We start from the raw sequence: 56,549 nt of genomic DNA on the forward strand, positions 1-56,549 counted from the left end.
AACGCTTCCATCAGGGCAACCGTCAGAAAGTCCGCATTGGCGGGCGAATGCTCAACAAAAACCAGTCCTTGGGAAGCAAATTCACTGTTTGCGCTCGCCTCTACACCGGCAATCAAGTCCATCGTCTGCTCAACCAACTCGTCGACATAGGACGCCAACTTATCCGACAGATAAATAGACTCACTTTCAGTAAATTGCTGCTCCATCGTTAAGCCTCCTATTCACACCCAAGAGCCTGCGCGTTGCCCAGCCAAATGGCCGCGCCTCGAACCCTGCGGCACGCATCCTGATCGCGAGCCCGCATGTTGTCGATAGTGGGGTTTCCGGTTTTTTCGAACTCGCGCCTGACGGGCGTACCAGGGTGGTTGAGCGCCTCCAGCCCCTCGCTAGGTAATTCACGGGGTACAGGCTTCGCCTCGGGAGGCGCTGCCGGTTTAGGCAGCTCATTGATGGCCGCACCAAATCGCTGGAGTAACGGGCCCTCCGGCAATTCATCGGCGGCAACCGTGGTCGACATGAGCAACGTCAACAACGCCGTGCTGTATCCCTTAAACACTTTCAACACCTGACCCTTTGAGCGAACTGACTGAGTAGCCCGAGCTCAGCCTTCGCTGCACCCGAACAAGCAAACACTGCCCGCCCGACGGCCTGACGCCGGGTGATCGTTCGTGCGTCATGGCCGGGCGGGTAGCCGATTCTGAGCGAAACGGTTCAGCTCTGCACTTATTGAACTGTTATTGAACTGTAAATCCGCACGTCAACGGCAGCCGCTGTCGCGGCAAGCACCGTTATCGGCGTGCCACCGGCGAGCAATCACCGGGATCGGTTATGGCGGGCAGCACACGATTCAAGTTCGATATAAAACTCACCGCACCTACATTATAAAGTCCCATAAAGCGGCGCTCGCTCATGCGCGCTCTACAACAGTTGGGCAGTTTTCGACCTGCAGCTGGGCCGGCGTCTTAATTACGCGAAACATTAGCATTAACATCTGTAACCGCAGCCGTACTATATCGAGCTTAGATAGCTCTATTTAACGCTTCCAGCGGCTTGCTTTAATAGCGCTATAAACCTTACCCTCGCCCCCCCAATAAAGTCTAACTACTACCGTGCAAGCGGTGTTTTCGCACGGCGAGACGAGTCTCCATTTCAACTAGAGAAACAACACATGATCCATGAACAGTTCTCTGACGAACCTGAAGACGAAGTTTATAGTCAGCTCGAGCGTGCAGCGGCCGCCTCCCGGTGCACCTGGGTCAGCGTCATCGTCAATACCGTGCTCTCGCTCACCCAGATTGCAGTAGGCGTACTGTCAAAATCCCAGGGGCTTGTAGCTGATGGGATTCATTCACTCTCCGACTTGATCGCTGATTTTGTGGTGCTGTTCGCCAGCCATAAAGGCAAAGAGGATGCCGACGACGGCCACCCGTATGGGCACCTGCGTTTCGAGAACGCCGCGTCCATGGTGTTGGGCCTATTATTGTTGATCGTGGGCATCGGCATGATCGTATCCGCAGTGTTCAAGCTGCAAACCCCTGAGTCGATTCCTACGGTGCACATTGCGGCCCTATGGGTGGCTATCGCTGCCCTGATGGCCAAGGAGCTGTTGTTTCGCTTCATGCTGAGGGTCGCCAAAAAAGTGAAATCCAGTTTGCTGGTTGCCAATGCCTGGCATGCCAGGTCCGACGCTGCGTCCTCCTTGGTTGTCGGCGTAGGCATCGTGGGTAACCTGGCGGGTTACCCGATTCTTGATCCCATTGCTGCGCTTGTTGTCGGAGGCATGATCGCCAAGATGGGTGGGCACTTTACCTGGGACTCATTGCACGACCTGATGGACCGGTCTGCCGATGAGCAGGAAGTCGCAACTATTCGCGAGACGCTCCACAACACACCAGGCATTAAAGGTGTCCATGATCTACGCACTCGAAAAATGGGTGACATGATCATTGTCGACGCCCATATCGAAGTGGACGCCTCGATTAGCGTTGAAGAAGGCCATGCGATTGCAGTGCGCGCCAGGGAAAATGTGATGCGCATACCGCGTGTTTTGAACCTGATGACGCACGTGGACCCCTGGCGCCGTCCAGATCTTGATCATTAACCGGGCAACGCGATTGCCGCATAAATCGACAGTAGCGGCGCGTAAGCCTTCACACATTTATCACAACGTTTTCACACATCATTAATAAGCGCTAAGTTGCCAAATCAAACTTAAGTCTGGGAAACGATCTCAATTATTTTTATTCATACGTTCGTCGACCAAAAGACCTAAACATTAAAAAAACCCGCCGATAGTATTCACTCACACTGCAACTTCTTAAGGGGATCAACATGACATCGGCCATCACGGGTTCAACCCACATCACACAACCTCAACCGGCAGCCATCAAGCCCCAAGTTCGCCCCGCCGTGCAAGCAGACAGCGACGGCGATCATGACGGCAGCACCCCAGGTGAAGTCGAACAACCCAAAGCAACCTCGGGATCAATAGGTACGCTCGTCAACACGACGGCCTGACTGTCAGCAGAAATGGGCGCGGGGACTAATCCCCCTGTGCCTTTGAAGAATTTGCATCAGGGCCTGCCGCAATAGAGAACGTATCGCCACGCAGCGCCGCAGCCGGTGCACTGAAACCAGCTCTCGCCTGCTCACGCTGAGAAAGCCTGTCATTTTCAGGACCGTGAATGACCGTCTTCGTCCCGTATGCTAGCTGGCTAACGCCATCCAAGCGGCGCCCGGCAGAACCCGCGAACGTAAGACAACCGAAGCGAAATACCCAGCATAAAACCCTGAGCTTACTGGCCTTAACCTGAAATAAAGCTATACCTAAATTGCACTCAATCAGGGGAACATCATGCTGTGCCTTAGGTTACTTTTCTTCACTAGCCCGAAATTCCGCTCCTTTGTCAGAATTGATCAAAACGGCGTCTGCTCAGGGCTCATTCGATGCCAACAATCGCCTGGCAAATCATGGGTGGAAGTCGATGAATTCTGCTTGAGTTGGCTCGGCAAACCGCTACCGGGCCACGCCTGTCAAACAAAGCGCGCTGCATGGGTCTGATGAAGACCGACGTCGCGTGACGTTCAACATACGGTCCAGATGCACTAGCGCAAGATGATCCATTGAAGCGCGTCCTCAACCGATTGACCGACGCCACCGGGCGTGACGTTGTGCCCCAGCTCGGGATAGAGCCGGTATGCAAATACCTGGCCCTTGGCACTCATTGCGTCCAACCGTTCCATCGCCAGGAACGCCGGGGTTTGCAGGTCCCTGCCCCCCAATAACCAGAGCCCCGGAATCGAAACCCTGGCAAGCGAGTCGCGGGGGTCAGTGTCGGCAAATGGGTAGCGGTCAGGGTCTTCAGCGATATGTTTGCGTACGTCGGTTTCGCTGTGGTTATTCCAGAAGTCCGCCTTGCCCTGCGTCAGGAACTGAAACCGAAGTTGCTCACGTGTCGTGAGCAGGGGCCCGCTGAACAACACCATGAAACGCACGCCGGGGTTGTGTTCTGCTGCGATGGGAATGATCCAGCCAGCCTGGCTGAAGCCGACCAGCCCAATCGGTAACCGACTGTCCGCCAGCGTGTTGGATAAGGCCGCGACCGATGCGTTCGCATCACCCGCCAACACCGTCAGGTTGGACGCATCAAGGTTGTTGGTGCCGACCTCCGGGCCTGCATAAACGCCACCGGATTGCCCGACACCGCGCTTGTCATAGGTCAACACTGCGATCCCCCGCCCGGCCAACAGCGTCGCGAAGTTTGTCATGCGTTTTTCCTTGCCAGAACCGTGCACCAGCACGACGCCAGCCTTAGGGTGCTCGGGCAAGAAGGCTGTGCCGGCCAGTGAAATACCCGCACTGGTGAAGATAATGTCCTGTGTTGCAAAACCTGCGGGCTCAGCCAGCGTCAAACGGGGCAACAGCACACACAGTCCCAACAAAACACCCATGTATCGAAGCATGATTCAATCCTGGAAAGGGTACAGCCGAGTAGCGTTGCCGCCACTTTGCCATCACCCAATTGCGATCTCGTGACGGAAGCTGTTCGTAAACGCCCCTTCTCCAGCATTAAAAGCCTATAACTGTTGTGCCATCGCACAGCCGTGCAAACACCCACCTATCGGAGAATCACGATGAACCCGACCAAGACCGCGCTGGTTTTAATTGAGTTCCAGAACGATTTCACCACCCCAGGCGGAGTCTTTCACGACGCCGTCAAAGACGTCATGCACCAAACCGACATGCTGGCGAACACCGCGACCACCCTCCAACAGGCACGCAAGCTGGGCGTGAAGATCATTCACATGCCGATCCAATTTGCCGAGGGCTACCCCGAGCTGACGAACCGCTCCTACGGGATTCTCAAAGGCGTGGCAGACGGCAGCGCCTTTCGCGCGGGCAGCTGGGGCGCCGAGATCAGCGACGCGCTGAAGCGTGAACCTGCCGATATCGTGGTAGAGGGCAAACGCGGGCTGGACGCTTTTGCCACCACCGGCCTGGACCTGGTATTGCGTAACAATGGCATCCAGAACCTGGTTGTCGCGGGCTTTCTGACTAACTGCTGTGTCGAAGGCACGGTTCGATCAGGTTATGAAAAGGGCTACGACGTCGTCACGTTGACCGACTGCACCGCGACCTTCAGTCAGGAGCAACAACATGCCGCCGAGAACTTCACTCTACCGATGTTTTCGCAGACGCTAAAACACACCCAGTTTCTGCAAGCGTTGAACGCTGCGCAGTCCTGAAATAGGTTTACACCTGTTGCGCCCCAACGCCCGATGCAGCGCATCGGGCGTTGGGGCGTTCATCGACGAGTCAATAAGCGCCTTCGGCCCCTAAAGCATCGGTGAATGGCTGACCACCCGCAGCGCCAGGCCTTCGTAGGCATCCAGCGTGATGGTGAAATCCCCCTCGGCGGTGAGATCGCCTTCAACCCGCTCATTGATGATGTCCACCACGGGCCCCGGCGCGATGTCGGGCAAATGCAGGGTTTCAGTGATCGGTGTGGCGCCGAAGTTAAGCGCAGTGATTTGCGTGCCCTTCCCTGCCGGCAGCTCGTGAACCATGATCAGCAACCCAGGATGCTCGACATCCGGCACCAGAATCTGGCGGCTGGCGGCGATACCGTAGGCATTGCGCACCGCGAGGATCTTCTGCAACTGTGAGGCAAATGACTCCGGGTCCTGCAATTGGCTGTTGAGGCTGCCATACAAGGTTTTAGAGCGCGGCATTTGCCCTGCGGACAGCTCGGCATCCGGGTTCAAGTCCACCAGGTCATAGGCACCTCGATGGATCCAGCGGGTGTCCCCATCGCCCGTCAAGTGCGCAACCTCATCGGCCGCCAACGGCAACGCCCCCACCAAATCCCAGCCGGACAAGGCGAACACCCCGGGCTGCATGGCGTTGTACAGCACCAACAACAAATGGATCTGCCGGATTTGCTGGACATCGGCCGGTGTAATCGCCTCCAGGTCACGAATGCCAAGGGCGGCGGTGATAATGCTCGCGGTGGTGCAAGACACACCGTTGGTCACGAACTTGAGGTTATACGGCGCATGGTCGCCGGCGAGGCGCTCATACATCTGCTCGCGAATATGCTCGCGCAGGATGTTGCCGGGGAAGGTCTGGCCTTGATAGAGGTAGCTGTCGTGGGCGTGCAAGGTCCAGAAGTGCACCAGTTCCAGGGTCAACTCATCATGATTCTGCAAGGCATGGATGAGCGAACCGGGGTCGATCCCCTGGCTGTGCATCTCACGCAACATCAGGCGCAGGAACTCGGTGTCGCCCATCAGCAACGCATGCTGATAAGCCGGCCGGGTGATGAAGTCATAGGAAAGATCGGCGCCGCCGTGGGACATGGCCGCGATATCGTCCACGGTGAGGTTCAGCTCTTGAAAACTGAACCCGCCCGCCTTACGGATCGCCCCGCCCAATAACTGGTTGCCGGTGATAGACAGCGGATGGCTCTCCGACCAGGCGGTGCCATCCAACTTGCGCTCCACGCCGAGAAATCCGTTGGCGTCGAGGCGCAGGATCTTGGCGCCCATCACATCAATCGCATGCAGGGCGTCGCCGATGATCATCTGCTGCGCCGCAAACGACGGGTCCAGCCAGTTAAGCGACGGTTGGCCTTCCTTGAAGTAATGCAGGTAAACCCAGCGGCGCGGCTTGCCATCCACGCCCATAACCACTGGTGTTGCGCTCCAGTCGGTTTCCTTTACGCCGGGCTCGAAGAAGATCACCCGCTGCAACTGGCCGACGATGTAATGCTTGTCGCGCAGCGCATCCACCTGCAGCGGGCTGAGGTTCTGCGCATCACGGCCCTCGGCTACTTCGGGTAGCAGCGGCCAGTCCTCTTCGCGGATTTCCACCATGTGGTACAGGCCGGGATAGTCCTCATACGCCATCTCGGCCAGGCGAAAATCGGCGCCCTTGCCGGTATGGGACGGAATCACGTCGTCAATGATCACCGCATTGTGCGCGGCGGCCATGCGCGTCAGCGCCTGCAACTGTGCCTCGGTGCCCAGTCGCGGGTCGATGTCAAAACTGATGCGGTCGAAATTACCGTCGATGGTCGGGGTATGCCGTGTGCCGGAAAGCCCGCCGGACTTTTTCAGCGGGCCATTGTGAATGCCCTGGATGCCGATCTTCGACAACGCATGCCACAGGCTTTCATCCCCGAGCGCCTCAAGCACCGTGCCATGCTCACGGGTCACAATCGACGCCGGGTACGCGGTAAACCACACCGACGACAAGGCGGTGGCATCACGGGGCCGGGTATGCGCATACGGCTGCTGCCACAACCGCCCCTGGCCCGAATAGAGCTTGGCCCGTTGGCGCGCCGCGTTGAGCATCGATTGTTGCACCAGCCAGTTCACATGATCGTTGTCAGCCGCCGTCATAAGCCCAATACCTGTGTTCGTGAAAAGGTTACTCGTAAGCATAGGAGGGGCGACGGGGGCGATTCGTTGCATCGCAATGCGCGCAACTACTCCAGCTGGCGATATTGCCGTGGCGTAAACCCGGTCAACGCCTTGAACTGGCGGGTGAATGCACTGTGGTCGGTGTACCCGCAGTGCAACGCCACGTCGGTGATGGGCATGTCGGTGTGCAGTAACCGATGCGCATGCTCCAGACGCACTTTTTGGATCATCTGCCGTGGCGTCAGGTGGAACACGCGTTTGCAATAGCGTTCCAGCTGCGCCACGGAAATCCCGGCGATTCGCGTCAGTTCGCCAAGGGTGACGCGCCGGTTGAAATGCTGGCGGATGTGCTCATCCACAGCGGCCAGACGCTGGTACGCCGGGTGCGTTTCACTGGCGGACTGGAGGTCAACCGAGATACCGGCCAAGCCGATGATCTGCCCGACATGGTTATACAGCGGCCATTTATGGGTCAGGCACCAGCCCGGTTCACGGCTGCCGTAGAGATGCAGTTCAAGCTGATCTTCAAGCACGAACCCCTGCTCCAGCACGCGCCGGTCCTGCTCGGTGTAACCCGGCCCCAGTTGTGCGGGGAACACCTCGGCGCTGGTCTTGCCGAGCAGCGGTTGCAGCTGTTTGAGGCCACAGCGTTGCACCAGGGTACGGTTGGCGAGCAGGTAGCGGGCGTCGATGTCCTTGATGAAAATCGCGGCATTGGGGATCACGTCCAGCAGGGGCAATAGCTGCACCGCTCCGGCCAATAGCTGTTCGATGCTGTGGGGGCGATCCCCCTGGAAAAGGGCCGCAAACGCGCTCTGCACCATGGCTTTGATTGCTCATTTATTCGTCGACGCCAGGCAGATTGCGCCATCTGCGAGGCACTGTCGAGCACGGTAAATTGTGCTGAATTCGTCATCCATCACCGTGCAAAACATCAATCGCCGCCACATTCATGGGTTCACGATAGCGCCACTGCATGCCTATCCAATAACTCACAAGAAGGCGCCGCCATGTCTGCTCAAGGCAAGTTCAAGAAACAACTTTCACTGATGGACCTCACCTTTATCGGGCTGGGCGCCATCTTTGGTTCGGGCTGGTTGTTCGCGGCCAGCCACGTGTCCGCGATCGCCGGGCCTGCCGGGATTATTTCCTGGTTGATCGGCGGTTTCGCCGTGCTGCTGCTGGGCATTGTGTATTGCGAACTCGGCGCCGCCCTGCCCCGTGCCGGTGGCGTAGTGCGTTACCCGGTGTACTCCCATGGCCCGCTGCTGGGCTACCTGATGGGTTTTATCACGCTGATCGCGTTCTCAAGCCTGGTGGCGATTGAAGTGGTCGCCTCGCGCCAATACGCCGCGGCCTGGTTTCCCGAGCTGACCAAGGTCGGCTCCAGCGACCCGACCACCCTCGGCTGGCTGGTGCAGTTCGCCCTGCTGTGCCTGTTTTTTATCCTCAACTACCGCAGCGTAAAGACCTTCGCCATCGCCAATAACCTGGTGAGCGTGTTCAAGTTCATCGTGCCGTTGCTGGTGATCGGCGTGCTGTTCACCTTCTTCAAACCGGCGAACTTTCAGGTACAGGGTTTTGCGCCGTTCGGCTTGTCGGGCATTGAAATGGCGGTGTCGGCCGGCGGGGTGATTTTTGCTTACCTGGGCCTGACGCCGATCATCTCGGTGGCCAGTGAAGTGAAGAACCCGCAACGCACCATTCCGATCGCGCTGATTCTGTCGGTGCTGCTGTCGACGGCCATTTATGTGCTGCTGCAAACCGCGTTCCTTGGGGGCGTGCCCACCGAGATGCTCGCCGACGGCTGGGCTGGCATCAGCAAGGAACTGGCGCTGCCGTATCGCGATATCGCCCTGGCCTTGGGCGTGGGTTGGCTGGCCTATCTGGTGGTGGCCGATGCGGTGATCTCCCCCAGCGGCTGCGGCAATATCTACATGAACGCCACCCCGCGTGTGGTGTACGGCTGGGCGCAGACCGGTACGTTCTTCAAGCTCTTCACGCGTATCGATGAAAAATCCGGCATCCCGCGCCCGGCGTTGTGGCTGACCTTTGGCCTGTCGGTGTTCTGGACCCTGCCGTTCCCGTCCTGGGAAGCACTGATTAATGTGGTGTCCGCAGCGCTGATCCTCAGTTACGCCGTCGCCCCGGTCACCGTGGCTGCGTTGCGCCGCAATGCTCCGGGCATGGCGCGGCCGTTCCGGGTCAAGGGCATGGCGGTGCTGGGTCCGCTGTCGTTCATCATCGCGGCACTGATCGTCTACTGGTCGGGCTGGAGCACTGTGTCATGGCTGCTTGGCCTGCAAATCCTCATGTTTGGGGTGTACCTGCTGTGCGCGCGCTGGGTGCCGACTGCGCACCTGAACCTCAAACAACAAGTGCGCTCGTCGGCTTGGCTGATCGGCTTCTACGCGGTGACCATCCTGCTGTCCAAGCTCGGCAGTTTCGGCGGTATCGGGGTGATCAGCCACCCGTTTGACACGCTGGTGGTCGCGGTCTGCGCCTTGGGTATTTATTACTGGGGCGCCGCAACCGGCGTGCCTGCGCACCTCGTGCGCCTGGAACATGAAGACGACGAAAGCGAGACCGTCAGCGAGCCTCACCACAACGCCTCCCTGTCCCCGGCCACAAACTGAATGGAGCGTCTTATGAAACGGCTGCACGTTATCGACTCCCACACCGGCGGCGAACCCACGCGCCTGGTCATGACCGGTTTTCCTGAGCTCACGGGCAGCACCATCGCCGCCCAGCTCGACAACCTGCGCACCGAGCACGATCAATGGCGGCGCGCCTGCCTGCTGGAACCGCGCGGCAATGACGTACTGGTCGGCGCGCTGTACTGCGAGCCGGTCACGCCGGGGGCTACGTGCGGGGTGATCTTTTTCAATAACGCCGGCTACCTCGGCATGTGCGGCCACGGCACCCTCGGCCTGGTCGCCTCCTTGCACCACCTGGGGCGCATCGAGCCTGGCGTGCACACCATCGACACGCCGGTCGGCCCCGTTGCAGCCACCTTGCACGAAGACGGCGCCGTGACCCTGCGCAATGTGCCCGCCTACCGCTATCGCCAGCAGGTGCCGGTAGACGTGCCTGGCCATGGGACGATCTGTGGCGATATCGCCTGGGGCGGCAACTGGTTTTTCCTGGTGTCGGAGCATGGCCAAACGCTGCAAATGGACAATGTCGACGCCCTCACCGACTACACCTGGGCGATGCTCAAGGCCCTGGAGACTCAAGGCATTCACGGGGCAGAGGGCGCGCTGATCGACCATATCGAGCTGTTCGCCGACGACGCCCATGCCGACAGCCGCAACTTTGTGATGTGCCCCGGCAAGGCCTACGACCGCTCGCCATGCGGCACCGGCACCAGCGCCAAACTCGCGTGCCTGGCCGCCGATGGAAAACTCGCCCCCGGCGCGCCGTGGTTACAAGCCAGCATCACCGGCAGCCAATTCGAAGCCCGTTATGAATGGGATGGCGAGCGCATTCGCCCTTTCATCACCGGCCGCGCGTACATGACCGCCGACAGCACCCTGCTGATCGACGAGCAAGACCCTTTCGCCTGGGGCATCTGAGCCCCCGATCTATAGTCCAAGGAGTTAGAACCATGAGCGACAACATCTTCACCGGTTGCATCCCCGCGCTGATGACCCCGTGCACCGCCGAGCGCAAGCCGGACTTCGACGCTCTGGTTGCCAAGGGCCGCGAGCTGGTTGATATCGGCATGAGCGCCGTGGTGTATTGCGGTTCCATGGGTGATTGGCCGCTATTGACCGAAGCCGAGCGCCAGGAAGGTGTGGCCCGCCTGGTTGCCGCCGGTGTGCCGACCATCGTCGGCACCGGCGCGGTGAACAGCCGTGAGGCGGTGGCACACGCAGCCCATGCGGCCAACGTCGGTGCCCATGGCTTGATGGTGATCCCGCGTGTGCTGTCCCGTGGTGCGTCTGCAACGGCGCAAAAAGCGCACTTCTCGGCCATCCTCAAGGCCGCGCCCAACCTGCCGGCGGTGATCTACAACAGCCCGTACTACGGCTTCGCCACCCGCGCCGAACTGTTCTTCGAACTGCGCCGCGAACACCCGAACCTGATTGGCTTCAAGGAATTCGGCGGCGCTGCCGACCTGCGCTACGCGGCGGAAAACATCACCTCCCAGGACGATAACGTGACCCTGATGGTCGGCGTCGACACCCAAGTGGTGCACGGTTTCGTCAACTGCAACGCCACCGGCGCTATCACCGGCATCGGCAACGCCTTGCCACGGGAAGTGCTGCAATTGGTTGCCCTGAGCAAGCTGGCGGCCAAAGGCGACGCCAAGGCCCGACGCCTGGCCCGTGAACTGGAAGCCGCGCTGGCCGTGCTGTCGTCCTTCGATGAAGGCTGCGATCTGGTGCTGTATTACAAGCACTTGATGGTGCTCAACGGTGACCAGGGCTACGCCCTGCACTTCAACCAAACCGACACGCTCAGCGATGCCCAGCGGCACTACGCCGAGAACCAGTACGCGCTGTTCCGCCAGTGGTACAGCAACTGGTCGGCTGAACAGAACATCGACTGATCGCTTAGCGCCGCTGTGGCGCTCACAGCGGCCAACCCTTTTTTACCAGGACGACCCCATGACTCTGACGGGCAAGATGCTGATCGGTCAGCGCGCAATTTCCGGCAATCGCGAAGCGATCCGGGCCATCAACCCTGCGACCGGCACGCCAATGGAACCTGCCTACGCCGGCGGCCATGGCGAGCACGTTGAGCACGCGTGCGCGCTGGCGTGGGCAGCTTTCGACACTTACCGAGAAACCTCACTGGCGGATCGCGCCGCGTTTCTTGACGCCATTGCGGACAATATTGAAGCCCTCGGCGATGCGTTGATCGAACGCGCCGTGGCCGAAACCGGCCTGCCACGCCCACGCATTCAGGGCGAACGCGGCCGTACGTGCGGGCAGTTGCGAACCTTTGCCCGTGCGGTGCGCGCCGGCGAATGGCTGGATGTGCGCGTGGACACGGCGCAGCCTGAACGGCAGCCACTGCCACGTGCCGACCTTCGTCAACGGCATATCCCGCTGGGGCCCGTGGCCGTGTTTGGCGCGAGTAATTTCCCGCTGGCGTTCTCGGTAGCGGGCGGTGATACCGCCTCCGCATTCGCGGCCGGTTGCCCGGTGATCGTCAAGGCCCACGGGGCTCATCCCGGCACCAGTGAGCTGGTCGGGCGCGCAGTGGCCAAGGCGGTCATAGACTGTGGTTTGCCGGAAGGTGTGTTTTCGCTGCTGTACGGTTCAGGCCGCGAAGTGGGCATTGCGTTGGTCACCGACCCGCGTATCAAGGCCGTCGGCTTTACCGGTTCGCGCAGCGGCGGTATCGCGCTGACCCAGGCCGCACAGGCCCGGCCGGAGCCGATTCCGGTGTATGCGGAAATGAGCTCGATCAACCCGGTGTACCTGTTTCCTGCCGCCCTGGAGGCGCGCGCGCAAAGCCTGGCTGAGGGTTTTGTGGCGTCGTTGACCCAAGGCGCCGGGCAGTTCTGTACGAATCCTGGTCTGGTGATAGCGATCGCCGGCGCGGCACTGGAGCGCTTCGTGACCACCGTGAGCGAACGGCTCCCAGGCTGTGCGGCGCAGACCATGCTGACGCCCGGCATTTTCAGTGCCTACTCCGCCGGCGTGAGCGCACTGGCAGAACACGCACAGATCGCCGCAAAAGGCTTGGCGGCCGAAGGTCCCAACCAAGGCCAGGCACAGGTGTTCATCACCCGGGCCGACGCGTTTTTAACCCAGGAACAGCTGCAAGCGGAAGTGTTCGGCGCGACCTCCCTGGTGGTGGTGTGCGCCAACGATGAGGAAGTACATCAGGTTTCCGAGCACCTGGAAGGCCAACTGACCGCCACGTTGCATCTGGATGAAGATGACCTTGCACGGGCCAAAGCTTTGCTCCCTGTTCTGGAGCGCAAGGCCGGTCGCCTGCTGGTCAACGGCTGGCCGACGGGCGTGGAAGTCTGCGACGCCATGGTTCATGGCGGACCCTTCCCCGCGACGTCCGATTCACGCAGCACTTCGGTTGGCACGGCGGCGATCCTGCGATTCCTGCGCCCGGTGTGCTACCAGGATGTCCCGGACAGTTTGCTGCCGAGCGCCCTGCAACACGGCAACCCGCTGCTGTTGCGGCGGTTGCTCAATGGCCAGAGAGAGGCTTAGGCCATGCCTGACTCCAACTCAGCAGATATCGCGGTCATCGGCGCCGGCATCATTGGCGTCGCTTGCGCCCTGCAATTGGCGCGTCAAGGTCGGCGGGTGGTCGTCATCGACCCACAGGACCCCGGCATGGGCGCCTCCTACGGCAACGCCGGGCACCTGGCGACCGAGCAGGTTTTTCCGATTGCCGACGTGTCAATCCTCAAACGCCTGCCCGCCATGCTGATGGACCCTATGGGCCCATTGCGCCTGGACTGGAAATACCTGCCCCGCGCCCTGCCCTGGTTTGTGCGCCTGCTGCTGAACCTGCGTCCGGCGAACTATCGGCGCACGGTCGCAGGCATTCGCGCACTGAATGAGGCCAGCCTGGGCGCGTGGCAACGCTTGCTGCACAGCATCGACCGGGCACACCTGTTGCGCGAAGACGGCTCGTTATTGGTGTTTGAGCGCGCAGCGTCACGTGCCGCGATCGATGCGCTGCGCCAGCGCATGCAGCAACAAAATGTGCCGGTGGATGACTGGTCGGGTACAGCGGTGCGCAACGCGGCGCCACAGTTGAGCGATGAGATACAAGGCGGATTGTTCTTCCCTGGTACCGGGCACTTTCTTGACCCTTACACGGTGGTGTGCGAACTGGTGAATGCCGCCCGGGCCAACGGTGTGCAATTTATCAAGCAGCACGTCCTGGATGGGCGGCTGGAGTCAGAGGGTGTGTCGCTGCTGACCGAACAAGGCACGCTGACTGCGCGCCAGGTACTGATCGCCTGCGGCGCACACTCGGCCAAACTCACCGCTGCACTGACCGGCAAAAAAGTCCCGCTGGACACCGAGCGCGGCTATCACCTGATGCTGCCGTTTGAGCAACACCGCCTGCCCTTTGCCGTCACCTCGTTCGAACGCAAGTTCATCATGACGCCCATGGCCACAGGCTTACGCCTGGCAGGCACCGTCGAATTCGCCGGGCTCGATCGCCCGGCAAATATGCAACGCGCGTGGCAGTTGCACCGGCTGAGCAAGGGCTTGTTTCGCCACGACCTCAACGTACAAGGCGCCACACCGTGGATGGGGTTTCGACCGTCGCTGCCTGACTCGCTGCCGATCATTGATCGGGTGTGCAATGGCAAGGTGTTGCTTGCGTTCGGGCACCAGCATTTGGGCTTGACGCAGGCCGCGGTGACCGCGGAAATCGTGGTGCAGCTGGCAGCCTCAACGCCGTCGCTATCGGGCCTGCCGGCGCTTGAGTGCTTTCGGTTGGACCGCTTCCAGGCAAACCCGCTGCGTGAAGTTTTTTAGTGACCGGCTGGGGATGCGGCCAATAAAGCATCGGCCGTCGCTTGGATTTCATCGCGCATCCACAGCGTTTCCAGCCAGCCTGCCGGGATACCTTGAACGCCATAGTAAGCGCCCGCCAACTGGCCGACGATGGCCGCCGTGGTATCCGCATCATCCCCCAGATTCGCGGCGGCGAGCACGGCAAGCGATCTGAAAACGTTATAGACATCAGCAATCCTTGATAAACATCCGTCCAAATAAAAAGCCAAGCGTGCTCATGCTACTTGACCAACCGCTTCTCCTTGGAAGGGCGATACCCGAAATACGCGCTATAGCACTTGCTGAAATGACTCGGCGAGACAAACCCGCACGCCACCAGCACATCCACTTGCGACAGTTCTGTGTGCTGCAACAAGCGCCGCGCTTCGGTTACACGCAGTTCCATGTAATAGCGTTGTGGTGTGGTGCCCAGTTGCTCTTTGAACAGTCGCTCAAGCTGGCGGCGCGAGCGGCCGGCGTAAACGGCCAGTTGGTCCAGCTCCAGGGGTTCTTCGAGGTTGGCGTCCATCAGTTTGACCACTTCACGCAGCGGCGCGCTAACGCAGACATTTTCCGTCGGTTTGATGCGTCGGTAGCGCGATTCTTCGAAGGCGAGGATGTCTTCGATGCCTTCGACCAACGCCTTGCCGTGCAAACCTTTGATCCAATCCAGCGCCATGTGGAAAGCGCCCGAGGGGCTGGACGCGGTCAGTCGGTCGCGGTCGATCACGTAGGGTTCGCTGGTGACCTGGGCGGCCTTGGACACTTCCGCCAGCGCCGGGCGATGCTCCGGGTGGATAGCACAACGGTAGCCCTGCAGCAGCCCGGCGCGGCCCAGGAACCAGGAGCCGTTCCACAAACCGGCGAGGCTGACACCTTGTTCGGCGGCGCTGCGCAATAGATGGATAAAATCGTCGCCCGCTTTGAGTTCGGTGCGAAAGCCGCCGCAGACGACCAATAAGTCCAGGTCCGGCAGCACCGACAGCGCCAGGCGTGCATCGGGGCGGATCACCAGGCCCAGGTCGCTGATGACTTCGCCATCGCCGCAACCAAACGTACGGGTGGCAAACAGCTCGGGGCGAAGCAGGTTGGCGGTGATGAGCGTATCGAGGGTCTGGGTGAATGCGGGCAGGGAGAAGTGTTCGAGCAGCAAAAAACCGACGCGCGTGACCTGCGACGGCGGCTGGGCGTTTTCATTCAGGTAGCGCAGGTTCTTGCCTTGCATGCCACCGCTGAACTGGCGTCTTTCCATCGAGGGTTGGCCCACTCTTATTGTTGATGCAGTGGGCGCTATCTTAGGGGCAAATGCGGGAGCTGTCCCAGTGCATTGCCGCGAAGGGTAATGCCTGATCTTTAGAAAACCGCCGGCCTTTCGGCCCCGCAACCTCGCAGTTGTCGGACCATCTGATACGGTTTTTTCTTTGCTATCTGCGCCTGTATCGAAATGACGCCGAAGCGGACAATGGGCGCCATCCCGACATTCCCGTCGCTCCCCTTCCCTTCGGAGGCCTTATGACCAAGATGGCAATTTTTCTGTTCGGCTTTTTGGTGTTGACCATCGGCATTGGCTTGCTGGCGACCATCTCGCCGGTGTGACCCCGAAACCGGCCGGGCCGCTTGCGGGGTCATCTACGCACCCGATCAACTGACAAAGAGCATCGGGTACAACGACAACACCAACAACCCGGCCATCGACCAATTGAACACTCTTATCCAGCGTGGCTCGCGCAAGACATTACGCAGGCCGGTGCCGAAGCCTGCCCATACGCACACGCTGGGCAAGTTGACCACTGCAAACACCAGGGCAATCACCAGCACGTTGGTCACGTAACCCTCAGCCGGCGTATAGGTGGTGATCGCGCCCAGCGCCATGATCCATGCCTTGGGGTTGACCCATTGAAATGCGGCTGCGCCTAAAAAGGTCATGGGCTTGCCGTGCTCACCACTGCTGTCGGACATGCCCCCGGACGTCGCAATCTTCCACGCCAGGTACAGCAAGTACGTCGCGCCCACATAGCGCAACACGGTGTAGGCCCAAGGGAAGAGCTTGAACACTTCACCCAGGCCCAGGCCTACCGATATCACCAACAGCATGAAACCAATACTGATCCCCAACGCATGGGGAATCGACCGGCGGAACCCGAAATTCACCCCTGACGCGAGCAACATCGTGTTGTTGGGCCCTGGGGTAATTGAAGACACGAAGGCAAACAGCACAAAGGCTGACAGCAGGCTGGTAGACATGAACATGGCGCGGCATCCAAGCGGTGATGGTATGCCTGCGACAGTAGTCGGTTGCGGTCACAACCGCCCCGTACAGCTAGGGGTGGATCGAGGAATACACTTTGGCCCTAGTCAAAAATAGTCCATCAGGTTTACCACGGATAACGAGGCTTCACCTCGACTGGAAACGGTTCCCGACGACTGCACCGGGAGCCGTTTATCTTGGCTGACAACACACGTGGCTCAGTTTTGTGGCCGTTGCTTGGTCGAGTCCAGTTCGGCTTTTTTACCCGTGGAAATCTCGGTAATTTGCGCGGACTTGGCGATGGCGAAATCGAACGTGTCCTGCATTTTGGCAATGGCGTCGGTCGATGTGCCGTTCAACCCGCCATTGGCGGCCCAATCGAAGTTCCACACCCCCGAAAGGTTATCAGCACCGGCCACATCGTGGGTTTCGATGGCGGTGAACACATCCGGATGGCGCTCCATGTACTTGGCAGCGTCGGATACCTCCGTGGGCACCTTGCCGGAGGCATTGTTGGCCAACTGCGTCAGCTCTTGCTTGGTAATCGCTGACTTGCCCGTCTGGCGCATATAGTCGGCAATGACCTTGCTGGACTTGGCAATGTTCAACTTGTCATCGAACGTAGACGGTGAGGACTTTGGAGTGTTCGGCCCGCCGGCCGTGGGCGTTACGGTAGTAGACATCGGCGCTGCTCCCTCAATGGAACGAATGAAATCGTCGTGCTGACGATACCCCGACGCGGACGTTAGCATGGGCAAAGGGCCATTCTTCACGCTTCACAACATTTCACAACGGCAGGCCGGTTTTCGCCGCGTATTCGGTGGTTTAACCACGACAATTCTTGCGTCATCCAGGCCTTGCGCAAGGACGCAAACCTGGGCGGCACAGGGTCCGCTTTGCTCGGCAAAGTGCGTAAGCGTTACCGGTCGTCTGACGATACCGCCGGGGGCTTGCAGTGCTTGATCAATCAGCGGCATCGCCTCGCACATCGCGCTGCCTGACCAGCCCTTCGAGGGTAAACCGTGCCTGTGTCAGCACCACGTCGCGCACCAGTTCCATTTCCTTCTGATTGACCTCGGCCCAGTTCAGCGCTTCCAGCAACTTGGGTTTCTGCACCCGAAACGCCAGCCCTTGGGTGAACAGCGCCATGGAATGAATCACTGTGCGTTCGTCCTCCACTGCAAAGCCGGCCAGGCGCGCGATCAGTTGGCGGATTACCCGACCAATGCGCGCCTTGAAACGGTCTTCAAAAGCGGTGGTCGCACTTTGTGGGCACAAGCCTGCCTGATGGCGATCCAGAAACGCGCGCCAGGCGGTGGTCTGTGGGCTGTCCTGAATGGTCGAAACCACAGTGCCCAAAATGCCTAACGACACGTCGATCAAGGTTTTATCGTCCGCCTCTGCATCGGCCAGCGCGCCTTCGGCGGCTTCCACGCTTGGCGCCATCTTGCGCCACAACAGCGTGATCAAGTGCTCGACACACTCCAGGTAAACGCCTTCCTTGCCGTCAAAGTAATACTGGATCGCCGGTGCATTGACCCCGGCCGCCGTGGCGATGTCGCGGGTGGACGCGCGGTCGTAACCGCGTTCACCAAACACCGCAACCGCCGCTTCGACAATGCGCGCGCGGGTTTCTTCGCCACGCTGGTAGCCACCTTCGGCGGCTGGTTTATGTCGTGCCATGTGCAGCTCCTTTCGAATACCGGACCAAAATATACCAGTTGACAAAAATTCGCGAAAAATAGAATTTATTCCATCCGTTATAAAACTGGAGTGACCCGATGTCCGCTGCACCTCCCTCCCCTCAGGTCATTCCTGAAGACACCGTCAATGGCCAGCGCAGCAAGGCGCGACGCATACTCCTGGGCATTGCCACCGTCGCGCTGTTGATCGGCCTGGGCTGGGCCGCCTGGTGGTGGCTCACCGGGCGCTTCATCGAGACCACTGATGACGCCTACCTGCAAGCCGACAGCATCAGCGTGGCACCCAAGATCAACGGCTATGTGGCCGACGTGCTGGTCAGCGACAACCAGAACGTGAAGCGCGGCGACGTGCTGGTGCGCCTGGATGCGCGCAAGTACCAGGCGGTCAGCGATGAAGCGTCAGCCACGATTGCCGCACGCAATGCCGACTACGCCAAAGCCCAGGCCGATCTGGTGCAACAGGACTCGACCATCGCCGAGGCCCGCGCCCAATTGCAAGGCGCACAAGCCGATGCGCAACATGCTCAAACCGAAGTTGCGCGCTACGCGCCGTTGGCCCGCTCGGGCGCCGAGCCGCAAGAGCGCCTGGCGCAACTCAACAACCAATTAGCTCAAGCGCGCAGCACCGTGGCGGCCAAACAAACGGCTTTGCGTTCCAGCCAGACCCGCTACGGCACGCTTGAGGCCCAACTCAAACAGGCACAGGCGCAACTCGGCGTGGCCAAGGCCAGTGAGGCGCAGAGCCAACTGGATGTCGATGATGCGGTGATTCGCAGCCCGCTGGATGGGCGTGTGGCCGATCGGGGCGTGCGTGTCGGCCAGTACGTGCAACCGGGCACCCGCCTGTTGACGGTGGTGCCGATCAGCGCGATTTACCTCACGGCCAATTACAAGGAAACCCAGATCGGCGAAATGCATCCCGGGCAGTCCGTCACGATGCATGTGGATGCATTGCCGGGGCGCAATCTGCAGGGGCATATCGACAGCCTGTCTCCCGGCACCGGCGCGCAGTTCGCTTTGCTGCCGCCGTCGAATGCCACCGGTAACTTCACCAAAATCGTGCAGCGTGTACCGGTGCGCATTGCCCTGGATATACCGGATGACCTGCGTGCGGCATTGATGCCAGGCCTGTCGGCGACCGTTGAAGTCGACACCCGCACCCACGCCGCAGATGCCAATCATGGCTGAGGCGCTGATGGCCGATGCGGTCGCAGAAAAGCCGCGCAACGCCTCGCTGACCGACTGGATCGCCGTCGCCGCCGGGGCGCTGGGCGCCTTGCTGGCGACGCTGGACGTATCGATCACCAACTCGGCACTGCCGCAGATCCAGGGCCAGATCGGCGCGACCGGCACCGAAGGCACGTGGATCGCCACCGGCTACCTGATGTCGGAAATCGTCATGATTCCCCTCGCCGCCTGGCTGACCCGCGTATTCGGCTTGCGCCGATTCCTGATTGGCACTGCCTTGATGTTCACGGCGTTTTCGATGTTCTGCGGCCTGTCCTCAAGCCTTGGCGCGATGATCGCCGGGCGCATCGGCCAGGGGTTTGCCGGCGGTGCAATGATCCCGACCGCCCAGACCATCGTGCGTACCCGCCTGCCCCCGCACCAACTGGCGATCGGCACGACGATGTTCGGCATGACCGTGATTCTCGGCCCCTTGCTGGGCCCGGTGATTGGTGGCTGGCTCACGGAAAACATCAACTGGCGCTGGTGTTTCTTTCTCAACCTGCCCATCAGCGTCGCCCTGATCACCTTGCTGATCACCGGCCTGCCAACCGAACGGATGAACCTGCAACGCTTTATCAGCGCCGACTGGCTGGGCATTCTCGGCCTGGCCATGGGCCTGAGTTCGCTCACTGTGGTGCTGGAAGAAGGCCAGCGTGAACACTGGTTTGATTCGCTGCTGATTATCTGGCTGAGCATCGCCACCGTGACCGGGTTCTTCCTGATTGCCGTCGGCCAGTTCAGGTCGAGTACGCCGATCCTGCGCCTGCAACTGGTGCTCAACAAAAGCTTTGGCAGCGTGCTGCTGATCGGTACCGCCGTGGGTGCCGGGATCTATGGCACGGCGTACCTGGTGCCGCAGTTCCTCGGCATTGTGTCCGGCTACAACGCTCAACAGGCGGGCGCCATCATGTTGTTGTCGGGGATTCCGGCGTTTCTGCTGATGCCGGTCTTGCCCAGGATGCTCGGCCGCTACGACCTGCGCTGGATGGTCGGTGCCGGCCTGTTGCTGTATTGGGCCAGTTGCTTCGTCGACACCACACTCACGACGGACAGCGTCGGCCATGACTTCGTCTGGTCCCAACTGCTGCGTGGCTTCGGGCAGATTCTGGTGATGATGCCCCTCAGCCAGTTATCGATGCGCTCGGTGGAGACCCGCGATGCCGGTGATGCCGCCGGGCTCTACAACATGTCGCGCAACCTCGGCGGCACCATCGGGCTGGCATTGCTGGGCGTGCTGATGGACCGGCGCAGCCATTTTCACGACGACATGTTGCGCGAAGGCATCCAGGCCAACAGCCAATTGGCCCAGGACCATATGACGAGCAGCGCCGCCAGCTACCTGGCACAAACCGGCGATGCGTCCACCTCACAGTTACAAGCCTTTGCGCAACTGGCCAATGACATTGCGCGACAGGCCTCGGTGATGGCCTACAACGACTCGTTTTATCTACTGGGACTCGCGATGCTGGCGTGCCTGCCCCTGATCTTCATCCTGAAAAAGCGCACGGTACCACGATGATTCCTCGCACCCTTACCGTCCTCCTGAGCGTCGCGCTGCTGTCCGCCTGCACCGTAGGCCCGGACTACCATGGCGCGCCCAGCGTGGCATCGAAAACCCTGGCGGCCGGGCGTTTGCCGCATGCCGATAACTCTGCCTCGGCCACGCCCGCAGTAGCGCAATGGTGGCGGACACTCGGCGATACGCAACTCAATGAACTGGTCGCCAAGGCCCTGCAAAACAGCCCGGACATAGCTACCGCCCAGGCACGTTTAAAACAGTCCCGCGCCAGCCTCAGTGGCGCACACGCCAACGCGATGCCCAAGGTCACGGGCGACGCGGCAATGCTCAAACTTCGCTCGCCCGACACCTCGGCACTGGGTGGCAGCAGTGGCGGCGGCCGAGGCCCATTGAGCCTGTACCTCGCCGGTTTCGACGCCAGCTGGGAAGCCGACCTGTTCGGCGGCACCCGGCGTGCCGTCGAAGCAGCCCAGGCAGAAGCCGACGCAAGCGAGGCGCAACTGGCCGATGCTCAAGTGCAACTCGCCGCCGAAATCGTCCAGGCCTACACCGACCTGCGCGACCAGCAAGCCCGTCTTGCGCTGGTCGAAGCCAGCATCGACATCGAAAACCAGGCCCTGGACCTCACCCAGCAACGCCGCGACCGGGGCGTTGCCTCGCAACTGCAACTGGAGCAGGTACTGACCCAAGCCGAAAACACCCAGGCTCAGCGTTTGCCACTGCAAGCCGCCATCGTCGAGTCCCTCGACCAACTCAGCCTGCTCTGTGGCCTGGAACCCGGCGACGTGGACAGCCAGCTCGCCACCGCCCACGCCCTGCCCGCCATCCCCAGCGCCGTACCCGTTGCCGACCCGGCGGCCCTCTTGAAGGCCCGCCCGGACATCCGCATGGCCGAGCGCAAACTGGCGTCGAGCACGGCGCAGATCGGTGAAAAAACCGCCGATTGGTTTCCAAAACTCAGCCTGATGGGCGACCTGTCCTTTTCGGCCAGCGACCCTGGGCACCTTGCGCGCAAGGACAACGGCACTTGGTTGATCCTGCCGCGGATTACCTGGAACGCCCTGGACTTCGGCCGTGTTGCTGCCAGTGTCAACGGCGCAGAGGCCGGACGTGATGAGGCGCTTGCGCAGTACAAGCGTGTGGTGCTGAGTGCGCTGCGCGATGCGGATGTGGCGTTGGCGCGCTATGGTCATCAACGCCAGAATGTCGTGCTGTTGCGCAATGTAGAATCGTCGGCAGTGCGTGCAGCCGACCTGACACGCCAGCGTTATCGTGCCGGCACGGCGAGCACGCTCGATTGGCTGGATGCGGAACGTACACGCTATCAAGCGCAAGAGAGTCGGATTTCAGGGGATGCGGAGTTGCTCAAGGATTTCGCCTCCCTGCATAAAGCGCTTGGGTTAGGCTGGACGCTGTAAAGGGCTGCAAACTCATCAACCAGGGAAGCACATGATCCACATTCGTGAAGCGACTAACGCCGATATTGATACGCTGCGCGAAGTCGGTTGCGAGACCTACCGCGAACATTTTTCGACGTTATGGTCTCCTGCCGGCATGCAGGGTTTCCTCGATCAAGACTTCTCAGCCAGTGCACTGGGCCGGTCACTCGAATTGCCCGAAAGGCAGGTCTGGCTGATTGCTTCAGACGAACGTGGCAAGGCCGTTGGATTTGCCAAGGTCAACTGGTCAACGCCTGCGCCTTTAACCGGTGAAGTGGGTACAGAGCTGCAGAAAATCTACTTCCTGAAATCCGCCGCGGGGATGGGTTACGGAAAACGACTGTTGCAGTTCATTCGTGAAAAAGCCGCCCAGCGCGGGGAACGCTTGCTTTGGCTGGACGTGCTCAAAACCAATGCAAATGCGCAGCGCTTTTATGAGACGGTCGGGTTTCAACGCATCGGCGAAATCCCGTTCAGTACGGACCTGGCTGAAATCGGAATGGTGGTGATGGCGCTTGAATTGAAGCCGTAAATGGGGAAACAAATGGAAGAATTGATCCATGGGCTCGATGGGCCCAGAACAGCTCAGCAGGAACTGTTTTACGACCTTGAAGACGCGACCGCTGTTATCGGCTGGTCGGTGGTTGAGCTGACGGCCATGGCGCAAAATGGCAGAACGCCGGATGAAGCCGTGGCGTTGATGAAAGTGTGCGCGCTATTGGTGGCTCAACAGGAAAAGCTTGGTGTGTACGCTGAAGAGGTCAAAGTGCACCGTATCGTCCGGGCAGAGGCCCCGTGAACAATGCCCGGTTGCTTAGGCCCGCGCGGCGATTACCGGTGCGAGGGCGCTTGCGGGGGCTCGGGCAGAAGAGGTTTTAGCGCCGTTTCAAGACTTATCGTGAGCGACGGACGGCCACGCGCTGAAGAAAAATATGATCCCAGGCGTCATCACGCTGACCCAATAACCGCTTGGGTATAAAAAGGGACCGACCAACGAGGCAATAAGCAAAGCGCCTCCTGCATGCCGTCGACGCTTGGGGGTGAACCACGCCCGGAACGCTTCAATTTTTTTACTGACCACTCCCACACTCCTTGTTGATCAGCAGAACACCCTGCCACTCACTTTAACGACGACTATTCTCTTTGAAAATTTAGTCTGACTCCATTTTTTCAGTCGATGATGACGTCGCCGCCTTCCGCCTTCAAACGGGCGAGGTTGTCCTTCATCTGCTGCAAACGGTCGGGCGAATGCCCTTGCCACTTCGTCACCTCGGCAACAACCCGCAGTGGTTCGGCGGAACGATAGGACAGCGTGGGATTTCCGGGAAATTTCTTATCCGTCAAATTGGGATCATCCATCATTGACCCCGTTGGCTCTACGACATAAATCCGCTCTGCCCCGCTGCCAAGCGCCAGTTCAGCGCCCCAGATTGCAGCATCCAGCGTGCCCGCGAAATATACCCAGGACAGCGGCTCACCTTCCGTGAAGTTGGACGGGTAGCCGACGCGAATCAAGTCGCCTGGCTCCAGGTCTGCCCGTGTGCCATGAAAGAACTGGCGGGTGAACATGCTGGCCGTGTTTGACATGGGCTTGGTGCTCCGTGGATGAATGGAGTGGTCAAGAATGTGGTCTGACTCCATTTCTTCGGCATCAGCGCTGATCAATCTCAATCTTCTGCGTTGGATCTGGGCTGTATTTTTGGCGTTTCAACTGGGGGTCACCTTTGGCCAGGCAAAAGAAAAATATCTCCGCCTCTCCACAGCCACCATGCAATGCGCACTCGCTCGCCTGCATATGGTCAAGCAAGATTTCTCGTCCCTGGGACTCACAGAATACGTTCGCCTCTTTCAGCGCCTGGCCTTTCGCAGAGGCGGGACCACCGAAAGGAACTCTCGTCGAGATGGTGTAAGTATCAGGCCCAACCTTTATAGGTCCGCTGTCTGTACACCCTGCAAGCATCGCTATCACTAAAAGCACTGGCCAAGTTTTCATTTTCATCCCTCAGGAAAGCAACGAACGTACATGGCACCTCACCACCTCGCCCCATAATTTTATTTTTTTAACTACACACAGCAGCAAACGGGGTCACACCACTATTCTCTTTGAAAAAGTAGCCTGACCTCGCTTTTCAGTTGAGGCTCAATCCAACTTATCGATCTCTTGTCTCGCAATCGTGATTCCAATACTTAGCGCATCCTCATAGGCTTTGTGCAAGATGTCGGATTCTCTAAACGTCGGAATGACCTCGTGCCCGTTTTTGCTGATACTGATAGTGACGGTGAAACCTTCGTCAGTGTTCTTGTCGGATGGACCGGTAATGCGTACAGCGATGTCAAATTCCTTATAGTCGGAAATGTCTGTGTGCTGCTTGGATCTGCTGCGCATATCTATACCCTCGCCTAATGAGCAACAACCATAGCCGAGGTTTTTCACACCGTTGTATACCTACCCTGCTCGCTGCTGCCGGTAACGTTGAACAGTGAAAAATGACGGCAACCCATTGCCTTCTAACTTTCCTGCGCCCAATAAAAAACCCCGTAGACGTTAATCTACGGGGTTTCTAAGAGTGGAGGCCGAGGTCGGAATCGAACCGGCGTAGGCGGATTTGCAATCCGCTGCATAACCATTTTGCTACTCGGCCTCAAACGATCAATGCCATTACCGCCGACATTCACCGCATAAAAACTTGAGTGGGCTATATAACCCTGCCTCTACTCTAACTCATTGAATACATTGAAGTTTTTAATGCTTCGTTGCGTTCGATGGGCGCCATTATGTACTCATTTGCTTTTGGCTGCAACCCCTTGATTTCAAAAATATTTCGTATTGGCATCAAGGGGTTGCGTACCTGCCCTACTCCTTGATGACGTGCTCGCGGTACTGCGGGTCGGCCTTTATCTGGGCTTCGGTGAAGGGCAGCGGGCGCAGTTTTTTCTCGGAGAAGGCTTGAGTCTGGTCCTTTGAGTGGTTCGACTCGGGATTGCTGGATTCGGAGAATGCCAACACGCCCAGGGCTTGGGGGCCTTGGTCATCGAAGGTGACGATTTGCAGGTAGCTGGTGCCGCTGACCACTTCACGTTTGCCGTCGGCACGTGGCACGGTTTGCATGGCGTTGTAGATACCCAGTTGTTGCGGGCCGCCGTGCATGGGGGTTTGGCCGGAGATTTGGATGTCGCCCCAGCGGGTCAGGCCGAGTGTGCTGGCGTCTGCGGTGGAGGCCAGCATGGCGTCGCGCAGGGCCTTGGCGACGGGTTTGCGCTCGATGGCCAGGCCGCGTGGCGTGGTCAGGGGGTGTGCAGGGTCGAAGGCGACGCGCCATGCGTCTGGGATCTGCTGCAGGTGTTCGACCAGGTTGATGAAGTGCACCAGGCCGATGCCGCTGTCGAGGTTGGCGTGCCGGTCCCAGGTGTTCAGGCTGGTGCACAGGGGTTGCAGCGCAGCCGCGTCAGTACCAAGGTGCTTGGCGCAAAATTCAAGCAGGTCGGGCATCACCAGGCCCGCGAGGTACACCTCGTTGTCCATGACCATGTCTTGCAGGTCGGCCACGCTGATCGGTTGTTTTTCCAGGGATTGCAAGCGCTGCACGGCAAATCGCGCGCGGGGGCCGAGGCCGATGCGGTCCTGGCTGATCACCGGGGAGAAACCGCTCAATGGCGCCTTGGGGTTGGCCATCCACGCCGAGTCATTGGAGTGTTGCACGTAGTCGGTACGCTGCAATTGCGGCAGTTGGTCGGCCGCGAAGATGCCGGGTTGCGCCGCGCGCGGGTCGATGTCCCAGGCACAGACGCTGCGGGCGCCATCGAGCATGATCATTTGCAGGCCGGCGCGTGGATCGCTGCATTGCGCAAGTTTGGCGGCGCTGACGTTGGGCACCACCGACAGGTTCATGTACAGGCTCTGGCCCTGGTCATCGGCGGCCAGGGTGTTGACCCACGGGATGCCTTGCAGGGTGTGCACCGAGGTTTGCAGCGCCTTGAGGCTGCCGGCGCGGTTCATCGCGTCCCACTGTTGCAGCACGCGGTCATTGCCCAGGTTGGCGTCGCGCAGGCTGAAGGCGTAGTGGCTGTCCCAGTCGAGTTTGCCGGGCCACTGCACCACCGGGCCGAATTGCGAACTGTAGACCGTATGGGTTACACCTTTGACGCTGCCATCGGCTTGTTTGACCTGCACATTGACGGAGGCCTGATCCAGGGGAATGGACTTGCCGTCCAGCATATAGCGCGTCGAATCCTTGGGATCCAGGGTGAGTCGATACAGCGTGAAGTGCTTGGACGTATCAACCGTGTGCGTCCAGGCCACATGCTGGTTAAAACCGATGTTGATCACCGGCAAGCCCGGCAACGCGGCCCCCATCACGTCCAATTGGCCGGGAATGGTCAGGTGCATTTCATAAAAGCGCATGCCACCGACCCAAGGGAAATGTGGGTTTGCCAGCAACATACCGCGACCATTGAACGAACGATCACGGCCCACGGCCACCGCGTTGCTGCCGCGGTCCAGGGTGAAGCGTTGCTGGTGCGCGGCGGCCAATTCAAAGGCCCTGGTGTTGGGAGGCACGCTGGCGGTGGCTTGAGGCGGTGTCGCACCGACCAAGGCTTCGGCGAATTGGCCGACACCGCCTTCAACCAACAACCTGCGCGTCAGCTTGACCAGGTCTTCAACATTCAAGGGCCGTACCCACCCCGCCTGGCACTGCGCCGGCGCGCCCTGCTCTTTGAGGTAGCGGTTGTAGCCAGCGACATAACCTTCAATACGCTGCTGCATCTGCGGGGGTTGCGCCTTCCAGAAAGCGGCAACGGCTTGTGGCGTATTCAGCCAGGTGAAAAACACATCACTGGCGAGGTTGTTACGCGCTTCCACGGTCGACTGGTCGGGGCCGAAAAACCGCGCGCGCTCACCGTTCACCGTGACCACTTCATTGGCCAACAGGCACAGGTTGTCCTGGGCATACGCGTAACCTATGCCGTACCCCAGGCCGCGCTCATCCGAGGCGCGAATGTGCGGTACGCCGAACGTGGTACGGCGAATATCCGCCGAAGTCGGTGTCACTTGCTCCCGCGCCGATGCGGCAAGGCTCAGCCCCAGCAACAGTCCCGCCACACACGCCCTGGACAACCCGTTGGAAATAATCACGCAAACCCCACAGTCAAATTGAACACCCTCACACGGGGCTGTTCCCCCCACGTAAGAACGCAGACAACCGGGAATAATTTAGACGAGGGGATGTTTATTGACGGGGTTTGACCTGTGACAAACAGGATACCGACAAAATTTCTACATGAAGGACTTCATGATTTCCGTGGCTGGTTCGTCTAATTAATCAAGAGCGCCATCATTTTCCTGATCAGGCTCTGATAAGGAGTTTTTTGCATGTACAACTCGCACCTGCCCACGGACGGACATTCACCGGCTGCCGACGCCAATTTCGGCGGCGGCGCACACGCATTCGGCAAAGCGCCGAGCAAACTGCCCGAACAACAAGGCAACCAGCGCATTCGCCACTTGCTCAAGTGTTTCGGTTTGCGCACCAGCCTGATTCGGCTGAAGGTCATCGACGCCCTCCTCACCGCTGCCGACAACCAGCGCACCCTCGGAGTGCGTGGCGTGCACAGCCATTTGCTGGAGCTGGGCATCCCGTTGTCGTTTCTGAGCGTGCGTGAGGTACTCAAGCGCCTGTGCACCGAGGGCGTGATCACCCTCAATGCCGATAAAAGCTACAGCCTCCATGCAGAGGCCGCCAAACTACTCAACGGGCACGCATGACGCTCTACGCTGAATCGTGTGCCTGAATCAGAAGTTAGGCTTGACCTTGCGACGCATGATGCCGTTGATCACTACCACAGTGACCGCTACGGCGATGGCAATGTACTGGAACGTTTTCTCGCTGATGACGCCGGTGTTCTGCAGGTAGGACAGGCCAAACATCGTCCCCAGTACCACCAGAGAAATCAGAATCGAATATTTCAAACGTTGCTTTTGGGTCATGACGGGGTCCTGAAGCTGGTAAATGTATCCACTTTGTATCGCCGAGCATGCCAAGCTCATACCCAGTAACGGGGATGGCGCGGGGTCGGCAGGGTCCTATGTTACAGGCGCTGAAAATTTTTGGCTTGTTCCACGCCTGATTGAACCTGTCGGTACTTTAGAGGATTTCAAAATGCTCCGTCGAATCACACTGCTGATTCCATTGCTGATCATGCTGAGCATGAGCGGCTGCTTCTTTTTCCCCCACGGCGGCGGTGGCGGCTGGCACGACCACCGCTATGACGGCGGCCAAGGCTACGAACGCCGCTGATACACTGCGCGTCTCGCTTTGCATTGCGCAAAGCGAGACCCTTGCCGTTCAGCCGGCATGCACCCACCGCTGGTGCAGCCACCGCGCAAACGCATCCAGGGCAAAGCCCAATAGCCCGATCAACAGCACCATCGCCATCAACTCCGAATAGGCGAGGCGATCACGGGTGTCGAGGATGTAATACCCCAGCCCCGCACTGACCCCGAGCATTTCGCACGGCACCAGCACAATCCACAGAATGCCGATGGCCAGGCGCACGCCGGTCAGCACATGCCCCACCACGCCGGGAATAATCACCCGACGCAAGGTTTCCCAGCGTGTCGCACTCAGGCTTTGACTCAACTGCAGCCACCGCGGGTCCAACTGCCGCACGCCGGCGGCCGTATTGAGCATGATCGGCCACACCGCGGCAAACGCCAGCAGGAAGTAAATGGGTTGGTCACCCACGCCCATCAACATCACCACGATCGGCATCCAGGACAGCGGCGAGATCATTCGCAAAAACTGAAAGGCCGGCGTGGTTGCTGCCTCCAGGTTGCGCGAGCTGCCCACCAGCAAGCCCAATGGCACCCCCACCAACAACGCGAGAAACAGCCCGACAAAAATACGCTTGAGGCTAACGGCGATGTGCAGATAGAGCTCACCGCGCCCGAGCAATTCCCACAGGCTGCTTAAGGTAGCGGCCAGTGAGAAACGTGCCGACAAGCCGTCGGCCGCGCCAAACACCTTCACCCCCAGCCACCACAACACCAGCAAACCTGCCAGGCCGCTTATACCGAGCAACCAGCCAGGCCATATGACGGTTTTGCCGTTGTTCAAACGCCAATCTCCTCGTGCCGCTCATAACCGTCCGGCAAGCCGAAGGTTTTCATGCCGCCCACCGACTCGATCGCGTTGCGGACGAAACGGTCGTCGACCAGGTCTTTGGCCACAAAGGCCGGGTCCAGGTCGGCAAGAAACTTCTTGTCGCCTTCGATCAACGTGTCCTTCAAGCGCCGCACCAATTCCTCGGTGTAGCTGGGGAACGGATAAGGTTGGAAGTCGATGCGGTGCTCGTCCCAGTTGGCGTGCTGGATTGCACCGTCGGCCAGGTAAGCCGCGCGGTCGGCAGCCGTCGGGGCCAGGACTTTGCTCAATACCGGTTCAGCATGCGGCGTGTAGCGGTTCGGGCCGTCCTTGGACAGCAGCTTCACCGCCTCCTCTCGGTTATCACGCGTCCACACCTGTGCCTTGACGATGGCATTCACCACCTTCTGCGACCATTCCGGGCGGTTGGTCAGGTCATGCTCGTGCATGAACACGACGCAGCACGCATGGTTGCGCCAGACGTCGCCGGTAAACCGTTGCACGCGCCCGACCTTGAGGTTTTCCGCCAGGGCGTTGAACGGCTCGGCGACGATATAGCCGTCGATACGCTTGCTCGCCAGGGCCGGGGGCATGTCGGAGGGCGGCAGTACGATCAGGTTGACTTCATTGGCCGCAATCTCAGTACCGGCAGCTCGCGCCACGGGTGTGAGGCCGTTGTCGCGGAACAGCTGCTGCACCACCACGTTGTGAATCGAGTACCAGAATGGAATCGCCACTGACTTGCCGCCCAGTTGCTTCACCTCGGTAATGCCTGGCGAAACGGTCAAGCCGGAACCACCGACGTGGTTCCAGGCCACCACTTTTGCCGGGACTTTGCTGCCGTAGCGGGCCCACACCGTCATTGGCGACAACAGGTGAATCACGTTGACCTGCCCGGAAATAAACGCTTCGATCACCTGGGCCCAACTGCGCAACAGCACGGGGCGCTCGGCCTTGATGCCCTCGGCTTCGAACAGGCCGTTGTTGTGCGCGACCAGCAACGGTGTGGCATCGGTGATCGGCAAGTAGCCGATACGCACCGGTGCATCCGGCTCGCTGGCGGCGCGGGCTTGCAGGCTGCTCAGCAGTGGCAAGGCACCGGCGGCACTGAGCACGGCGGAAAGTTTGAGAAAGTCACGGCGAGAGTGAGTGAGGTCATCCAGACACATGTGAGAACTCCGATTGTTCAAGAGGGTTGGGTTGAGGGCGGCTCGCCTGCCGTAAGGTTTTCAGAATCTCGATACGCAGTGCGCCGATGGCCTCAACCTGTTCTTCGCGCGGTTGCGGCAGGTCGATGTGCCATTCGCCCAGGGTCCGCGCCGGGCGGTTGCCCAGTAGCAGGATGCGGTCGGAGAGCAGCAGCGCCTCATCAATATCGTGGGTAATCAGCACCGCCGCCGAACCTTGCTCGCGGTTGACCTTGAGCAACAGGTGCTGCATGTCGGCGCGGGTGACTTCATCCAGCGCGCCGAAGGGCTCATCCAGCAGCAACACTTGCGGTTGCCGTGCCAGGCAGCGGGCCAACGCCGTGCGCTGGGCCATACCGCCAGACAACTGCGCGGGGAACTGCTGACGGGCATGTTCCAGCCCGACCGCCGCGATAGCGTGATCGACGCGGCGGCGACGTTCTTCATGACTCACGTGCGGTTGGCGGGCGAAATCCAGGCCAAAGGCGACGTTCTTTTCCAGATTCAACCAGGGCAACAGGCTGGGGTCCTGAAAGGCCACCGCCACCCTCGGGTGCGGCCCGTTCAACGGCTCGCCCAGCACCTGCACTGTTCCGCCCTGGGGCGTCTGTAAACCGGCCAGTACGCGCAACAGGCTGGATTTGCCGACGCCACTGGGCCCAAGGATCGACACCACTTCGCCAGGCCGCAGGTGCAAGTCGAACCCTTGCAGCACCGGCCCGCTGGCATAGCCCAGGCAAACCCCCTGGGCGCTCAATACTGTTGCGGTCATAGATTGGCCTGTCGGTGCAACTCTGTGCGCAGTTGCACCAGGCTTGGCGTGACGATCGGCACAAAGGCCGACTCGCGCCAGCGCCGGGCAAAGCCGCTGCCGTGTGCAGTGAGGTACGCCTTGCCGCCGCTGGCCTGCAGTTCAAGTTGCACGGCACTGGCGGCCGTTTCCGCAAGGCCAATACGCAGTTTGAACAGCGGCACCGGCTCTGCCGCAAACCGTCCGGCCAGTAAACCCTTTTTCAGCTCGGTGACCAGATGGTCCAGTGTCACCCGCAACGCTTCCAACTCATCACGCAACACCGTGCGGCTCGCACCCAGGTGGTTGGCCACTTCCGCCAGCGAGCGGCGGGCCAGGCCGATGGACATGCCGCATTGCAAGCCCAGAAACGCCGGGCGTACTGCTGGCAAAAACTGGCGCGCGTCCTCGTGCAGCAACCAGTCGCGGCTCAGCTCGACACCTTCCAGACCCAGCGCTGCCGTGTTGCTCGATTGCAGCCCCATCAGCTCCAGGTCGCGGGAACGCTGCAAGCCCGCCACTGAATCGGGAATCGCCAGGATAAACGGCGCGCCGCCACCGGCATGCTCGATCGCCGCGGCCGCGACAAACCCGTTCTTGCGCAGGTTCGTCACCCAGTGCAGCCGACCGTTGAGGGTCCAGCCGTCGTCAGTCGGCTCGGCGCTGATTTGCAGCGCCTCGATCCCCGACAGAAACTTCATCGCATTCGACAGCCCCGTGGCACCGGCGAGTTTGCCACTGAGCAAGTCCGGCAACAGCTGCTCGCGCAGCCGCTCATTGGGGCTCTGCAACAAATACTCGATAAAGGATCGCTGGCCCCAACAGACAAATGCGGCCGCCAGGGAATGGCTGGCGACATTGGCGATGGCGTCCACCGCACCGGTCACATCGCCGCCCAGCCCGCCGAGTGCTTTCGGCACGCCGATACGTAATACATTGGCTTCTGCCAGCCGTGGCAGCACTTCCTGTGGATCGCAACTGCCCACATCCAGGGCCTGCGCTTGAACATCGAGCCAACGGCTCAAGATTGGGTCAAGCATTCGTGTTTCTCCTTGTTACTGCAGGTGGGCGATCGCCCATTCAGCTTGCCGGTTTTTCCCAACGGTATTGCGCCAACTCCGGGTTCAGCGGGGTACGGGCAAACACGTTAGCGAAGTTGCACAACGTTGCCAGGCTTACGCCCAAAATAACTTCCAGCGCCTGGCCATCGGAATAGCCGGCGGCGCGGAATGCCTCGAAACCGGCGTCGCTGACGTCGCCCCGGGTGGCGATCACTTCACGGGTGAACGCGGCGAGTGTCTCATAACGGGCATTGGGCAATTCACCCCGCTGGCGCAAGGCATCAATAACGTCTTCCGGCAGCTTGGCCTTGTTGCGTGCAACGGCCGTGTGACCGGCGACGCAGAAATCGCAGCCGTGGGTGGTGGCGGCAATCAGCTGCACGACTTCGCGGTCGGCCAGGCTCATTTCAGATTTGGCGTTGAGGCCGGAGACAGTGATGTAGGTTTCCAGAGCGGCCGGCGCATTGGCCAGCACGGCGAGCAGATTGGGAATGAAACCCGAGCCCTTGAGGGCATTTTCGAGGAACGGCTTGGCCGCTTCAGGTGCGGTTTCAGGGGTCAGCAACGGTACACGGGACATGGAGTGGTCTCCTGGTGGGTTCATGTCTCCAGTCTGTTGGTTATAAAAAATCCCCTCAATAGGCTAAAGTAGCGATTACTTGCTCTTGAGTCTTTGCGTTAGATGAATTCGTCCAGTGCTCTCGTCGATTGGTTATTAGACAGCCTCGAACTCAACACCAGTCTGTTCCATGTCGGGCGCTATTGCGGCGACTGGCATGCGAGCACTCATGGCCTGGCCAGCGCGAGTTTCCACTTGATTGTGCAAGGCCAGTGCTGGCTGCATATCGACGCAGAATCCACCCCCCAACACTTGAACAATGGCGACGCGGTGTTTCTGCTGCGCGACCTTGAGTATCGGCTGTCCGGCGAAGCGACGGCGCAGGGCGCACAGGAATGTCCACGCCGTGCCATGCTGCCGCTGGATAACGAGGCCAGCGATGGCGTGGGCCTGGTCTGCGGTTTCTTCCACTTCCATTCCGGCCTGTCGGCGATGATCGTCGACACCCTGCCCGCCTGGATCATCTTGCGGGCCGGCGACCCATCGTTAACCGCCGCACGCAACCTGTTCGAACTGATCCTGCAAGAATGCCAGCGCATGCCCGCGCCCTCCTCGGCCTTGCTCGAGCGTCTTTGCCACTTGTTGTTTCTCTATGTGCTGCGCCAGCAAGTGATCGACAACAACGAGCTCGGCGGCCTGGCGGCATTGGGACGGCAGCCGGCATTTGCCCACTTGCTGGAACAGCTTATCGCCCGCCCCGCTGAGGCCTGGACCCTGGAAAGCATGGCCGCCTGTACCGGGCTGTCGCGTTCGGCGTTTTTCAAACGGTTTAACGAGCTGTGTGGCCAGTCGCCCGGGCAGGTGCTGTTGATGATGCGCATGCGCCATGCGTGCCAGCTCTTCAAGCAGGACCAGACCGTGGCGGAGGTAGCGCTGGCGGTCGGTTACCAGTCGGTTGCGGCGTTCACCCGGGCGTTCCACAAAGTCACCGGGCAACAACCTGGGGCCTATCGCAAGGCCCAAGCCTAGCGGCGCAAACCATTGCCCGGCCGGGCGCAGAGTTCCACCAGCCAATCGACCAATACCCGCACCCGCGGCGATAGCTGGCGGTGCGGCGGGTACAGCGCGGTCAGTGGCAATCGGGGTGGTTTGATGGCGCTTAACACCTCCACCAGGCGGCCTGCTTCCAGCTGCAGTTTGGCGTGATAGAACGGCGTCTGCACCAGGCCATAACCCGCTTCGCACGCCGCCAGATAACCATCTGCACTGTTGACGGCGACCTGCTTGGGCAAGTCCACCAAACGAATTTCCTCGCCCACCTGAAACTCCAGGCCATAGCGTTTCCCACTGCTGCTGGAAAAGTATTCGACGACTTGATGGCCGGCCAGTGCTTCCAGGCACTCGGGCACGCCGAACCGCTGCAGATAGCCGGCGCTGGCACAGGTCACCTGGTCCATCATTGCCAGGGGCCGTGCCACCAGGGAATCGTCAAGGGCCAGGCCGCCGCGCAACACACAGTCCACGCCTTCGCGGATCAGGTCGACCGGACGGTCGTTCAGGCCGATCTCCAACTCGATCTGCGGGTAACGCGTGCTGAATTCGGGCAGCGCGGGGATCACCAGAAATCGCCCGATCCCCGACGGCATGTCGATACGCAACGTACCGCGCGGGCTGCCACGGGTGGAGAACACTGCTTCGGTTTCTTCAAGATCCGCCAGGAGGCTGACGCAGCGCTGGTAGTAAGCAGCACCATCCAGTGTGGGGCTGACTTGCCGTGTGGTGCGCTGCAACAACTGCACACCCAGGTGCGCCTCCAGTTGTTTGATCACGATCGTCACCGAGGCACGCGGCAATTGCAGGCTGTCGGCGGCTTTGGCGAAACCGCCCAACTCGACGATTCGAGTAAACACGCGCATGGCATTAAATCGGTCCAAAGCGGGGTGAACTCCGGGGATTGTTTAGAAAATTATAATAGTGATAGCGGTTTTAGCGGCTTTATCCCTGAGTTGTCGAGGAGAACAATGGGCCTTTCCCTCCAAGGAGCTGCTCCGATGCACACACGTCAACTCGGCAAGAACGGCCCTCACGTCTCCGCCATCGGCCTCGGCTGCATGGGCATGACCGATTTCTACACCACCGGCATTGATACCCGGGAAGCGATTGCGACCCTGCACCGCGCCCTCGAACTGGGCGTCACCTTGCTGGACACCGCCGACATGTATGGCCCCTACACCAATGAAGAACTGATCGGCAAAGCCATCGCGGGCAAACGCGACCAGGTGTTCCTGGCGAGCAAATTCGGTTTTGTGCGGGACCCGGCAAACCCGGCAGCACGCGGTGTGAATGGTCGCCCTGAGTACATCCGCACGGCGATTGACGGCACATTGAAGCGCCTGGGCGTGGAAACCTTGGACCTTTACTACCAGCACCGCGTGGACCCCGAGGTGGCCATCGAAGAAAGCGTCGGCGCCATGGCCGAGCTGGTCAAGCAAGGCAAGGTGCGTTACTTGGGCCTGAGTGAAGCCTCCGCCGCCAGCCTGGAGCGTGCCCACAAGGTGCACCCGATCAGCGCCTTGCAAAGTGAATACTCGTTGTGGAGCCGCGACCAGGAAGACAACGGTTGCCTGGAGACGTGCCGGCGCCTGGGCATCGCCTTTGTGCCTTACAGCCCGCTGGGGCGCGGCTTTCTCACCGGCACCCTGAAAAGCCCGGAGGACTTCGCTGCCGACGACTACCGCCGGTCCAGCCCACGGTTCCAGGGCGAGAACTTCGCAAAAAACCTGCTGCTGGTGGATAAAGTGCAGGCGCTGGCCGCCGAAAAAGGCGTGACTGCCGGGCAATTGGCTTTGGCCTGGGTACTCGCTCAAGGGGATTACCTGATCCCGATCCCGGGCACCAAACAGCGCAAGTACCTGGAAGAGAACGTCGCGGCCGTCGATATCGTCCTGAGCCCTGCCGAAGCGGCAGCGCTGGCGTCGATCTTCCCCGCCGGCGCCACGGCCGGTTTGCGCTACACCGAGGCCTCGATGGGCTTGGTGAATCAGTAGCCGGTGTGGCCCGGGCGCACCGATTCAGGGTGCGCCCGATTTTTGTTGCACGATGTTACCTAAAGCTCCGCCTTACCAAGCCGATAGCCTGATGAAGCTCTAACAAAGCCGCGTCGATAATAAACGCTTCGTAAGGACGACCCCATGCCCCCAATTCGCTCTATCCAAACCCGCTATACCCTGTTCCTGGTGCTGTTCGTCCTGGTGCTATTTGTACTGACTGTCGTGGGTATAGGCCAGTTGGTGGCACCCAAGCTGCAGCAAACGGAAGAGCAGGTAGTGCTCAACCGCGTCGCGGAGGTGGCCGAACAGATCAAGGGCGAACTGAACAAGGTCCAGGCCCAGCAACGCAGCATCACCCAAACCATTCCCCTACTCGACAGCGATGCCATCGACAAAGTCCTGCCCGGCCTGGTGGACCAGTACGGCGAGCTGAAAGTATTCGGAGGTGGCATCTGGCCGCTGCCTAACCAGCGTACGCCCGGGCGCAACAAGCACAGCACCTTCTGGCACCGCGATGCCTCGGGCAAGCTGGCCGTCAATACGTTCTGGAACAGCGACGCTGCGCCCAATTACTACGACCAGAGCTGGTACAAAGGCGGCCTCGCCTCGCCGCGCGGGCAATGCGCCTGGGCAGCCGCCTATAAAGACGATGCCAGCCAGGAGCCGCGCACCAATTGCGCCATGGCCATCCAGCGTGACGGCGCAGCCTATGGCGTCGCCACCATCGACGTGACCCTGGGGTTCTTCAATGACCTGGTGGCCAACAAGGAAAAAGACATCGGTGGGCAGATGCTGATCGTCGAGGGCGACGGCAAGATCATCAGCAACAGTTCGCGCATCAGCAGCCCCGTGGTGTTGAAGAACATCAGCGAACTGGCCGGCAACTCGGCGTTTGCCGCTCAGGTCAGCAAGGCCCTCGCCCATCGCGACCAGGGGCTGCAACGCGCTGAGTTCGACAACCAGGGCGTGGCCAGCACCTTCTATCTGCGTGCGATCGAAGGCACTCCATGGTTCCTCGCCACAGCCCTCCCGACGGCGCTGATCACCGCCCAGCGTGATGACGTGCTCGGCAGCCTGGCCCTGTTGCAAATTCCCATGGTGCTCCTGCTGGTGCTGCTGGCGTACTTTGCAATCCGCCAACTGGTGCAGCGCATGAAGTCGCTGAGAACCAATATCGAAGCACTGTCTGCCGGCGATGCCGACCTGACGCGACGCATTACCATTCGTGCCGAAGATGAACTGGGCGCCATCGGCCACTCGGTGAACCACTTTATCGTCTACTTGCAGAACATGATCGGTGAGGTGACCCAGGCCACGGGGGCCATGTCTTCCGGCCTTGAGCAGTTGCAAAAAACCTCGGCCCACACCAATCAGATCCTGGTCCGCCACGCCTCGGAGACCGATCAGACCGTCACCGCCATCACCGAAATGAGTTCCACCGCCGACACCGTCGCGCAAAACGCGGCCGAAACCGCCTCGTTTACCCAGCGCGCCAACGAGCATGCCGACCGCTCCCGCGTGGTCGTGGGCGAAGCGTCCAGCAGCGTCAGCGCCTTGATCGGCGAAGTCGCCAGCGCTACCCACACCGTGGAAAATATGCGCCAGGATGCTGCGCGCATCACCGAAACCCTTGGCGTTATCGGCGCGATTGCCGGCCAGACCAACCTGTTGGCACTCAACGCTGCGATTGAAGCCGCCCGCGCCGGTGAGCAAGGCCGTGGTTTTGCGGTGGTGGCCGACGAAGTCCGGGCACTGGCCGCACGTACCCAGTCCAGCACCTCGCAGATCAATGAGATGCTGGCACGCCTGACTACCGGGGTGAGTTCGTCGGTGGCCGCCATGGAAAACACCCAGGCCAGCTGCCAATCGGCGGCAGATGCCACGGCACGGGTGAACACCGGGCTTGACGAGATGGCGGGTTCGGTCAGCCATATCAACAACCTCAGCACCCAGATCGCCACGGCCGCCGAGCAGCAAAGCGCGGTGACCGAGGAGATCAACCGCAGCATGGTGCAGATCCGACATATGGTCGACGAGCTGGTGGAAAGTGGCCATGCCACTGAAACCAATACGCAAAGCCTGTTGAATGCCAATGGCCGGGTGATCGCGCTGATGAGTCGCTTCAAAGTCCGCTGATCATTTGCCTCAGTACTCCCGTGCAAAGCGCGGGAGTCGGACTATTCTGACAACTCCGATACGGTGCAAAAACTCGCCACACAGGAGGTGTGTCATGCACGCTGCTGAGCCTTCGGTCCGCTTGGAGCAAATCAGTCAGGAACGCTTTATTCAGGCGCCTCCCGAGATCGTTTACGACTATGTGACCCAGCCTGATCGCTGGCACGAGTGGCACCCCACTTCTCTCAGCGCCGACACCGGGACCACCGGTTCCCTTGCGGTCGGCGCGCGCTTTACCGAAATCATCGACTTGCTGGGCGTGCGCGTGCCCTTGAGTTATCGCGTGCAGGTAGCCTGCCGCCCCAGTGAATTCAAAACCGTCTTCACCTCCCTGGCCGTCGACGGCACCATTCACTATTTCTTGCAGGCCTATCGCGGCGGCACCCTGTTCAAGCGCGTATTGACCTACGAGACCGAGCTGCAGCTTGCCACCTTGCATGAGCGCATGATCGCTCTGTCAGCCATTGCGCTGGACCAGCTCAAACATCGGTTGGAAAACACCACCTCCGTATAATTTTGAAACATTACCACCGCGTCCTGCTCGAAAAAGCAGGGAGAATGCCCGGCTTATTGCCCTGCATTCAGTGAGATCCCATGAAAACCACCTTGCGACTGGCCCTGCTTTCAGCCCTGTTCACCACCACCCTGGCGCAGGCTGCCGACCTGATTCCCATTGACGTACATCGCGATGCCAACTGCGGCTGCTGCAAAAAGTGGATCAGCCACCTCGAAAGCAACGGGTTCAAGGTCAATGACCATGTGGAAGCCGACATGAGCGCCGTCAAGCAGCGCCTGGGCGTTGCGCCGCGCCTGGGTTCGTGCCATACCGCGGTGATCGACGGCAAGTTCGTCGAAGGCCACGTGCCCGCCGAGCAGGTGCTGGCCCTGCGCAAGCGCGACGACTTGCTGGGGATTGCAGCGCCAGGCATGCCCATGGGTTCACCGGGTATGGAAATGGACGGAATGAGCGATGCCTACCAGGTCATCGGCCTGACCCGGGAAGGTAAAGACGTGGTGGTGGCCGACTACCCGGCCCGTTGATTGATGCTCGCCGGTTACCTGGGGCTGTTTTTCGCCGCCTTCGGGGCTGCCACGCTGTTGCCGATGCAATCGGAGGCGGTGCTGGTGGGCCTGTTGATCAGCGGGCATTACAGCCTGTGGGGGCTGCTCTGCATCGCCACCGTCGGCAATGTACTCGGCTCGGTGGTCAATTGGTGGCTGGGGCGCTCGGTTGAGCGCTTTCAGGCACGGCGCTGGTTTCCGGTCAGCCCACGGCACCTGGAAAAGGCCCGCGCGCACTATCAGCGCTGGGGGCATTGGTCGTTGTTGCTCAGTTGGGTGCCCATTATCGGCGACCCGCTGACCTTGGTGGCCGGGGTCATGCGCGAGCCGTTCTGGCGATTCCTGCTGCTGGTCACCGTTGCAAAAGGCGCCCGATACTGCGTACTGGCCCTGCTGACGGTGAACCACCTGGCAACCGCATAACCAGGGTTGAAAGCCTTCGACTGATCGCTACCGCAGCGCCGGCCTATCTCGCCGCGCTCCGTTAATCCTCGCTTAATCCCCTCGCCACAGCATCCGGACACTGTCGCCTTCGGAGCCTGACCCCATGACGTTGATCCGTTCACTGTGCGCTGCCGGCCTGCTGCTGGGCAGCGCCCTTCCCGCTCTCGCAGCCACCGAAAGCCCTGCCTACGGGCCTGAGCTGCAAGGCTTCCAATACCCCTACCCGGTCGAACATTTCAACTTCCAGTCCCAAGGTAAAACCTTGCAGATGGGGTATATGGACGTGCCCGCCAAGGGCAAGGCCAACGGGCGCACTGTGGTGTTGATGCACGGCAAGAACTTCTGTGGCGCCACGTGGGATGAGTCGATAAAAGCCCTCAGCGCCGACGGGTATCGCGTGATTGCGCCGGACCAGATCGGCTTTTGCACCTCCAGCAAGCCGGATCACTACCAATACAGTTTCCAGCAATTGGCGATCAACACCCACCAACTGCTTGAACACCTCGGCATCCAAAAGGCCACCCTCGTCGGCCACTCCACGGGCGGCATGCTCGCCACCCGTTACGCGCTGCTCTATCCGGCGCAAACCGAGCAACTGGGGCTTGTGAACCCCATCGGCCTGGAAGATTGGAAAGCCCTGGGCGTGCCCTACCGCAGCGTCGACCAATGGTATGAGCGCGAACTGAAACTCAGCGCCGACGGCATCCGCCACTATGAACTCAACACCTATTACGTCGGGCGCTGGAAGCCTGAATACGAGCGCTGGGTCGACATGCTCGCCGGCTTGAATAAGGGGCCGGGGCATACCCAGGTCGCCTGGAACTCGGCGTTGATTTACGACATGATCTTCACCCAGCCGGTGTACTACGAGTTCAAGGACTTGCAGATGCCCACCCTGCTGCTGATCGGCACGGCCGACACCACCGCCATCGGCAGCGATATCGCACCGCCTGCGGTCAAGGCCAAGCTCGGTCACTACGACGTGCTGGGCAAACAAGTGGCCAATCTGATCCCCCATGCCACCCTGGTTGAATTCCCGGGCCTGGGGCATGCACCACAGATGGAAGAACCGGCTCGGTTTCACCAAGCGCTGTTACAGGGCTTGAACGCCCTTTAATCCAACCTTTTTCGAGGCACTCGTGAATGTCGGTACAGATCGCAGTCATTGATGATTGGCAAAATGTGGCCAGTGGCGTAGTGGATTGGTCGGTTCTTGCATCAGTCGGCGAAGTGCATTTTCTTCACGAATACCCGGCGGATACCGCCACGATGGTCGAGCGTTTGAAGGGGTTCGAGGTTATTTGCGTTATGCGCGAGCGCTCCACCTTCGATAGAGCCCTGCTGCAAGGTTTGCCCAATCTGAAACTGCTGGTGACCGGCGGCATGCGCAATGCCGCCATCGACATCCCTGCCGCCAAGGCGCTGGGCATCCAGGTCTGTGGCACCGACAGCTATAAGCAGGCGGCGCCGGAACTGACCTGGGCGTTGATCATGGCCTCTACCCGCAACCTGCTGGCCGAAGCCAACTCGCTGCGGGAGGGTGGATGGCAGGTTGGCCTGGGTGGTGATCTGTATGGCAAAACCCTGGGCGTGCTCGGGCTGGGCAGCATTGGCCAGAAGGTCGCGCAGTTTGCCCAGGTGTTCGGCATGCGGGTGATTGCCTGGAGTGAAAACCTCACCCCTGAACGTGCTGCCGAGTCAGGCGTCACCTGGGTCAGCAAGCGTGAACTGTTTGAGCAGGCGGATATCCTGACCGTACACCTCGTACTCAGCGATCGCAGTCGCGGCCTGGTGGATGCCCAGGCATTGAGCTGGATGAAACCGAGCGCGCGCCTGGTCAATACGGCGCGCGGGCCGATTGTGGATGAGCAGGCCCTGGTGCAGGCGCTGCAAGCGGGTCGATTGGCGGGGGCTGCCCTGGACGTATATGGCGAAGAGCCGCTACCGGCTGATCATCCGTTCCGCCGTTTGCCGAATGTCTTGGCGACCCCTCATGTCGGTTATGTGAGCGAGCAGAATTATCGGCAGTTCTATCAGCAGATGATCGAGGATATTCAGGCGTGGGCAAAAGCCGCGCCCATTCGCGTGCTTGGCTGACGCACCAATCGAGGGCATACGCACTCCTGTGGAGAGCGGACTTGCTCCCTCACCACAACCACCGCGCTGATCCCCTCAATCAGCGCGCGTTTCAAACCTTGCATATCGTTACAACTTTTTTGTCCTACAAAATTCCCACATAAACCGTACAGGCTCTGGGATCTCGCCTAGACTCATGACCGATGGGTCCGTTCCAAAACAAAAACCCCGCAAAAAATCGAAACTTTCCAACTCTGCCATAGGTCCAGTTTTTAAGGGAGGCGAGTGCACGCGGCTCACACCAAATGCCCGTCCATCCAATCTTTTTTAGCAATGAGTGCAACTGGCATACGCCTTGCCAGTTTGTACAGTGCTTGTGCGCCTGGCCGCAGGATGTGGCCAATCGGAGCCGATGGCAGCGGGCCATTAGCCAACCAAATATGTGGGAGAGAACTATGATCAGTGCCGCTGTAGATACTCAGGGAGAGCGTTTTAGTCAGCCGGCAGGGGGACCGACTACGTTGGCCGACCTGCCCAACACTGTGCGGCCGATCGTGAGTCAGAACCCTAATCGCAAGAAAGTCCTGTTTGTGACCTCGGAATTCGCCGACCTGGTGAAAACCGGCGGCCTGGGCGACGTGTCCGCCGCCCTGCCCCGCGCCATGGCCCACCTGCATGATGTGCGGGTGTTGATTCCGGGCTATCCGCAGGTGATGGAAAGCGACAACCCGATCCATATCATTGGCGAGCTGGGCGGTCACGCTGCATTGCCGCCCTGCAAGATCGGGCGCATGGACCTCAAGGACGGTCTGGTCATCTACGTATTGATCTGCCCTGAGCTCTATGAGCGTGAAGGTACGCCGTACGGCGCCAATAACGGCCGTGACTGGCCGGACAACCATATTCGCTTCGCCCGCCTGGGACTGGCCGCCGCCGACATCGCCGCCAACCTGGCACAGATCCACTGGTGCCCTGACCTGGTGCATGCCCACGACTGGCCTGCCGGGCTGGCGCCTGCCTATATGCACTGGCGCGGGTCGCGTACGCCCACCCTGTTCACCATTCATAACCTCGCCTATCAAGGTGTGGTCAGCCTGGCCTCCACGCCTGAGCTGGGCATCCCGCCGCATGCCCTGCAACAGGAAGGCATGGAGTTCTACGGCAAAATGTCATTCCTCAAGGCGGGCATGGCGTACTCCAGCCATATCACCACCGTGAGCGCGACCTACGCCCAGGAAATCACCACCCCGGAATTCGGCTGTGGCCTTGATGGTTTCCTGGCCAGCAAGACCCAGCAAGGTCTGCTCAGCGGCATTCCCAATGGTATCGATGAAAGCTGGGAAACCTCTACCGACATGCACCTGACCCATAACTTCAATATCGGTGACTGGGACGGCAAAGGCATTAACGCCGCCCACGTGCGTGAGTTGTTCGGCCTGGCCGACTCCACCGGTCCACTGTTCGCTGTGGTCTCGCGCCTGGTGTATCAAAAAGGCCTGGACCTTACCGAAGCGGTCAGCAGTTATATCGTCGAAAACGGTGGCCAAATCGCGATTATCGGCCGCGGCGAGCCGGAAGAAGAGCAAGCCATGCGTGAACTGGCCTTGCGCTTCCCCGGCCAAATCGGCGTACGCATCGGCTTCAACGAAACCGATGCGCGGCGCATGTTCGCTGGCAGCGACTTCCTGCTGATGCCTTCGCGCTATGAACCGTGCGGCCTGAGCCAGATGTACGCGCAACGCTTCGGCTCGTTGCCGGTGGCGCGCAATACCGGCGGCCTGGCGGACACCATTGAAAATGGCGTCACCGGGTTCCTGTTCAATGAATCCACCGCACAAAGCTACGAAGAAGCGTTGAGCCGCGCGTTCAGGGTATTTGCCAACAAAGGCCTGCTCAATGCCATGCGCAGCCGCGCCATGACTCAACCTTTCAACTGGTGCCAGGCGGTAGAACCCTACGCCGAACTGTACGAACAGCTTGTCGCCAAGGCGCTGGGGAAATCGGCTAAATAATCAAGGGAGGGCTTCATAGATGCCGTCACGGAATCTGGAAACCTGGCCCCACGGCGCAATCATGTTGGACGCGCAACACACGCGTTTTGCCTTGTGGGCGCCAGACGCGTTTTATGTCAGCGTTGAATTGGAAGACGGCAAGTCCATTGCCATGCTGCCCCAGGCCGATGGCTGGTTTGAGGTAGAGGTGAAGTGCCCGGCGGGCACTCACTACCGCTACAACATCGACGGCGAAACGGATGTTCCCGATCCGGCGTCCAGGGCTCAAGCTGCGGATGTGCATGGCTGGAGCGTCGTCGTCGACCCGCTCGCCTATCAATGGCGACACAGCAACTGGCAGGGCCGCCCCTGGCATGAGGCCGTGATTTACGAGCTGCATGTTGGCGTATTGGGGGGCTACGCTGCTGTTGAAAAGCAACTGCCGCGCCTCGCCGAACTCGGCGTGACCGCGATTGAACTGATGCCCTTGGCGCAATTTCCCGGCGAGCGCAATTGGGGCTACGACGGGGTTCTGCCCTACGCACCCCAATCTTCCTATGGCTCCCCCGAACAGCTCAAGGCGCTGATCGACAGCGCACACGAGCATGGCCTGGCCGTGATCCTCGATGTGGTCTACAACCACTTCGGCCCCGATGGCAATTACCTGGGCCAATACGCCAAAGGCTTCTTCCAGGAAGAAGTGCACACGCCCTGGGGCGCAGGCATTGATTTTGATCGCCGGGAAGTCCGCGACTTCTTCCTCGACAACGCGTTGATGTGGCTGCTGGAATACCGCTTCGATGGCCTGCGCCTGGATGCGGTACACGCCATCGACAACCCGGGGTTTCTCAAGCAATTGGCACATCGGGTTCGCCAGCAGGTGGACACCGGCCGTCATGTCTGGTTGGTATTGGAAAACGAACTCAACCAGGCCAGCCTGTTAAAGAACGATTTCGATGCGCAATGGAACGATGACTTCCATAACGTCCTGCACGTATTGCTGACCGGCGAAACCGACGCCTACTACAGCGACTTCGCAGAAAACCCTACCGACAAGCTGGCGCGCTGCCTGGGCGAAGGTTTTATCTATCAAGGCCAGACCACACGCCATGGTCATGAGCGCGGCGAACCCAGTGGTGACTTGTCACCGAGCGCCTTCGTGGCGTTTTTGCAGAACCACGACCAGATCGGCAACCGCGCCTTGGGCGAACGCCTGCACCAGCTCTGCTCGCCCCAGGCACTTAAGGCGGCGACCACCTTGCTGCTCATGTCGCCGATGATCCCACTGATGTTCATGGGCGATGAGACCAACGCCAGCGAACCGTTTCTGTTTTTCACTGACCACCATGGCGAACTGGCGCAAGCGGTGCGCGAAGGCCGGCGCAGCGAGTTTGCCGACTTCGCCGCCTTTGCTGACCCCGAACGACGCGAACGCATCCCCGACCCGAATGCCCTACCGACCTTCCTGCAATCGGCGCCCAGCTTTGCCGAGAACGCGCACGCCCAGCTCTACCGCCAGCTGCTGAGCCTGCGCCACCTGCATATCGTGCCGCATTTGCCGGGGAGCGTTCCCCTCGGCGCACAGGTGCTGGCTGAAGGCGCCGTGACTGCGCGTTGGCGCCTGGGTAACGGCAGCGTGTTGCAAATTGACTTGAACCTGAGTGCCACACCGCTGGATCACCCCGCGCCGCGCCACCTGTTATTCGAAACGCATGCCACTGATGAGGCGCACCTGCCGCCGTTCAGCGCACGCGTCGCCTTATCCCCTGTTGGAGAGCACCTTTGAGCGAAGCGAACCTGGAAATACTCGCCAGCCGCGCGGGCCTGGCCGTCGATTGGATCGACGCAAACGGCCGCCCGCAACATGTGAAACCCGCTGCCCTGCGTGCCGTTCTCAAAGGCCTGGGCCACCCGGCCGATACTGACGCCGAGATCGATTCCAGCCTGCTGGAACTGGAGCGGGTGCAACAAGACAAACACTTGCCGCCGCTGATGACCGTCGACACCGGCGATGGCCTGGACCTGGCGCGCTACTTCGCCCCGGACACGCCGTGCCGCGTCAGCCTGGAACAGGGCGAGACGCTGGAACTGCGCCTCGACAGCAACGCGGTGCTGCCGGGCGTCATCGCGCTCGGCTACCACCAGGTGCATATCGACGACCAGACTTTCACCCTGGCCGTGGCGCCCACCCATTGTTACAGCGTGGCGCAAGCGGTTGACAGCCAACCTGCCCGCGCCTGGGGGCTGAGTGCCCAGCTGTATTCGCTGCGCCGCCTGGGCGATGGCGGCTTCGGTGACACGCTGGCCCTAGAACACCTGGCGCGCTGCGCTGCCGAACGTGGCGCCGATGCCCTGGCAATCAGCCCGATGCACGCGATGTTCAGTGCCGATACGACGCGCTACAGCCCGTATTCACCCTCCAGCCGTTTGTTCCTTAACAGCCTGTATGCGTCGCCCGGCTGCATTCTTGGCGAGCGCGAAGTGCGCAACGCCATAGAAGCCTGCGGATTGGCCGATGAGTTGCACACACTCGAGCAACATACCCTGATCGACTGGCCCGCCGCCGCCAAGGCCAAGCAACAACTGTTGCGCGCCTTGTATGAAGACTTCCGTCACGGCGAGCATCCACAGCATGCCGACTTCCTGAGCTTTCGACAGGCGGGCGGCGAAGCCCTGGAAAACCACTGCCGCTTCGAGGCCGTGCAGGCCGTTCGCGCCGCCGCCGGGGAAGACCTCGACTGGCGGCACTGGCCCGAAGCATGGCGGACCCCGCAGAGCCCGGCACTGGCGCAGTTCGCCGAGGAGAACCGCGATGAAATCGGCTATTTCGCCTTCAGCCAATGGCTGATCGCCCGCTGCCTGGAGCGCGCCCAGCAAGCCGCCCGAGGCAGCGGCATGGGCGTCGGTTTGATCGCCGACCTGGCCGTTGGCGCGGACGGCGGCGGCAGCCAGGCCTGGAGCCGTCAGGACGAGCTGCTGGCCGGCCTGACTGTCGGCGCGCCACCAGACATCCTCAACCGTGCCGGTCAAGGTTGGGGCATCTCGGCGTTTTCCCCGGAAGGCCTCAAGCGAAACGGCTTTCGCGCCTTTATCGAAATGCTGCGGGCTAACTTCGCCCACGCCGGCGGCTTGCGTATCGACCATGTCATGGGCCTGAAACGCCTGTGGGTCATCCCGATGGATGCTTCGCCGCGTGAAGGCGCGTACCTGTATTACCCGGTCGACGACCTGTTGCGGCTGCTGGCATTGGAATCCCAGCGACACAAGGCGATTGTGCTGGGTGAGGACCTGGGCACCGTACCCGATGGCCTGCGCGAAAAACTCATCGGCCGTTCGATTCTGGGCATGCGCGTGTTGCTCTTCGAACAGGGCCACGACGGCCAATTCAAGCCCATCCTCGACTGGCCGGACAACGCCCTGGCAACCACCAGCACCCACGATTTGCCGACCCTCAATGGCTGGTGGCACAGCCGTGATATCGAGTGGAACATCCAGTTGGGCCTGATCGATGCGCCGACTGTGGAGCAATGGAGCGAACACCGCCTGCGCGAACGGCAGGCACTGCGCCAGGCCTTGAGCCAGGACCCGCAGAACTTTGTCGATGAAATTCGCAATGACACGGACCACATGATCGACGCCAGCGTGCGCTACCTGGGCCACACCCGCGCGCCGCTGGTGCTGCTGCCGTTGGAGGACGCCCTGGGCGTCGAGGAACAAGCCAACCTGCCCGGCACGCTCGATACCCACCCCAATTGGCGCCGCCGCCTGGCGGGTGAAGCGGCAAGCCTGCTCGACAACGCCGGCGCCGCCCGCCGCCTCGAGCTGCTGGCCGTCGCTCGCAACCAAGCCCGTGAGCGTGACCGATGAAAGCCTTACCCCTGCGCGCCACCCAGCGCCTGCAATTTCATAAAGATTTCACCCTGGATGATGCGGTGCCTTTGGTGCCCTACTTCGCCCAATTGGGCATCAGCCATCTATATGCATCCCCGCTGCTCGCCGCACGCGCCGGTTCCATGCACGGTTACGACGTGGTCGACCCGACCACCGTCAACCCCGAGCTGGGCGGTGAACCGGCGTTGCGCCGTCTGATCGCCGCGCTGCGTGAGCACGACATGGGGCTGATCCTCGATATCGTCTCCAACCATATGGCCGTCGGCGGTGCGGATAACCCGTGGTGGCTGGACCTGCTGGAATGGGGTCGCTTAAGCCGCTACAGCGAATTCTTCGATATCCAGTGGCACTCGCCTGACCCGCTGCTCAAGGGCCAACTGCTGATGCCATTTCTTGGCAGCGACTACGGCGAAGCATTGCAAACCGGCACCCTGGCCCTGCATTTCGACGCCGCGCACGGTGCATTCTACGTTGAGCATTACGAACACCGGTTCCCCATCTGCCCTCGCGATTACGCGATGATTCTGGGCACCGATGCATTGCTCAAGCCACTGTCCGACCGCTTCAGTGCCCTTGCCTATCAAGACGACGCCTATGCCGAAGCGGCGTGGCTCAAACAGGCGCTGGCCGAACGGGCCACCGAGGATGACGTGCTGCATGCCATCGAGCGCAGGCTCAGCGAATTCGACGGGCGCCAGCCTGAAGGCTTTGACCGCCTGCACTCACTGCTCGAGCAACAGGCCTACCGCCTGGCCAGTTGGCGCACGGCGGCAGACGACATCAACTGGCGGCGCTTCTTCGACGTCAATGAGCTGGGCGGGTTGCGGGTAGAACGCAGCGCCGTGTTCGAGGCCACCCACGGCAAGATTTTCCAGCTGATCAGCGAGGGCCTGGTGGATGGCCTGCGCATCGACCATATCGACGGGCTGGCCGACCCACGCGGTTATTGCCGCAAGCTGCGCCGTCGAGTGGATTCGCTGTCACCCGAGCGGCACTTGCCGATCTTCGTCGAAAAAATCCTCGGCGAAGGCGAGACGCTGCGCGAAGACTGGCAAGTGGACGGCACCACCGGCTACGAATTCATGAATCAACTGTCGTTGCTGCAACATGACCCTGAGGGCTTCGGCCCCCTCGCCGACCTGTGGACGCGTCACAGCGAGCGGCCCTCGGCCTTTATCGAAGAGGCTTGGCTGGCGCGCCGGCAAATCCTCAACGGTTCGCTGGCCGGTGACTTTGAAAGCGTGGCCCAGGCCCTGCTGCAAGTGGCTCGCGATGACGTGATGACCCGCGACCTGACCTTGGGCGCCATCCGCCGCGCCTTGCAGGCGCTGATTGTGCACTTCCCGGTGTACCGCACCTACATCAGTGCCCGGGGCCGCAGCGAACGTGACGATGTGTTTTTCCTGCAAGCCCTGGCCGGTGCCCGAAGCACTTTGAGCGAAGGTGACTGGCCGGTGCTCGATCATCTGGAAAAATGGCTCGGCGGCCAGCCATGGCGCAATCGCCCGGTGGGCCGTGAGCGCAAGATACTCAAACATGCCTGCGTGCGTTTCCAGCAACTGACCTCACCTGCCGCCGCCAAGGCCGTGGAAGACACCGCGTTCTATCGCTCGGCGGTGCTGCTGTCGCGCAATGACGTGGGCTTCAGCACCGAGCAGTTCAGCGCGCCGGTGGACGCGTTCCACGCCGTTAACCAACAACGCTTGCAGACGTTCCCGGACAACTTGCTGGCCACCGCCACCCACGACCACAAGCGCGGCGAAGACTCCCGCGCGCGTCTGGCGGTGCTCAGCGAATGTGCGCCGTGGTATGCCGAGCAGGTCGAGCACTGGCGTACCCTCGCTGCCAAATTGCGCGACGATGCCCAAAGTCCATCGGCAGGCGATGAACTCATCCTTTATCAAGTGCTGCTGGGCAGTTGGCCGCTGGACCTGGAGCTTGACGTTGAGGACTACCAGCAACGCCTCTGGCAATGGCAGCAAAAAGCCTTGCGCGAAGCCAAGTTGCAGAGCAGCTGGAGTGCGCCCAACGAGGCTTATGAACAGGCCGTCGAAGCGTTCCTGTCACGCCTGTTGCTCAGCGAGGAAGGCCACGCGCTGCGGACCGCCCTCGCCGCCACCGCCCACGCCATCGCCCCGGCCGGTGCCGTGAACAGTCTGGCGCAGTCCTTGCTTCGCCTCACCGTACCGGGTGTGCCGGACCTGTACCAGGGCGATGAGTTCTGGGACTTCAGCCTGGTGGACCCGGACAACCGGCGCCCGGTGGACTTCAACGCACGGCAACACGCGCTGAACACACCACCGGATACCGGCGAGCTGTTGTTCAACTGGCGTGACGGGCGTATCAAACAAGCGCTGATTGCCCAGGTATTGGCCCTGCGCAAGGCTGATCCCGAGATCTTTCAGTACGGCAGTTACACGCCACTGGAGGTCACCGGCAAACACGCGGACCACGTCGTCGCGTTCGCTCGTGAACATCAAGGCAAACGCCTGCTGGTGGTGGTGCCACGTTGGCCCCATCGCCTGCTGGGAAATGCGCCTGAAAAGCCTGTGCAGCCCCACTTCAATGCGCAGGTTTGGGGCGATACGCGGGTGAAATTACCATTTGCCGCCACAACACAAAACTGGAAGGGACTTTTTCATACAGGCGCAGTCACACCAGACAAGGAGCTGTTGATCAGCGCTGCCCTGGGGGATATCCCGGTCAATGTCTTTATCAATCCTGATGGTCTATAAAGCTGAAAATTTTCTGTGAGGAGCATTTCGATGAGTACTGAAGACAAACGCATTCGCGAGTTAGCGCATCAGATCTGGGAGTCCGAAGGCAAACCCCATGGGGAGGACACGCGCCACTGGGAAATGGCGCGCAAGCTGGCCGAAGCCGAAGCGCTGACGCCGAGCAAGCCCAAGGCCGCCGCCAAGCCCAAAACCGCACCCAAGCCTGCGGCAAAAGCCAAGCCTGCGGCACCGGCTGCCGGCAAACCGGCGCCCCCGGCGGCTAAAAAGCCGGCAGCACCGAAAAAGCCCAAGCCTTAAGCCACTTTGTCTAATGAGCCTCCTGGCGCGTTGTCGGCGGGAGGCCATTTTCACTTTTTACTGCGTCAGCTGAACGATCGTCGGCACGGCCGCGTTCGGCCCGAAAAAAGACCCTTTGCAGGAGCAACTCGATGAGCAAACCCGATAAAACCCAACCGACGCCGGAAAACGAGCCGTCGCGGATTCGTGAAGGTTTGCCCTTCCCTCTCGGCGCCACCTGGGACGGCTTGGGCGTTAACTTCGCGCTGTTCTCGGCCCACGCCACAAAAGTCGAGCTGTGCCTGTTCGACGATACCGGCGAGGTGGAACTGGAACGCATAGAACTGCCCGAATACACCGACGAGACCTTCCATGGTTACTTGCCCGACGCCCACCCCGGGCTGATTTACGGCTACCGCGTGTACGGTGCGTACGACCCGGCCAATGGTCACCGCTTCAACCACAACAAATTGCTGATCGACCCCTATGCCAAACAGCTGGTGGGCGAACTCAAATGGTCCGAGGCCCTGTTCGGCTACACCATCGGCCACCCGGATGACGACCTCAGTTTCGACGAACGCGACAGCGCGCCCTTCGTGCCCAAGTGCAAGGTCATCGACCCGGCGCACACCTGGGGCAATGACCAGCCGGTGCGCGTGCCGTGGGACCGCACGATCATCTATGAAACACACTTGCGCGGCATCAGCATGCGCCACCCTTCGGTAGGCGAGGCAGTGCGTGGCACGTGTGCCGGGCTGATGGAAGAGGACGTGCTCAAGCATATCCGCCAGCTGGGCGTGTCGTCGGTGGAGCTGCTGCCAGTGCATGCGTTCGTCAATGACCAGCACCTGCTGCAAAAAGGCATGACCAACTATTGGGGCTACAACAGCATCGCCTTCTTCGCGCCGGACCCACGCTACCTGGCCAGCGGCAAAATCGCCGAGTTCAAGGAAATGGTCGCGCACCTGCACGAAGCCAAGCTGGAAGTGATCCTCGACGTGGTCTACAACCACACCGCCGAGGGCAACGAGCGTGGTCCAACCCTGTCGATGCGCGGCATCGACAACGCTTCGTACTATCGGCTGATGCCTGAAGACAAGCGTTTCTACATCAATGACTCCGGCACCGGCAACACCCTGGACTTAAGCCACCCGTGCGTACTGCAGATGGTCACCGACTCCCTGCGTTACTGGGCCACCGAGATGCACGTCGACGGTTTCCGCTTTGACCTGGCGACGATTCTCGGCCGCTATCGGGACGGCTTCGACGAGCGCCACAGCTTCCTCGTGGCCTGCCGCCAGGACCCGGTGCTGCGCCAGCTGAAAATGATCGCCGAGCCATGGGACTGCGGCCCCGGTGGCTATCAAGTGGGTAACTTCCCGCCGGGCTGGGTGGAATGGAACGACCGCTTCCGCGACACCGTGCGCGCCTTCTGGAAAGGCGATGACGGCCAGTTGGCGGACTTCGCCGGGCGCATGACCGCCTCCGGGGAAATGTTCAACCATCGCGGGCGCCGGCCTTACAGCTCGGTGAACTTCATCACCGCCCACGACGGTTTCACCCTGCACGACCTGGTGTCGTACAACGACAAACACAACGAAGCCAACGACGAAGACAACCAGGACGGCAGCAACAACAACCTGTCCTGGAACCATGGCGTCGAAGGCCCCACCGACGACCCGGAGATCAACGCACTGCGCCTGCGCCAGATGCGTAACTTCTTCGCCACCCTGCTGTTGGCCCAAGGCACGCCGATGCTGGTGGCCGGGGACGAATTCGCACGCACCCAGCACGGCAACAACAATGCCTATTGCCAGGACAGCGAGATCGGTTGGGTCAACTGGGACCTGGACGACGACGGCAAGGCGCTGCTCAAGTTCGTAAAACGCCTGATCAAACTGCGCATGGCCTACCCGATCCTGCGTCGCGGCCGGTTCCTCGTGGGTGATTACAACGAAGATATCGGCGTGAAGGATGTCACCTGGCTGGCGCCGGACGGCAACGAGATGAGCACCGAACAATGGCAGGACAGCCATGGCCGTTGCCTGGGCATGCTGATGGATGGCCGCGCTCAGGAGACCGGGATTCGTCGCCCGGGTGGCGATGCCACCCTGCTGCTGGTGGTCAACGCCCACCACGACATGGTGAATTTCCGCCTGCCGCCGGTGCCTGAGGGCGAGTTCTGGACCTGCATGCTCGATACCAACGACACCGCGGTGCGTGCCCAGGAACGCTTTGATTTCGAGCATGAGTACGCCGTCACCGGCCGCTCACTGTTGCTGTTCGAACTGCAGCACGACGAGGTGTGAAATGGCCCTGCATGGATTCCTTCAAGGCAACCGCAGCTATGCGAATACGCAGGCGCTGGGGGATGCCCTGAGGGCGCTTCAGGAGGAAGGCCTGGACCAGCTGCCGTTGCCCGGCAGCGGTCATACATTGGAGCGCTTCAGCCAACTGGCACAGGTGGCAGGGCATGATCTGCGCCTGTGCAAGCTGTTCGAAGGCCACACCGATGCCTTGGCGATCATAGCCGAACTCGACAGCCCCTTGCCGCCCTTGGGCAGCCTTTGGGGCATGTGGGCCGCCGAGCCGCCCACCGCCAAGGTTCGGGTGCGGCGTGACGGCCATCGGTTAATTGTCGACGGGCGTAAAGCCTGGTGTTCCGGCGCGGCCGTGGTCAGCCATGGCCTATTGACGGCCTGGGACGAAGACGACCATCAGCAGTTGGTCGCAGTAGAGATTGACCAGCCTGGCGTGACGGTGACGGACGAAGGTTGGAGCGCCGTCGGCATGGCGGCTACGGCCAGTGTCGAGATTGTCTTCAACTCGGCCAGGGGCATCGCGGTCGGCGGCCCGGGCGATTACTTGTCGCGCCCGGGCTTCTGGCAGGGCGGCGTCGGCATTGCGGCGTGCTGGTATGGCGGCGCCCAACGTTTGGCCGAAGTGTTGCGCACGCAATGCAGCAAACGGCCCGAACCCCATGCCCTCGCCCATCTGGGTGCGGTCGACAGCCTGCTCAACAGTGCTGCCTGTGTGCTGCGTGATGCGTCTGAACAGATTGACCGCGAACCCCGGGCGAATGCTCGACAGTTGGCCCAACAGGCGCGGGCATGCATTGAAGACACCGTCGAACAGGTGATCCGTCATGTCGGTCGCGCGGTCGGTGCGGGGCCTTATTGCAAAGACTCACACTTCGCCCAGTTGATGGCGGACTTGCCGGTGTATGTGCGCCAAAGTCACGCCGAACGTGACCTGGCAGCCTTGGGCGAGCTGGTGCTCGAGCAACCTGCAGGGAGGTGGCTGTTGTGAAACCCAACCCGATCGTAGGCCAGGGTACGCCGCTGCATCAGTGGCAAGCCTCGTCTCACATGGCCGAGCTGCCCCATATCAGCATTGAAGAGTTGGTGCCTGCCGGCCATCGCGCCGTGATCATCGCCCCACACCCGGACGACGAAGTGCTCGGCTGTGGGGGGCTGCTGCAGGGGTTGGCGGCGCTGGGCCGGCCGCTGCAGTTGATTTCCGTGACCGACGGCAGCGCCAGCCATCCCGGCTCCACCCGTTGGCCGGTGGCGCGTTTGGGCGTGATACGCCCGCAGGAATCGGCGCAGGCCCTGCACCGCCTGGGCGTGCCGCTGCACAGTTTAATCTGGCTGCGCGCGGGGTTCACCGACAGCAAGGTGGCGGAACGGGAAGAGGAACTGAGCGCGTTTATCCAACGCTACCTCAAGCCCACCGACGTGGTGTTCACCACCTGGCGCGAAGACGGTCATTGCGACCATGAAGCCGTCGGCCGGGCCAGCGCGAAGGCCGCCCTCGCGGTGGGCGCAACCCTCTACGAGTTGCCGGTCTGGACCTGGCACTGGGCAACCCCCGAGGACAGCCAGGTGCCATGGCACCGGGCACGTAAAATCCTGCTGACGCCCCAAGCGGTGGCGCGCAAACGGCACGCGATCCACGCCTTCGCCAGCCAGTTGGAGGGCGACCCGCAGATCGGTCTCGCGCCGGTGCTGGCGCCCTTCGTGGTGGAGCGCTTGTTGCAACCTTTTGAAGTGGTGTTCATATGAGTGTGGCCACGCCTTATTTTGATCAATTGTTCGCGGGTAATGACGACCCCTGGGCGTTTCGCCAACGCTGGTACGAGCAACGCAAACGCGCGCTGACCGGGGCGGTGCTGACACGACCGCGCTATGCGTCGATTTTTGAACCCGGTTGCGCCAATGGCGAGCTGAGTGCCGAGTTGGCGCTGCGCTGCGACCGCCTGGTGTGCTGCGACACCGCCGCTGCCGCCGTCGCGCTGGCGAAAACCCGGTTGCTGGAGTTCCCCCACGCCCAGGTCTACCAGGGCCGCCTGCCCGAACAATGGCCGACAGGCCGGTTCGAACTGATCGTGTTGAGCGAGCTGTGCTACTACCTCGACGCCGATGACTTGCACCGCCTGGTTGACTGCGTCCTCGGTTCACTGACGGACGACGGGCAGTTGCTCGCCTGTCACTGGCGCCCAACGATCGAAGGCTGCCCGCACACCGCCGAACACGTACATGCCGTACTGCAACAGCGACTGGACATGCCCCACGTCGTGCACCATCACGAAAGTGATTTCCTACTCGACCTGTGGAGCCGCGACGGCACCTCGGTCGCCACCCATGAGGGCTTGCGATGATCGGCATTCTGATCCCGGTGCATAACGAAGAAACGCTGCTGGCCGAGTGCCTCGAAGCCGCAATGATTGCTGCAAGCCACCCTGGATTGCTCGGTGAGGCCGTGCAGATCCTCGCGGTGCTCGACAGCTGCAGCGATGGCAGTGCGGCGATTGCCCAAGCGTATCCGGTGCAGTGCCTGCAGGTACAAGCGCGCAATGTCGGCCACGCGCGCGGGGTGGGTGCGCGGCATTTGTTGAATCAAGGTGCGCGCTGGATTTCGTGTACGGACGCCGATAGTCGTGTCGCCCCCGACTGGTTGGTGGCGCAATTGGCGCTGGGCGCCGACGCGGTATGCGGCACAGTGACCGTAGACGCCTGGAGCCAGGGCTTCGGCCCCGCCGCCCAAATTCGCTACCACCAGGCCTATGAAGCTCGCGACGGCCATCGCCATATTCACGGCGCCAACTTGGGTGTGAGTGCAAGCGCCTATGTGCAGTCCGGTGGCTTCGAGCCGCTGGCCTGCCACGAAGATGTGCAACTGGTGCGCAACCTGGAGCGGTGCGGCGCATCAATCGCCTGGAGCCACACCCCGCAGGTGACGACCAGCGCGCGCCTGGACTGCCGTGCACAAGGCGGGTTTGGCGATTACTTGAAAAGCCTGATGCAGGCCACCTGAAAAAAATCGACATTACACGATGTAAAAGCGACGAATCCTTGTCTATGCTGAAAACGCCTTGCTGGCCATCCAGGGTTGGATGGCCGCATTTCACTGCAGCGGAGCCTGCTGTGAAAAAACACAGCTGAATATAAGAAGTCGTCCCCGACGGGGGCACGACCCAGCATCAATCGACAAGGACGTACTATTCATGAAGCCTGCCTGCGTAAGCGAGGGCCGTCGCGGCCCTGCGCAA

Annotated in this window: 53 protein-coding genes, 1 tRNA gene and 3 pseudogenes (2 of these 57 running past the window's edge); 36 read left to right on the forward strand and 21 right to left on the reverse strand. The window is 60.8% G+C overall.

Translation table 11 applies throughout. From position 1 onward, the window contains the following. On the reverse strand, positions 1–206 hold the 5' portion of the coding sequence (locus tag ACDZ94_RS25215) for a hypothetical protein (RefSeq protein ID WP_407016829.1). It extends 103 nt beyond the left edge of the window; 206 of the gene's 309 nt are visible here — the first part of the coding sequence; the start codon lies at positions 204–206; the stop codon falls past the left edge of the window. Between the two features lie 962 nt (positions 207–1,168). On the opposite strand from ACDZ94_RS25215, the gene ACDZ94_RS25220 reads away from it, so the two are divergent. Together ACDZ94_RS25220 and ACDZ94_RS25225 are read left to right on the forward strand one after the other, a co-directional pair. Then, a complete protein-coding gene (locus ACDZ94_RS25220; RefSeq protein ID WP_407016831.1) occupies positions 1,169–2,101 on the forward strand; it encodes a cation diffusion facilitator family transporter in 933 nt (310 codons plus the stop codon). 230 nt (positions 2,102–2,331) lie between these two features. Next, complete coding sequence (locus ACDZ94_RS25225) at positions 2,332–2,517, forward strand: hypothetical protein (protein ID WP_221294857.1); 186 nt, start codon at positions 2,332–2,334, stop codon at positions 2,515–2,517. Positions 2,518–3,105: 588 nt separating this feature from the next. On the opposite strand, the gene ACDZ94_RS25230 is transcribed toward ACDZ94_RS25225, so the two are convergent. Beyond that, positions 3,106–3,963: an alpha/beta hydrolase gene (locus ACDZ94_RS25230; protein WP_432751798.1), complete on the reverse strand. Its 858-nt coding sequence runs from the start codon at positions 3,961–3,963 to the stop codon at positions 3,106–3,108. A gap of 171 nt (positions 3,964–4,134) precedes the next feature. On the opposite strand from ACDZ94_RS25230, the gene ACDZ94_RS25235 reads away from it, so the two are divergent. Next, positions 4,135–4,746 carry a cysteine hydrolase family protein gene (locus ACDZ94_RS25235; protein WP_432751799.1) on the forward strand — a complete coding sequence of 204 codons (612 nt, stop codon included), beginning with the start codon at positions 4,135–4,137 and terminating at the stop codon, positions 4,744–4,746. A gap of 90 nt (positions 4,747–4,836) precedes the next feature. Here the strand turns inward: ACDZ94_RS25235 and treS are convergent, their stop codons facing one another. Continuing rightward, the gene (gene treS, locus ACDZ94_RS25240) at positions 4,837–6,903 is read right to left on the reverse strand and encodes a maltose alpha-D-glucosyltransferase (protein WP_432751800.1); all 2,067 of its coding nucleotides are present in this window, start codon (positions 6,901–6,903) and stop codon (positions 4,837–4,839) included. An 86-nt stretch (positions 6,904–6,989) separates the two neighbouring features. Next, complete coding sequence (locus tag ACDZ94_RS25245) at positions 6,990–7,748, reverse strand: helix-turn-helix domain-containing protein (RefSeq protein ID WP_432751801.1); 759 nt, start codon at positions 7,746–7,748, stop codon at positions 6,990–6,992. A 186-nt stretch (positions 7,749–7,934) separates the two neighbouring features. Here ACDZ94_RS25245 and ACDZ94_RS25250 point away from each other — a divergent pair, with 186 nt between their 5' ends. From ACDZ94_RS25250 to ACDZ94_RS25270, 5 genes are read left to right on the forward strand one after another with little or no spacing between them, the layout of a single operon-like run. Further along, positions 7,935–9,560 carry an APC family permease gene (locus ACDZ94_RS25250; protein ID WP_221294861.1) on the forward strand — a complete coding sequence of 542 codons (1,626 nt, stop codon included), beginning with the start codon at positions 7,935–7,937 and terminating at the stop codon, positions 9,558–9,560. Positions 9,561–9,572: 12 nt separating this feature from the next. Next, entirely contained in the window at positions 9,573–10,499 is a 927-nt protein-coding gene (locus ACDZ94_RS25255; protein ID WP_432751802.1) for a 4-hydroxyproline epimerase, read from the forward strand. 32 nt (positions 10,500–10,531) lie between these two features. Next, the gene (locus ACDZ94_RS25260) at positions 10,532–11,479 is read left to right on the forward strand and encodes a dihydrodipicolinate synthase family protein (RefSeq protein ID WP_221294863.1); all 948 of its coding nucleotides are present in this window, start codon (positions 10,532–10,534) and stop codon (positions 11,477–11,479) included. A 58-nt stretch (positions 11,480–11,537) separates the two neighbouring features. Continuing rightward, positions 11,538–13,109, forward strand: coding sequence for an aldehyde dehydrogenase (NADP(+)) (locus ACDZ94_RS25265; protein ID WP_221294864.1), 1,572 nt, complete (start codon positions 11,538–11,540; stop codon positions 13,107–13,109). A gap of 3 nt (positions 13,110–13,112) precedes the next feature. Further along, positions 13,113–14,399: an NAD(P)/FAD-dependent oxidoreductase gene (locus ACDZ94_RS25270; RefSeq protein WP_432751803.1), complete on the forward strand. Its 1,287-nt coding sequence runs from the start codon at positions 13,113–13,115 to the stop codon at positions 14,397–14,399. On the opposite strand, the pseudogene ACDZ94_RS25275 reads toward ACDZ94_RS25270, so the two are convergent. Together ACDZ94_RS25275 and ACDZ94_RS25280 are read right to left on the reverse strand one after the other, a co-directional pair. Then, positions 14,396–14,581, reverse strand: a pseudogene (locus tag ACDZ94_RS25275) (ADP-ribosylglycohydrolase family protein); the annotation flags it as partial. The gene ACDZ94_RS25270 and the pseudogene ACDZ94_RS25275 overlap by 4 nt on opposite strands. Before the next feature lie 77 nt (positions 14,582–14,658). Next, a complete protein-coding gene (locus ACDZ94_RS25280; RefSeq protein ID WP_262668022.1) occupies positions 14,659–15,642 on the reverse strand; it encodes a GlxA family transcriptional regulator in 984 nt (327 codons plus the stop codon). Positions 15,643–15,809: 167 nt separating this feature from the next. On the opposite strand from ACDZ94_RS25280, the gene ACDZ94_RS25285 reads away from it, so the two are divergent. Next, positions 15,810–16,013, forward strand: coding sequence for a hypothetical protein (locus tag ACDZ94_RS25285; protein ID WP_167353671.1), 204 nt, complete (start codon positions 15,810–15,812; stop codon positions 16,011–16,013). 45 nt (positions 16,014–16,058) lie between these two features. Here the strand turns inward: ACDZ94_RS25285 and ACDZ94_RS25290 are convergent, their stop codons facing one another. From ACDZ94_RS25290 to ACDZ94_RS25300, 3 genes are all read right to left on the reverse strand, one after another. Next, entirely contained in the window at positions 16,059–16,667 is a 609-nt protein-coding gene (locus tag ACDZ94_RS25290; protein WP_064452580.1) for a LysE family translocator, read from the reverse strand. A gap of 216 nt (positions 16,668–16,883) precedes the next feature. Next, complete coding sequence (locus tag ACDZ94_RS25295; RefSeq protein WP_262668068.1) at positions 16,884–17,348, reverse strand: hypothetical protein; 465 nt, start codon at positions 17,346–17,348, stop codon at positions 16,884–16,886. Between the two features lie 280 nt (positions 17,349–17,628). Beyond that, positions 17,629–18,348, reverse strand: a complete 720-nt coding sequence (locus ACDZ94_RS25300) for a CerR family C-terminal domain-containing protein (RefSeq protein ID WP_432751804.1) — start codon at positions 18,346–18,348, stop codon at positions 17,629–17,631. Between the two features lie 98 nt (positions 18,349–18,446). Here ACDZ94_RS25300 and ACDZ94_RS25305 point away from each other — a divergent pair, with 98 nt between their 5' ends. Genes ACDZ94_RS25305 through ACDZ94_RS25325 form a run of 5 tightly spaced genes read left to right on the forward strand, consistent with a single transcriptional unit; the run spans position 18,447 to position 23,355 of the window. Further along, positions 18,447–19,556 (forward strand): HlyD family secretion protein, encoded by a 1,110-nt coding sequence (locus tag ACDZ94_RS25305; protein WP_432751805.1) that lies wholly within the window; start codon positions 18,447–18,449, stop codon positions 19,554–19,556. Next, positions 19,549–21,117 (forward strand): DHA2 family efflux MFS transporter permease subunit, encoded by a 1,569-nt coding sequence (locus ACDZ94_RS25310; RefSeq protein ID WP_082895898.1) that lies wholly within the window; start codon positions 19,549–19,551, stop codon positions 21,115–21,117. The genes ACDZ94_RS25305 and ACDZ94_RS25310 overlap by 8 nt, the downstream gene beginning before the upstream one ends. Continuing rightward, on the forward strand, positions 21,114–22,535 hold the full coding sequence (locus ACDZ94_RS25315) for an efflux transporter outer membrane subunit (RefSeq protein ID WP_432751806.1): 1,422 nt from the start codon (positions 21,114–21,116) through the stop codon (positions 22,533–22,535). Before ACDZ94_RS25310 ends, ACDZ94_RS25315 begins: the two co-directional genes overlap by 4 nt. Before the next feature lie 31 nt (positions 22,536–22,566). Next, positions 22,567–23,088, forward strand: a complete 522-nt coding sequence (locus tag ACDZ94_RS25320) for a GNAT family N-acetyltransferase (RefSeq protein WP_432751807.1) — start codon at positions 22,567–22,569, stop codon at positions 23,086–23,088. Between the two features lie 12 nt (positions 23,089–23,100). After that, on the forward strand, positions 23,101–23,355 hold the full coding sequence (locus ACDZ94_RS25325; RefSeq protein WP_262664816.1) for a hypothetical protein: 255 nt from the start codon (positions 23,101–23,103) through the stop codon (positions 23,353–23,355). A gap of 371 nt (positions 23,356–23,726) precedes the next feature. Here the strand turns inward: ACDZ94_RS25325 and arr are convergent, their stop codons facing one another. From arr to ACDZ94_RS25350, 5 genes are all read right to left on the reverse strand, one after another. Further along, on the reverse strand, positions 23,727–24,143 hold the full coding sequence (gene arr / locus ACDZ94_RS25330; protein ID WP_221294875.1) for an NAD(+)--rifampin ADP-ribosyltransferase: 417 nt from the start codon (positions 24,141–24,143) through the stop codon (positions 23,727–23,729). A 64-nt stretch (positions 24,144–24,207) separates the two neighbouring features. Beyond that, positions 24,208–24,549, reverse strand: a complete 342-nt coding sequence (locus ACDZ94_RS25335) for a hypothetical protein (RefSeq protein ID WP_432751808.1) — start codon at positions 24,547–24,549, stop codon at positions 24,208–24,210. A 147-nt stretch (positions 24,550–24,696) separates the two neighbouring features. After that, complete coding sequence (locus tag ACDZ94_RS25340; RefSeq protein ID WP_432751809.1) at positions 24,697–24,990, reverse strand: hypothetical protein; 294 nt, start codon at positions 24,988–24,990, stop codon at positions 24,697–24,699. Between the two features lie 134 nt (positions 24,991–25,124). After that, positions 25,125–25,198 (reverse strand) — tRNA-Cys (locus tag ACDZ94_RS25345). Between the two features lie 212 nt (positions 25,199–25,410). After that, positions 25,411–27,690, reverse strand: a complete 2,280-nt coding sequence (locus ACDZ94_RS25350; RefSeq protein ID WP_432751810.1) for an acylase — start codon at positions 27,688–27,690, stop codon at positions 25,411–25,413. Positions 27,691–27,927: 237 nt separating this feature from the next. Between ACDZ94_RS25350 and ACDZ94_RS25355 the strand changes: the two genes are divergently transcribed. Beyond that, on the forward strand, positions 27,928–28,320 hold the full coding sequence (locus ACDZ94_RS25355; RefSeq protein WP_221294878.1) for a fe2+ zn2+ uptake regulation protein: 393 nt from the start codon (positions 27,928–27,930) through the stop codon (positions 28,318–28,320). Between the two features lie 27 nt (positions 28,321–28,347). Here the strand turns inward: ACDZ94_RS25355 and ACDZ94_RS25360 are convergent, their stop codons facing one another. Continuing rightward, positions 28,348–28,542: a hypothetical protein gene (locus ACDZ94_RS25360; RefSeq protein ID WP_053255884.1), complete on the reverse strand. Its 195-nt coding sequence runs from the start codon at positions 28,540–28,542 to the stop codon at positions 28,348–28,350. A 172-nt stretch (positions 28,543–28,714) separates the two neighbouring features. On the opposite strand from ACDZ94_RS25360, the gene ACDZ94_RS25365 reads away from it, so the two are divergent. Further along, positions 28,715–28,852, forward strand: a complete 138-nt coding sequence (locus ACDZ94_RS25365) for a hypothetical protein (protein ID WP_167353702.1) — start codon at positions 28,715–28,717, stop codon at positions 28,850–28,852. Positions 28,853–28,900: 48 nt separating this feature from the next. On the opposite strand, the gene ACDZ94_RS25370 is transcribed toward ACDZ94_RS25365, so the two are convergent. From ACDZ94_RS25370 to ACDZ94_RS25390, 5 genes are read right to left on the reverse strand one after another with little or no spacing between them, the layout of a single operon-like run. Continuing rightward, complete coding sequence (locus tag ACDZ94_RS25370) at positions 28,901–29,650, reverse strand: ABC transporter permease (RefSeq protein WP_167353731.1); 750 nt, start codon at positions 29,648–29,650, stop codon at positions 28,901–28,903. A 17-nt stretch (positions 29,651–29,667) separates the two neighbouring features. Then, positions 29,668–30,867 carry an ABC transporter substrate-binding protein gene (locus ACDZ94_RS25375; RefSeq protein ID WP_064452593.1) on the reverse strand — a complete coding sequence of 400 codons (1,200 nt, stop codon included), beginning with the start codon at positions 30,865–30,867 and terminating at the stop codon, positions 29,668–29,670. Continuing rightward, positions 30,854–31,657 (reverse strand): ABC transporter ATP-binding protein, encoded by an 804-nt coding sequence (locus tag ACDZ94_RS25380; RefSeq protein ID WP_262664829.1) that lies wholly within the window; start codon positions 31,655–31,657, stop codon positions 30,854–30,856. Before ACDZ94_RS25380 ends, ACDZ94_RS25375 begins: the two co-directional genes overlap by 14 nt. After that, a complete protein-coding gene (locus ACDZ94_RS25385; protein WP_128591586.1) occupies positions 31,654–32,715 on the reverse strand; it encodes an acyl-CoA dehydrogenase family protein in 1,062 nt (353 codons plus the stop codon). The genes ACDZ94_RS25380 and ACDZ94_RS25385 overlap by 4 nt, the downstream gene beginning before the upstream one ends. Positions 32,716–32,755: 40 nt before the next feature. Further along, positions 32,756–33,316 carry a carboxymuconolactone decarboxylase family protein gene (locus ACDZ94_RS25390; RefSeq protein ID WP_432751811.1) on the reverse strand — a complete coding sequence of 187 codons (561 nt, stop codon included), beginning with the start codon at positions 33,314–33,316 and terminating at the stop codon, positions 32,756–32,758. 102 nt (positions 33,317–33,418) lie between these two features. Between ACDZ94_RS25390 and ACDZ94_RS25395 the strand changes: the two genes are divergently transcribed. Further along, positions 33,419–34,324: an AraC family transcriptional regulator gene (locus ACDZ94_RS25395; RefSeq protein WP_064452596.1), complete on the forward strand. Its 906-nt coding sequence runs from the start codon at positions 33,419–33,421 to the stop codon at positions 34,322–34,324. Here ACDZ94_RS25395 and ACDZ94_RS25400 read toward each other — a convergent pair. Beyond that, positions 34,321–35,229 (reverse strand): LysR family transcriptional regulator, encoded by a 909-nt coding sequence (locus ACDZ94_RS25400; protein WP_262664834.1) that lies wholly within the window; start codon positions 35,227–35,229, stop codon positions 34,321–34,323. The genes ACDZ94_RS25395 and ACDZ94_RS25400 overlap by 4 nt on opposite strands. 117 nt (positions 35,230–35,346) lie before the next feature. On the opposite strand from ACDZ94_RS25400, the gene ACDZ94_RS25405 reads away from it, so the two are divergent. The 19 genes and pseudogenes from ACDZ94_RS25405 to ACDZ94_RS25495 form a co-directional block, all read left to right on the forward strand. Next, on the forward strand, positions 35,347–36,342 hold the full coding sequence (locus ACDZ94_RS25405; protein WP_221294879.1) for an aldo/keto reductase: 996 nt from the start codon (positions 35,347–35,349) through the stop codon (positions 36,340–36,342). Between the two features lie 144 nt (positions 36,343–36,486). Then, positions 36,487–37,572 (forward strand): annotated as a pseudogene (locus ACDZ94_RS25410) (cache domain-containing protein); the annotation flags it as partial. Between the two features lie 390 nt (positions 37,573–37,962). Then, positions 37,963–38,481: pseudogene (locus ACDZ94_RS25415) on the forward strand (methyl-accepting chemotaxis protein); the annotation flags it as partial. 94 nt (positions 38,482–38,575) lie between these two features. Beyond that, complete coding sequence (locus tag ACDZ94_RS25420) at positions 38,576–39,034, forward strand: SRPBCC family protein (RefSeq protein WP_407016866.1); 459 nt, start codon at positions 38,576–38,578, stop codon at positions 39,032–39,034. Between the two features lie 80 nt (positions 39,035–39,114). After that, positions 39,115–39,561, forward strand: a complete 447-nt coding sequence (locus tag ACDZ94_RS25425; RefSeq protein ID WP_128591594.1) for a DUF411 domain-containing protein — start codon at positions 39,115–39,117, stop codon at positions 39,559–39,561. A 3-nt stretch (positions 39,562–39,564) separates the two neighbouring features. Beyond that, positions 39,565–40,005 carry a YqaA family protein gene (locus ACDZ94_RS25430; RefSeq protein ID WP_221294881.1) on the forward strand — a complete coding sequence of 147 codons (441 nt, stop codon included), beginning with the start codon at positions 39,565–39,567 and terminating at the stop codon, positions 40,003–40,005. A gap of 124 nt (positions 40,006–40,129) precedes the next feature. Further along, positions 40,130–41,143 carry an alpha/beta fold hydrolase gene (locus tag ACDZ94_RS25435; protein WP_432751812.1) on the forward strand — a complete coding sequence of 338 codons (1,014 nt, stop codon included), beginning with the start codon at positions 40,130–40,132 and terminating at the stop codon, positions 41,141–41,143. A gap of 26 nt (positions 41,144–41,169) precedes the next feature. Beyond that, positions 41,170–42,123 (forward strand): D-2-hydroxyacid dehydrogenase family protein, encoded by a 954-nt coding sequence (locus ACDZ94_RS25440; protein WP_432751813.1) that lies wholly within the window; start codon positions 41,170–41,172, stop codon positions 42,121–42,123. Positions 42,124–42,557: 434 nt separating this feature from the next. Continuing rightward, positions 42,558–44,114, forward strand: coding sequence for a glycogen synthase GlgA (glgA, locus tag ACDZ94_RS25445; protein WP_432751814.1), 1,557 nt, complete (start codon positions 42,558–42,560; stop codon positions 44,112–44,114). A gap of 19 nt (positions 44,115–44,133) precedes the next feature. After that, a complete protein-coding gene (gene treZ, locus ACDZ94_RS25450; protein WP_432751815.1) occupies positions 44,134–45,879 on the forward strand; it encodes a malto-oligosyltrehalose trehalohydrolase in 1,746 nt (581 codons plus the stop codon). Continuing rightward, positions 45,876–47,960, forward strand: a complete 2,085-nt coding sequence (gene malQ, locus ACDZ94_RS25455; RefSeq protein WP_432751816.1) for a 4-alpha-glucanotransferase — start codon at positions 45,876–45,878, stop codon at positions 47,958–47,960. The genes treZ and malQ overlap by 4 nt, the downstream gene beginning before the upstream one ends. Next, a complete protein-coding gene (locus ACDZ94_RS25460) occupies positions 47,957–50,719 on the forward strand; it encodes a malto-oligosyltrehalose synthase (protein WP_432751817.1) in 2,763 nt (920 codons plus the stop codon). The genes malQ and ACDZ94_RS25460 overlap by 4 nt, the downstream gene beginning before the upstream one ends. Before the next feature lie 30 nt (positions 50,720–50,749). Continuing rightward, entirely contained in the window at positions 50,750–51,019 is a 270-nt protein-coding gene (locus ACDZ94_RS25465; protein ID WP_064452609.1) for a DUF2934 domain-containing protein, read from the forward strand. 131 nt (positions 51,020–51,150) lie between these two features. Further along, positions 51,151–53,307, forward strand: a complete 2,157-nt coding sequence (gene glgX, locus ACDZ94_RS25470; protein WP_064452610.1) for a glycogen debranching protein GlgX — start codon at positions 51,151–51,153, stop codon at positions 53,305–53,307. A gap of 1 nt (position 53,308) precedes the next feature. Further along, the gene (locus ACDZ94_RS25475) at positions 53,309–54,307 is read left to right on the forward strand and encodes an acyl-CoA dehydrogenase (protein ID WP_432751818.1); all 999 of its coding nucleotides are present in this window, start codon (positions 53,309–53,311) and stop codon (positions 54,305–54,307) included. Then, a complete protein-coding gene (locus tag ACDZ94_RS25480) occupies positions 54,304–55,062 on the forward strand; it encodes a PIG-L deacetylase family protein (protein ID WP_259762433.1) in 759 nt (252 codons plus the stop codon). The genes ACDZ94_RS25475 and ACDZ94_RS25480 overlap by 4 nt, the downstream gene beginning before the upstream one ends. Continuing rightward, on the forward strand, positions 55,059–55,658 hold the full coding sequence (locus ACDZ94_RS25485; RefSeq protein WP_432751819.1) for an SAM-dependent methyltransferase: 600 nt from the start codon (positions 55,059–55,061) through the stop codon (positions 55,656–55,658). Before ACDZ94_RS25480 ends, ACDZ94_RS25485 begins: the two co-directional genes overlap by 4 nt. Further along, a complete protein-coding gene (locus ACDZ94_RS25490; protein ID WP_064452614.1) occupies positions 55,655–56,314 on the forward strand; it encodes a glycosyltransferase in 660 nt (219 codons plus the stop codon). The genes ACDZ94_RS25485 and ACDZ94_RS25490 overlap by 4 nt, the downstream gene beginning before the upstream one ends. Positions 56,315–56,504: 190 nt before the next feature. Then, positions 56,505–56,549, forward strand: partial view of a PIG-L deacetylase family protein gene (locus tag ACDZ94_RS25495; protein ID WP_432751820.1) — the beginning only. 717 nt of this gene lie beyond the right edge of the window; the window shows 45 of its 762 coding nt (coding positions 1–45); it begins with the start codon at positions 56,505–56,507; the stop codon falls past the right edge of the window.

It is taken from the genome of Pseudomonas sp. UBT (genome assembly GCF_050915955.1).
GTDB classification, from domain to species: Bacteria; Pseudomonadota; Gammaproteobacteria; order Pseudomonadales; family Pseudomonadaceae; genus Aquipseudomonas; species Aquipseudomonas antarctica_A.

What these genes read in the sequence shown, in the direction of transcription:
- ACDZ94_RS25220 (WP_407016831.1), top strand. Translation starts at nt 1,169, where the DNA reads ATGATCCATGAACAGTTCTCTGACGAACCTGAAGACGAAGTTTATAGT.
- ACDZ94_RS25225 (WP_221294857.1), top strand. Translation starts at nt 2,332, where the DNA reads ATGACATCGGCCATCACGGGTTCAACCCACATCACACAACCTCAACCG.
- ACDZ94_RS25230 (WP_432751798.1), bottom strand. Translation starts at nt 3,963, where the DNA reads ATGCTTCGATACATGGGTGTTTTGTTGGGACTGTGTGTGCTGTTGCCC.
- ACDZ94_RS25235 (WP_432751799.1), top strand. Translation starts at nt 4,135, where the DNA reads ATGAACCCGACCAAGACCGCGCTGGTTTTAATTGAGTTCCAGAACGAT.
- treS (WP_432751800.1), bottom strand. Translation starts at nt 6,903, where the DNA reads ATGACGGCGGCTGACAACGATCATGTGAACTGGCTGGTGCAACAATCG.
- ACDZ94_RS25245 (WP_432751801.1), bottom strand. Translation starts at nt 7,748, where the DNA reads ATGGTGCAGAGCGCGTTTGCGGCCCTTTTCCAGGGGGATCGCCCCCAC.
- ACDZ94_RS25250 (WP_221294861.1), top strand. Translation starts at nt 7,935, where the DNA reads ATGTCTGCTCAAGGCAAGTTCAAGAAACAACTTTCACTGATGGACCTC.
- ACDZ94_RS25255 (WP_432751802.1), top strand. Translation starts at nt 9,573, where the DNA reads ATGAAACGGCTGCACGTTATCGACTCCCACACCGGCGGCGAACCCACG.
- ACDZ94_RS25260 (WP_221294863.1), top strand. Translation starts at nt 10,532, where the DNA reads ATGAGCGACAACATCTTCACCGGTTGCATCCCCGCGCTGATGACCCCG.
- ACDZ94_RS25265 (WP_221294864.1), top strand. Translation starts at nt 11,538, where the DNA reads ATGACTCTGACGGGCAAGATGCTGATCGGTCAGCGCGCAATTTCCGGC.
- ACDZ94_RS25270 (WP_432751803.1), top strand. Translation starts at nt 13,113, where the DNA reads ATGCCTGACTCCAACTCAGCAGATATCGCGGTCATCGGCGCCGGCATC.
- ACDZ94_RS25280 (WP_262668022.1), bottom strand. Translation starts at nt 15,642, where the DNA reads ATGCAAGGCAAGAACCTGCGCTACCTGAATGAAAACGCCCAGCCGCCG.
- ACDZ94_RS25290 (WP_064452580.1), bottom strand. Translation starts at nt 16,667, where the DNA reads ATGTTCATGTCTACCAGCCTGCTGTCAGCCTTTGTGCTGTTTGCCTTC.
- ACDZ94_RS25295 (WP_262668068.1), bottom strand. Translation starts at nt 17,348, where the DNA reads ATGTCTACTACCGTAACGCCCACGGCCGGCGGGCCGAACACTCCAAAG.
- ACDZ94_RS25300 (WP_432751804.1), bottom strand. Translation starts at nt 18,348, where the DNA reads ATGGCACGACATAAACCAGCCGCCGAAGGTGGCTACCAGCGTGGCGAA.
- ACDZ94_RS25305 (WP_432751805.1), top strand. Translation starts at nt 18,447, where the DNA reads ATGTCCGCTGCACCTCCCTCCCCTCAGGTCATTCCTGAAGACACCGTC.
- ACDZ94_RS25310 (WP_082895898.1), top strand. Translation starts at nt 19,549, where the DNA reads ATGGCTGAGGCGCTGATGGCCGATGCGGTCGCAGAAAAGCCGCGCAAC.
- ACDZ94_RS25315 (WP_432751806.1), top strand. Translation starts at nt 21,114, where the DNA reads ATGATTCCTCGCACCCTTACCGTCCTCCTGAGCGTCGCGCTGCTGTCC.
- ACDZ94_RS25320 (WP_432751807.1), top strand. Translation starts at nt 22,567, where the DNA reads ATGATCCACATTCGTGAAGCGACTAACGCCGATATTGATACGCTGCGC.
- ACDZ94_RS25325 (WP_262664816.1), top strand. Translation starts at nt 23,101, where the DNA reads ATGGAAGAATTGATCCATGGGCTCGATGGGCCCAGAACAGCTCAGCAG.
- arr (WP_221294875.1), bottom strand. Translation starts at nt 24,143, where the DNA reads ATGTCAAACACGGCCAGCATGTTCACCCGCCAGTTCTTTCATGGCACA.
- ACDZ94_RS25335 (WP_432751808.1), bottom strand. Translation starts at nt 24,549, where the DNA reads ATGAAAACTTGGCCAGTGCTTTTAGTGATAGCGATGCTTGCAGGGTGT.
- ACDZ94_RS25355 (WP_221294878.1), top strand. Translation starts at nt 27,928, where the DNA reads ATGTACAACTCGCACCTGCCCACGGACGGACATTCACCGGCTGCCGAC.
- ACDZ94_RS25360 (WP_053255884.1), bottom strand. Translation starts at nt 28,542, where the DNA reads ATGACCCAAAAGCAACGTTTGAAATATTCGATTCTGATTTCTCTGGTG.
- ACDZ94_RS25365 (WP_167353702.1), top strand. Translation starts at nt 28,715, where the DNA reads ATGCTCCGTCGAATCACACTGCTGATTCCATTGCTGATCATGCTGAGC.
- ACDZ94_RS25375 (WP_064452593.1), bottom strand. Translation starts at nt 30,867, where the DNA reads ATGTGTCTGGATGACCTCACTCACTCTCGCCGTGACTTTCTCAAACTT.
- ACDZ94_RS25380 (WP_262664829.1), bottom strand. Translation starts at nt 31,657, where the DNA reads ATGACCGCAACAGTATTGAGCGCCCAGGGGGTTTGCCTGGGCTATGCC.
- ACDZ94_RS25385 (WP_128591586.1), bottom strand. Translation starts at nt 32,715, where the DNA reads ATGCTTGACCCAATCTTGAGCCGTTGGCTCGATGTTCAAGCGCAGGCC.
- ACDZ94_RS25390 (WP_432751811.1), bottom strand. Translation starts at nt 33,316, where the DNA reads ATGTCCCGTGTACCGTTGCTGACCCCTGAAACCGCACCTGAAGCGGCC.
- ACDZ94_RS25395 (WP_064452596.1), top strand. Translation starts at nt 33,419, where the DNA reads ATGAATTCGTCCAGTGCTCTCGTCGATTGGTTATTAGACAGCCTCGAA.
- ACDZ94_RS25405 (WP_221294879.1), top strand. Translation starts at nt 35,347, where the DNA reads ATGCACACACGTCAACTCGGCAAGAACGGCCCTCACGTCTCCGCCATC.
- ACDZ94_RS25420 (WP_407016866.1), top strand. Translation starts at nt 38,576, where the DNA reads ATGCACGCTGCTGAGCCTTCGGTCCGCTTGGAGCAAATCAGTCAGGAA.
- ACDZ94_RS25425 (WP_128591594.1), top strand. Translation starts at nt 39,115, where the DNA reads ATGAAAACCACCTTGCGACTGGCCCTGCTTTCAGCCCTGTTCACCACC.
- ACDZ94_RS25430 (WP_221294881.1), top strand. Translation starts at nt 39,565, where the DNA reads ATGCTCGCCGGTTACCTGGGGCTGTTTTTCGCCGCCTTCGGGGCTGCC.
- ACDZ94_RS25435 (WP_432751812.1), top strand. Translation starts at nt 40,130, where the DNA reads ATGACGTTGATCCGTTCACTGTGCGCTGCCGGCCTGCTGCTGGGCAGC.
- ACDZ94_RS25440 (WP_432751813.1), top strand. Translation starts at nt 41,170, where the DNA reads ATGTCGGTACAGATCGCAGTCATTGATGATTGGCAAAATGTGGCCAGT.
- glgA (WP_432751814.1), top strand. Translation starts at nt 42,558, where the DNA reads ATGATCAGTGCCGCTGTAGATACTCAGGGAGAGCGTTTTAGTCAGCCG.
- treZ (WP_432751815.1), top strand. Translation starts at nt 44,134, where the DNA reads ATGCCGTCACGGAATCTGGAAACCTGGCCCCACGGCGCAATCATGTTG.
- ACDZ94_RS25460 (WP_432751817.1), top strand. Translation starts at nt 47,957, where the DNA reads ATGAAAGCCTTACCCCTGCGCGCCACCCAGCGCCTGCAATTTCATAAA.
- ACDZ94_RS25465 (WP_064452609.1), top strand. Translation starts at nt 50,750, where the DNA reads ATGAGTACTGAAGACAAACGCATTCGCGAGTTAGCGCATCAGATCTGG.
- glgX (WP_064452610.1), top strand. Translation starts at nt 51,151, where the DNA reads ATGAGCAAACCCGATAAAACCCAACCGACGCCGGAAAACGAGCCGTCG.
- ACDZ94_RS25475 (WP_432751818.1), top strand. Translation starts at nt 53,309, where the DNA reads ATGGCCCTGCATGGATTCCTTCAAGGCAACCGCAGCTATGCGAATACG.
- ACDZ94_RS25485 (WP_432751819.1), top strand. Translation starts at nt 55,059, where the DNA reads ATGAGTGTGGCCACGCCTTATTTTGATCAATTGTTCGCGGGTAATGAC.
- ACDZ94_RS25490 (WP_064452614.1), top strand. Translation starts at nt 55,655, where the DNA reads ATGATCGGCATTCTGATCCCGGTGCATAACGAAGAAACGCTGCTGGCC.